The organism is Branchiibius sp. NY16-3462-2 (assembly GCF_001594145.1).
Taxonomy (GTDB): domain Bacteria; phylum Actinomycetota; class Actinomycetes; order Actinomycetales; family Dermatophilaceae; genus Branchiibius.
Genome location: NZ_LVCF01000042.1, coordinates 168,712 through 224,833 on the forward strand (window position 1 = coordinate 168,712; position 56,122 = coordinate 224,833).

Genomic DNA, 56,122 nt, shown 5'->3' on the forward strand with positions numbered 1-56,122 from the left:
GCATTGCCGCTTCCCGGGGTGCACCCACCCCGCCGAACGGTGCGACCTGGACCACGTGGTCCGTTACCCCGACGGACCCACCGCCGCCCGTAACCTGCAACCGTTGTGTCGCCATCACCACCGGGCCAAACACGAAGGCGGCTGGAAGGTCAGCATGACCCCCGACGGGGTCTGCACCTGGACCAGCCCCACCGGCCGCATCTACATCACCAGGCCCGCCGACTGAACCCTGCGCGACGGAGGGGTCGGTAGCTACAACCGGCGACCAACGCGGCGCGGCGTAATCTGCGTCACATGCAGTTCGACACCCCGGCCGAGGTCGCGACGGGTCTGGAGCAGGACGGGTACCTCAGCGACGACGCTCTTGCCGCGGCCACCTACCTGGCACTTCGGATGCAGCGACCGCTGTTGCTGGAGGGTGAGCCAGGAACCGGCAAGACGGCCCTGGCCGAGTCGTTGTCCCGCATCCTGTCGGTGCCCCTGGTGCGCATGCAGTGCTACGAGGGAATCGACGCCACCCAGGCGCTCTACGACTGGGACTTCCCACGGCAGATCCTGCACCTGCGGGCGCTGGAAGCGGCCGGTGGTGCGGACGCCGAAGACGCCGAGAAGAGCCTGTACGACCCGCGGTTCCTGCTTGCCCGGCCGGTCCTGCAGGCGTCGCAGGACAGCCCTGCCGTGCTTCTGGTCGACGAAATCGACCGTGCCGACGACGAATTCGAGGCCTTCCTGCTCGAAGTGCTCTCGACCTACCAGGTCACCATTCCCGAGCTGGGCACCGTCCGAGCGGCTACGCCGCCGGTCGTCGTACTCACCTCCAACCGCACCCGCGAACTGCACGATGCCCTGAAACGCCGGTGCCTTTACCACTGGATCGACCATCCGGGTCTGGAGCGGGAGGTCCAGATCGTGCGCACCCGGGCCCCCGAAGTGTCCGACGCGTTGGCCCGGCAGGTCGTCGAGGTCACCCAGCAGGTGCGCGGCCGCGGTGATCTGCTGAAACCCCCGGGCGTGGCCGAGACCATCGATTGGGCGCGGGCGCTGACCTATCTGGGTACGACGGACATCGACCTGGCCGCCGCATCCGCCACGCTGGGGGCGCTGGTGAAATACCGCGAAGATTCAGAAAAGGTGCGGCACGCACTCGACCAGTTGTTGCGGGCCTGACCATGGGCCAGGAACTGCGCGGTGGTGACGAGATCCTGCTGGCGTTCGGGCGGGCGCTGCGCGCTGCCGGCGTTCCGGTCACGCACGACCGGCAGCAGCAGTTCCTCGATGCTGCTGCCGAGTTGGGGATGGACGATCAGCGCTGCACCTACCTGGCGGGCCGGGCCACCCTCTGCTCCGGTCCCGAGGATCTGGATCGGTACGACCAGGTCTTCACCGCCTTTTTCGGTCCGGACGGTCTGCCCCGGCCCCGGCCGGCCCAGCGCAGTGGCGTCTCCTACACAACGGGATTGCCCGACGCCGAGGGCTCAGGGGCGGGGGACACGGAAGGGCAGGACGTCGTACGGGCCATGGCCAGCAGCGCGGAGGTGCTTCGGCAGCGCGACGTCGCCACCATGTCAGCGGCTGAACGGCACCGGCTCGCAGGCATGTTCGCCACCCTGCAACCCCGGCCACCGCTGCGGCACAGTGCGCGGCAACGCCCCTCGGCCCGTGGTCGGGTCGACGCGCCGCGCACGCTGCGGGCCTCGCTCCGGTGGATGGGGGAACCAGCGGCCGTTGCGTGGCGACGACGCAGTGTCCGACCCCGACGGGTGGTCCTGTTGATCGACGTCTCCGGCTCGATGAGCAACTACGCGGACGCGCTCCTGCGGTTGGCGCACCGGCTGACCCAGTCGTTGCGGGTGCAGGGCGGGAGCGTCGAAACCTTCACGGTCGGGACCCGGCTGACCCATCTGACCCGGGCGATGCGCGTCCACGACGTGGAGCGGGCGCTGGTGATTGCCGGGGAGGCAGTCCCGGACTGGTCCGGAGGCACCCGCCTGGGGGAGACCCTGAAGGTGTTCGGCGATCGGTGGGGACAGCGCGGTCTGGCTCGCGGAGCTGTCGTGGTGGTGTTCAGCGACGGGTGGGAGCGCGGCGATCCGAGCCTGCTGGGTGAGCAGATGGGGCGGCTCGCGCGGATCGCGCACCGGGTGGTCTGGGTGAATCCGCACCGGGGCAAGGCCGGTTACGAGCCAATCCAGCAAGGGGTCGTGGCGGCATTGCCGCACTGCGATGACTTCGTCGCCGGGCACTCGCTGGCGACCTTCGATGAATTGACGCGGGTGATCGCCGATGCGTGACGTCATGCCGGAACTGCTGGAGTGGTGGACCGCCGGCAAGACCGTCGGGGTGGGCACCGTGGTGGCGACCTTCCGCTCCGCGCCACGACCGCCCGGCGCCTCGATGCTGGTCGGCCCGGACGGCACCGCGGTCGGCTCGGTCTCCGGGGGCTGCGTCGAAGGAGCCGTCTACGAACTGGCCCAGGACGTGGTGGCCTCCAAAGAACCGGTCCTGCAGCGGTACGGCGTCTCCGACGACGACGCCTTCGCCGTCGGCTTGACGTGCGGCGGGATCCTCGACGTCTACGTGGAGGAGGTCAACCAGCAGACCTTCCCGGAACTGGGCGAGGTCGCCGCCGCCATCGACGCCGGTGAGCCCGTGGCGCTGGCCACCGTCATCGAACATCCCGATCCGGCGCGGCTGGGCCGCCGGCTGATTATCCGGCCCGGCGCCGCGACCGTGGGCAGTCTCGGCTCGCAGCGCGCGGACGATGCCGTGCACGACGACGCCCTCGGCCTGCTGGCGGCCGGGACCAACGCCACCCTCACCTACGGGCCGGACGGTGAGCGACGGGGCGAAGGGATGCGGGTCTTCGTGTGGTCCTTCGCGCCGAAGCCCCGGATGCTGGTCTTCGGTGCGATCGATTTCGCGGCGGCGGTGGCCAAGGTCGGCAGCTTCCTGGGCTATCGCGTGACCGTGTGCGACGCCCGCCCGGTCTTCGCGACCCACTCGCGGTTCCCGGACGCCGACGAGGTCGTCGTGGACTGGCCGCACCGTTACCTGGCGGCCGAAGCCGCCGCCGGCCGCATCGATCCGCGCACCGTGATGACCGTGCTCACCCACGACCCGAAGTTCGACGTGCCGCTGCTGGAGGTGGCGTTGCGCCTGCCCGAGGTGGCGTACGTCGGTGCGATGGGTTCGCGACGTACCCACGAGGACCGCTTGGCGCGGCTGCGGGAGGCCGGACTGCAGGAGTCGGAGATCGCCCGGCTGTCGAGTCCGATCGGGCTCGACCTGGGTGCCCGCACTCCTGAGGAGACGGCCGTCAGCATTGCCGCCGAGATCATCGCCGGGCGGTGGGGTGGCTCGGGGCAACCGCTGGCCGCGGGTCGCGGCCGGATCCACCGGGAGCATCCCACCGGAGTGTGATCCAGCTCACGCGCTGCGTGTTAGCGTGATTGGCAACGGTTTTCGGGCGTCGTACAGGAGGCCGGGTGGCACGCAGCGAGTTGCAATCGCGACGCGTCGCGGCGGTGCGCGCGTGGACCTCGTTCGTCGGGGAGGCTGACGACCCGGTCACCACAGTCCGGCCGGAAATCCTTGACAGCTGGGCGCGTTCGGCAGCGTCGATCACTCCCGACGTGTCTGAGGCGCCGCTGGCCGACCAGGGCGAGACTGCGGCGTACTGGGATGCTTCGCCACTGCAGACCGCGGTGGAGCGCATCCAGGCGGAGTTGCGGCGCACCGCCGAGGACGGTGACCTGGTCATCGCGGTGACCGACCCGCAGACCCGGATCCTGTGGACCTACGGCGGGCGGGTCATGCGGCGCAAGGCCGAGAGCGTGAACTTCGTCGCCGGCGGTCGATGGGACGACGAGTCGGTCGGCACCAACGCGTTGGATCTGGCCAACCGGCTGGGCGAGCCGTCCATGGTGTTCAGCGCCGAGCACTACGCGTCGGTGGTGCACAACTGGGTGTGCTGGGCAGCGCCGGTGGTGGACCCGTTCACTGGCGCGCAGCTGGGCGTCATCGATCTGTCGACCACCTGGGACCGCACCCACCCGATCGGACTGGCGACCGCTCGGATGATGGCCCGGCTGATCGAGAGCGCGCTGCCGATGTCGCGGACCCATCCGGGTCTGAGCGCGGTGGAGGAGCCGGACGAGCCGGGCCTGGTCATGCGGCTGCTCGGCACGGCGGAGACCTGGCTGGACGGGCAACGACTGCTGCTCAGTCGCCGGCAGACCGAGATCCTCGCCCTGCTGGCGCTGCATCCGCAGGGCCTGTCGCTGGAACAACTGCATGCGCTGGTGTACGGCGACCTGGCCGTGACGACCTCGACCCTCAAGGCCGAGGTGTCCCACCTGCGAGCATCTCTCGGTGGCCAATTGGCATCGCGGCCCTACCGGCTGACCACCCCGGTGGCCACCGACGTGGAACTCGTGTTGGGGCTCGTGCGTCGCGGCCGGACCGCCGCCGCCGTCGAGGCGTACGGCGGTGACCTGCTGCCGGGCACCAACTCGCCCGCGCTGGTCGAGTTGGCCGAGCAGTTGGCGGTGACCGTGCGTGAAGCACTCCTGGCCGACCCCGATCCGGACGCGGTGCTGCGCTACGCCGAGCGATCGCCGTACGACACCCAGGTGTTCGAGGTGTGCCTGTCCCGGCTGTCGCCCACGCACCGGGCGGTGCCCCTGCTCAAGGGCCGGTTGGCCGCAGCGCGGCAGTGACCCGGGCAAGGTAACCCTCGCCAACCGGCTGCCAACCCGGCCGACTTAGTGTGACGAGCACCACACTCGTTGTCTGAGGAGAGCCATGACCCGGATCAGTCTGACCGTCGATGGGGCGAAGGTCTCCGACGACGTCGAACCCCGCACCCTGTTGGTGCACTACCTACGCGAGAAGCTGGGCAAGACCGGCACCGTGATCGGCTGTGACACCAGCAACTGCGGGGCCTGCACGGTTCACCTGAACGGCACCAGCGTCAAGTCGTGCAACGTGCTGGCGGTGCAGGCCGACGGGGGTGAGGTCACGACCATCGAGGGCTTGGCCAAGGACGGCGAACTGCACCCCGTGCAGGCCGCGTTCCGGGAGTGCCACGGTCTGCAGTGCGGCTACTGCACGCCGGGCATGATCATGCAGAGTGTCGCTCTGCTGCAAGAGAATCCGGACCCCTCCGAGGAGGAGATCCGCCTCGGGCTGGAGGGCAACCTGTGCCGGTGCACGGGCTATCACAACATCGTGCGAGCGGTGAAGGAAGCGGCGGGAGCGCAGTCATGACCGTCACCGAAGAGCGTCCCGCGGAGGCCGTTGACCGGGAGATCGGTAAGGAGCGCCGCCGCAAGGAGGACCAGCGCCTGATCACCGGCCGCACCCGGTGGACCGACAACCTGGTCCTGCCCGGGATGTTGCACCTGGCGATGGTGCGCAGCCCGTTCGCGCACGCGACCATCACCAGCATCGACACGTCGGCCGCTGCCGAGGCGCCGAATGTCGTTGCGGTGCTGAGCGGTAAGGACTTCGGCGAGGAACTCGGCGTGTGCATCAACGCCTGGCCGATCACGCCCGACCAGAAGACGCCGAACCATTCGCCGATGCCCGCGGACCGGGTGGCGTTCGCAGGGGAGATCGTGGCGGTCGTTGTTGCCCGCAGTGCCGCCGAGGCACGTGACGCTGCCGAGCTCGTTGACGTCGAATACGACGAGCTACCAGCGGCGCTCGACCTCAAGGACGCGGCGGCCGACACGACCTTGGCGCATCCCGACCTCGGCACCAACAAGTCGGCCTTGTGGGTCTTCGACTCCGCCGAGGCCGGCACGGGCGGCGACGTCGAAGAAGCCATCACCAAGGCACGCACTGACGGTGTCGTCATCGAGCGCGAGTTCCGCCAACAGCGACTGATCCCGGCGTTCATGGAGCCGCGGTCGGTGGTTGTGGACCCCACGGGGGAGCAGCTGACGATGTGGTCGGCCACCCAGATCCCGCACATCCTGCGGTTCGCGCTCGCGGCCACGACCGGCGTACCCGAATCCAAGATCCGGGTCATCGCCCCGGACGTGGGCGGCGGTTTCGGCGGCAAGCTGCAGGCCACTCCGGAGGAGTGGATCACCTGGGCCATCGCCCGGCGCCTGGGCAAGCCGATCAAGTACACCGAGACCCGGTCCGAGTCGCTGATCAGCGCTCACCACGGCCGCGACCAGTGGCAGAAGCTCACGCTGTCGGCGACCAAGGACGGCACGGTCACCGGACTCAAGGTGGAGTTGCTGGCCGACCTGGGCGCGTACGTCGCGCTGGTGGGTGGCGGTGTGCCCGTCCTGGGTGCGTTCATGTTCAACGCGATCTACAAGTTCCCCGCCTACCACTTCGCCTGCCAGACGGTCCTCACCAACAAGACGTGGACGGACGCCTACCGCGGCGCCGGTCGCCCGGAGGCCACGTTCGGCATCGAGCGGATGATGGACGAACTCGCCGCTGAGCTGGGTGTCGACCCGTTGGAGGTCCGGGACAAGAACTGGATCAAGCACGAGGAGTTCCCGTTCACCACCGTGGCCGGGCTCGAATACGACTCGGGCAACTACGAGGCGGCCACAGCCAAGGCCACCGAGATGTTCGGGTACGACGACCTGCGCGCCGAGCAGAAGGAGCGCCGGGAGCGGGGCGACAGGGTGCAACTCGGCATCGGCGTCTCGACGTTCACGGAGATGTGTGGTCTGGCGCCCTCCCGGGTGCTCGGCAGCCTGGACTACGGCGCCGGCGGCTGGGAGTACGCCTCGGTGCGGATGCTGGCCACCGGCAAGGTCGAGGTCACGACCGGGGCGTCGGCCCACGGTCAGGGTCACGAGACGGCGTTCAGCCAGATCGTGGCCGACCGTCTGGGGGTCGCCTTCGAGGACGTCGAGATCCTGCACGGTGACACCGCGGTCGCGCACAAGGGCTTGGACACCTACGGCTCCCGGTCGTTGGCGGTCGGGGGCGAGGCGTTGGTCCGCGCTGCCGACAAGGTTATCGAGAAGGCGAAACCCGTTGCGGCACATCTGCTTGAGGCCTCGGTGGATGACATCGAGTTCGACCAGGGCCGGTTCTCCGTGCGGGGCACCGACCAGGGTCTGGCGATCGGAGAGGTGGCGGGTGCGGTCTTCGCCGCGCACAACCTGCCCGACGGTATGGAGCCGAGCCTGGACTCCGACGCGACGTTCGACCCGACGAACTTCTCCTTCCCGCATGGCACCCACCTGTGCGCGATGGAGATCGACACCGAGACCGGTGCCCTGAAGATGCGTAAGTACGTCTGCGTCGACGACATCGGCAACATCATCAACCCGTTGATCGTGGCCGGTCAGATCCACGGCGGTCTGGTCCAAGGCATCGCCCAGGCGCTCTGGGAGGAGGCGGTCTACGACGACTCCGGCACCCTGGTGTCCGGTTCGTTCGTGGACTACCTGCTGCCGACCGCCGCCGACACGATCAGCTTCGACATCGACCACACCGTGTCTCCGGCGACGTCAGTCACGTTGGGAGTCAAGGGCGTTGGCGAGGCTGGCACGATCGCCTCCACCCCTGCCGTGGTCAACGCCGTGGTCGATGCCCTGCGCCCGTACGGCGTCTCGGACATCCAGATGCCCTGCACCCCTGAGCGGGTCTGGAAGGCGATCCAGAACGGCGGCGGCGCCAAAGCCACCGAAGGCGCGGCCATGCCGCACTTCGAAGGTGACGGCGCAGCGGGTAATCAGGAAGTTCCCGGCCAGAGCAGCACGGAAGGAGCGGGCGCATGATCCCCGCAGCGTTCGACTACGTAGCACCAACCTCGGTCGAAGATGCCCTGGCGGCGCTGGCCGAGCACGGTGACGACGCCAAGATCATCGCGGGCGGGCAGAGCCTGTTGCCGGTGCTTCGCATGCGGCTCAACGCACCCGAGATGATCATCGACCTGGGCAAGATCGACTCGCTGCGCGGCGTACGCGAGGACGGCGATGCCATCGTGATCGGCGCGATGACCCCGCACTCGGTGGTCGGATCCGATCCGTTGGTGGCGCAGCACGCGGCGTTGATCAGCAAAGCGGTCGAGCACCTTGCGGATGCACAGGTCCGCCACCGCGGGACGTTCGGCGGCGCACTCGCCCACGCCGATCCCGCCGGTGACCTGGGTGCGCCGGTAATCGCCCTGGGTGGCCAGTTCGTCATCCAGGGGCCAGGCGGCACCCGCACGGTCGAGGCTGACGACTTCTTCGTCGACCTCTTCGAGACCGCGATCGGTGAGGACGAAATCCTCACGGAGGTAAGGATTCCCAAGCACACCGGGTGGGGCGCGCACTACGAGAAGTTCGTGCGCGTCGCCCACCAGTGGCCGATCGTGGCCGTGGCTGCTGCGGTCCGCGCGGAGGGCGGCACGGTCGCTGAAGCGCGCGTCGGGCTCACCAACATGGGGTCCACCCCGATCCGGGCGCGCGGCGTCGAGGAAGCGCTGGTCGGTGCGGAAGCCACTGAGGACGGCGTTCGCGCAGCGGCCGAGCGGGCCACCGAGGGCACGAACCCGCCGAGTGACCTCAACGGCGACGCGGACTACCGCCGGCACCTGGCCCAGGTGCTCACCCGACGCGCGGTCCTGGCAGCGGCAGGAGTCTGATGGATCTCACCCACCGGTTCACGGTCCCGACCGGGATCGACCAGACCTGGGCGCACTTCCAGGACATCGCTTCGGTGGCCCAGTGCTTCCCCGGCGCCTCCGTGACGTCGGTCGATGGTGACTCCTTCGCCGGTTCGGTCAAGGTCAAACTCGGACCGATTGCGTTGGTGTACAACGGTTCTGGCACTTTCGTGGAGAAGGACGACACCGCCCACCGGTTCGTCGTCGATGCAAAAGGTAAGGACAAACGCGGCAACGGTACGGCCGGCGCGAAGGTCACCTTGACGATGGCCTCCGCCGACGGTGGCGCGACTGACGTGGAAGTGGTCACCGACCTGGCGATCACCGGCAAACCGGCACAGTTCGGCCGCGGTGTCATGCAGGACGTCTCCGACAAATTGCTCGGTCAGTTCGTCGCGTGCCTGGAGCAGCGGCTGTCGGCCGAGTCGGCGCAGGAACTGCCGGCGCAGGAGCCGTCGTCAGTGCCGAAATCCTCCGAGCCGGACGACCAGGAGCAGACACCGGTTCCTGCCGAACCGCCGGTGTCGAGTGCAGCCAATGTGGGTACCGACGAAGCAGCCCCACCCGCGCCGGCGCCGGATTCGACGACAGCCTCGACTGCGCCGAGAGGAACCACTGAGCCGTTGCGCCCGGTAGAGGCCGACTCCGACGACGCGCTCGATCTGGGCACCGCCGTGCTGCCGGTTCTGTTGAAGAGTTACTGGAAGCAGCTCGCCGGAGCCGGCGCGGTGCTCGCTGCGGTGGTGTGGTTGACCAGGCGTCACCGATAGAACACGCGGTGGGTCATCCGGCCCGCAGTCCGGCCAGGAGCAGCCGGACCATCCGCTCGGCCCGCTCGGACTGCGCGCCCCCGGGGCCCTGGCACAGGTTGACGACGGCGCTGAGGAATTCGTTGGGGTCGACGGCGGCGATGGGCTCACCTGCGGCCCTGGCCGACGTCAGGAGCTGATCGAGTGTGGGCACGAGGGTCGTTGAAAACGCCTGTGCCAGCGACTCGTACGCCGTATCGCCCGAATGCAGGGCAGCCGCGAGTCCCTGTTTGGTGGCCACGAACTGGGTCCACCAGAACCGGAATGTCGCACTTCCGGGACGAGCGACGCCTCGCCGCTGTGGAGCAGCTCGTCGCGCTGGCCGACGACGTCGGTATCAAGCTCAGCCACCTCGCGATGGCGTTCGCCATCGCTCATCCCGCCGTTACCTCGGCGATCGCCGGGCCGCGGACCATGGCACAACTCGAGGACACGCTGGCCGGAGCCGACGTCGTCCTCACCGACGAGATCATGGACCGCATCGACACGATCGTGCCGCCCGGGGAGAGCATCGGGGCAATGGACATGGTCTACCGGGGGCCCGAAGTGGCTGACGCGACCATGCGTCGCCGTCCACAAGTCCAGCGGTCGGCTGGGTAAGCGGTGGTCAGGGCCGGGATCGGGCTGCTAGCCAGCCGGCGTGGGAGCGACCATCCGGTCGTCTTCCGCAGCGCGACGTCTGGCCCGCCGGCCGCCCGGCACGCCGGTCGCGGATCGGGTGAACACCGGCCAGAACGTCATGGCGATGGCGACGAAAATGGGGATATGGCCGGTCAAGTAGCGCGCCCGGCCCTGGAACACCTGCACGAAGAGTCCGATGGCGAGCACGTTCAACAGGAAGAGCAACTGGTCACTCGTCACCCGGCCGACCAGCCATTGACGAGCCATCAGTAGCAGGAGGAGCCACCACACGGCCTGGGCCAGGGCGATGCGCTGGAACCACAGGGACCCTGAGGGGGAGTTCCACGCAGTGACAACGCTGGCACCCGGGCCGGTGACGAGCGGGAGCGCCTTGGAGTCCTGCCCCTCGCCGTACGCGAACAGCATTCCGTCACCCCAGGTGAAGCTGGCCTTGTCGAACTCGAAGGCGACCATCCCGGAAAGCCCACGCTCTTCGAACCGCTCGGCGATGTAGTTCTTGGAGAACTCGACTTGTTCGGCGGTTGGTTTGTTGAACGTTTTGGAGTTCACCTCCCGGCTGAAGCCCCCGTAGTGCACGACGCCATCGTCGGTCTCGATGCTCACTCCGGCCGCGACGTACTGCCATGGGGTGGTCACGATCGCGGGGTTCAGGTTCAGCGACGGGGACAGTCGTGCGGCAACGGACTGGGTCAGCATGGCACCGGCGCTCGTACCAATGACCAGCATCGCCAGACAGGCCACAACGCGCAGGGGATCACGGCGGCGCACGAGGTAGACCCCGATGAACCAGATCGCGGCCGCGCCGACCCCGACGATGGGCGTGGTCTTCAAGTCGTAGCCGAAACCCAGGATGGCGGCGCCGCCGAAGGCCCATCCAGAGGCGGTGGCCCAGTTGGCGGCATCCCGGGCGCGCAGGAAGAACCACACCGCCCAGATCGGGGTCCATAGTCCGGGGATGTCGGTGTAGGCGATCGCCATGGCGGGGTTGATGCCCACGATGGCGGTCAGCAGAACCATCGCCGCGACAGCGGCGCCCGCGCCGCGCACCCGGCGCACGACCAGGTAGAGGCCCACCAGGGTTACTGCGAAGGCGACGATGTTGAAAAGCAGGAACACCCCGCCGAACGACAGGTCGGTGTTACGCGACACTCCCACGGCCAGTCGCGCAAAGCCCAGGTACAGCAGATTGTTGGGGTACCGGGACATGTAGTCGTGGTAGTACGTCGTGACCCGGGGGCTGTCCTGCGCGATCAACTCGATCAGCTTGGAGTCCCAGGTCGTGAAGTAATAGGTGGTGTGGCCGACGACCGCGGCCACCAGGCAGCAGAGCACTCCGACCGGGAGGGCCAACCGGTCCCAGCGCGCCCGCCGTACGCGCCACATCCGGTCTTGAACCACCGGCAGATGGGCGGCCGCGACCATGCCAAGCAGCACGACGAGTACGCCGAGTGCCCAGCCCCGGGAGTAGTCGAAGGTCGCGAAGCGCGGGTTGATGATCGTGACGAACACCAACCCGAGCATCCCCAGGCCGCACAGGCGCATGAAGACGGTCGCGGCGACGCGGGTCGGGGCGACCGAGTGTTGGGGCACAGCCACGTGGGCCATTGTGGGGCACTGCGCTCAGATTTGTGGGGATGCGGGCCTTGGCGTTCGGGCGGGGTGCGGATCAGGAGGGGATATCCCGACGGTCGAATGCTGCGACAGCAACTGCCGCGAGGACGGCCGCCAGCAGGGTCATCACGACCAGCGGGGTCCAGGTGATCGGGACCTGAGGCACCTTCGGGGTGTGGGTGAAGGGCGACAGATCCAGCGCCCAGCCGGGCAGACCGAAGGCCACCCCGAGTTCGCCGACCAGGAACGCGAGCGCCGCGACTACCCAGCCGGCGGCGGTCCACGCCGGACGAACGCCCAACAACAGCAGAGCGATCGAGAAGATCAGCCAGGCTGCCGGTGCCTGGACCAGCATGGCCCGCAGGACGTCGGAGGCGGTCAGATGGGTCCGACCCAACCACGCCACGCCCACCGCAGCGATCAGCAGGAGCACGACAGTGCCGATCAGTCCGATCGCGATGACCGTCAGCATCCAGGTCCGGCGGGCGCGACCGGTCGACAGGGCCAGTTCCAACTGTCCCCGCGTCTCCCAGCGCCGCAGGTCGGCCACCAGGGACACCAGCCAGAAGGCGATCGCGGCGCTGAAGAAGGCCGCCATCGCGGCTAGGAACGCCCCCGTCAGGGCGCCCGGGCCACCGAGTCTGCGCAGATACTCCTGGAACTGCGGCGGCATCCCGGAGGTGTCGGCCACCGAGGAGACCAGCGAGCCCACGATCAGAGCGAAGACCAGGATGCCGATCGACCAGCCGGTGAAGGTGCGCCACTGTGCCTGCCACAGGACGGCGGGTACCGATCGCAAGCCGTGGGAGGAGGCGGGTCCGGGCCGTGGCGCGATGACCCCGCTGCCCAGATCGCGGCGCTCGCGCAGAATGACCGCCAGCACCACGGATGCCACGCCCGCCACCACACACCACAGCAGACCCCACCAGGAGGGATCGCCATACGGGTCCATGGTCTGCACCCAGCCGATCGGGTTGGTCCAACGCAACCACGAGACCGAGTCGTTGGTGTCCGCGGCGCCGCGCAGCAGGTAGCCGCCGAGCACGAGCGCTGAGGTGATCGAGGAGACCTGTCGTGCGGTCGTGGCCACCTGGGCCACCAGCAACGTGACGCCGGCGACGGCCACTCCGACACCGACGTACTGCGCCATCTGCACCAGCACCTGATGCCCGGTCGCGCCGTAGCCCAGGAAGGGCAGCGCGGTCACCAGGGCGGTCAGCACGGTCAACGCGGCGGCGACCGCGATGGCGGCAACCAGGGGCGACAGCCGCCCGACGGCCGCCGAACCGGCCAGTTCCAGCTGGCCCGATTCCTCCTCGCGCCGGGTGTGCCGGTTGACCGTGAAGGCGATGAGGACGCCGAAGGCCGTCAGCATGAAGAGCCCGATGCGCCACGACGTGGTACTGGCAACTGTCTCAATGTGATCCAGCGGTCCGAGCATCAGCTTGAGCGCCGGGTTGCCGGCCAACGACTGTTGCATGTCGCGCCGGTCGGCGACGGTGCCGGCCAGGTCGGAGAGTTGTTTCAACGTGGCGAGGTAGGTCAGCGCGAAGACGACGACCGAGATCGGCAACCAGCGGATCTCCTGGTGGAAGGCGAGGCGGGTCAACCGCCGGGAGTTCTCGATCACGGCTCGTGCTGGTCGTACTGGCTCAGGAAGAGTTGCTCCAACGTCGGGGGTTCGACGACCAGCTGCCGGGCGCCGTACTGCGCCAGCACCGCCACGGCCGCCGTCGCCGTCGCATCGTCCACGGTGAAGTGCACCTTGGTGTCATCGACGCTCAGGTCCGAGACGCCGTCCACTGCCGATAACCCCTCACGTACGCCGATCGCGTCCTTCACGACCGCCGAGACTCCCGAGCGGGTCACGTGCCGCAACTGCGACAAGGCTCCGGTCAGGACCGTCTTGCCGCGACGGATGATCGTGACGTCGTCGCACAGGTCCTGCACCTGGCCGAGGATGTGGCTGGACAACAACACGGTGGTCCCACGCTCGCGGGCGGCCCGGATCTGCTCCTGGAAGCGGGCCTCCATCAACGGATCGAGGCCGGAGGTGGGTTCGTCCAGGATCAGCAGTTCCACATCGGCAGCCAGGGCTGCGACCAGCGCGACCTTCTGCCGGTTGCCCTTGGAGTAGGTGCCGGACCGTTTGGTGGGGTCGAGTTCGAAGACCTCCAGCAGTTCGTCGCGGCGGGTCGCTCCACGGACATCGCGCAGCCCCAGGAGCAGGTCGATGCATTGGCCACCGGTGAGGTGGTTCCAGAGCGTCACGTCACCGGGCACATAGGCCAGGCGTCGGTGCAGAGCCACCGCATCGGCGTACGGGTCAGCGCCGAAGAGCCGGGCGGTGCCGCCGTCGCGCCGGTAGAGACCGAGCAGTATCCGGATCGTGGTCGACTTGCCCGCGCCGTTCGGTCCGAGGAAGCCGGCGATCGTGCCCGCCGGAACGCTCAGGTCGAGCCCGTCGAGAGCCGCGAACGAACCGAAGTGTTTGGTGAGTCCGGAGATCTCGATCACGGGATCGGCCATGCGTCCATCCAACACCCCGCCGACCCCCATGGAACCTCCATGTGGTGGCTATCGAGTTCCTGTGGGACCCCCCGGTTCGCTGGCATGGGCCGCGGTCAGGTGGGTGGATGGAGGTAGGCGCCAGTCCAGGCGCTGATCACACAGTGAGGTGTTTCATGACCGATCAGACGACGAGTGACGAGCAGACCGGCGACGCCGCCGAGCAGCCGCAGGGCGAGGGTGTCCCGCAGCGTCCCGAGGGCTTCCCGCCCGGACCGCCCCCCGGTGGTTTCGGCGAGCACGGCCCGGGTCACGGCCACGGCCACGGTCCGGGTCACGGCGGACCGCCGCCCGGCTGGGAGGACCAACGGGACGAGCAGCCGGGTGCCGGTGAAGCCGCCGATGATGCAGCGGCCGGTGCTCAAGCGGGCCTCGATGCCGCGACCGGTGCGCAGGAGGAGGGCACGCTCACCTGAGCGGCCGCTAACTGCGACCGGGTTCGGTCACGGATTGTCGGTTGAAACGCGGCAGATCGGCCATCCGTGACCGAACCCGACGCCAGCCAGGCAAGCGATTCCGGGCCGGGCCGCCGCGACCGATAAACTCGCAGGTGGCCCACCGATTACTACAGAGGATTCACCATGCCTGCGATCGTTCTTGTCGGCGCCCAATGGGGGGATGAAGGCAAGGGCAAGGCGACCGACCTGCTCGGGGACCGCATCGACTACGTCGTGAAGTTCAACGGCGGCAACAACGCCGGGCACACCGTCGTCATCGAGCAGCCGGACGGCAGCCGCGAGAAGTACGCCCTGCACCTGCTGCCCAGCGGCATCCTCACCGAAGGCGTCGTCCCGGTCATCGCCAACGGGGTTGTCATCGACCTCGGTGTGCTCTTCGAGGAGATCGACGGCCTCGAAGCGCGGGGCATCGACACCTCCGCCCTGAAGGTCAGCGCCAACGCGCACATCATCGCCAGCTACAACAAGACCCTCGACAAGGTCACCGAGCGCTTCCTGGGCTCCCGCAAGATCGGCACCACCGGCCGCGGTATCGGCCCGACCTACGCCGACAAGATGAACCGCGTCGGCATCCGCGTCCAGGACCTCTTCGACGAGTCGATCCTGCGGCAGAAGGTGGAGGCAGCCCTCGACATCAAGAACCACCTGCTGGTGAAGGTCTACAACCGCCGCGCCGTCGCCGTCGACGAGGTGGTCGAGGACCTCTTGCAGTACGTCGATCGGTTGCGTCCCATGGTCGTGGACACCTCCCTGCTGCTGGACACCGCGCTCACCAACGGTGAGACCGTCCTCTGCGAGGCCGGCCAGGCCACCTTGCTGGACGTCGACCACGGCACCTACCCGTTCGTCACCTCCTCCAACGCGATCAGCGCGGGTGCGTGCACCGGCGCCGGCATTCCGCCCACGCGCGTCGACCGGGTCATTGCGATCTTCAAGGCCTACACGACCCGCGTGGGGGAGGGCCCGTTCCCCACCGAGTTGCACGATGACAAGGGCGAGTTCCTGCGCAAGCAGGGCGCGGAGTTCGGCACCACCACCGGTCGCCCCCGTCGCTGCGGCTGGGTCGACACCGTGATCGGCCGCTACGCGACCCGCATCAACGGCGTCACCGACTTCGTCCTCACCAAGCTCGACGTCCTCACCGGCCTGGAGACGGTCCCGGTCTGTGTGGCCTACGACGTCGACGGCGTCCGCCACGACGAGATCCCGGTGAGCCAGTCCGACTTCCACCACGCCACTCCTATTTACGAGGAGTTGCCGGGCTGGTTCGAGGACATCTCCGGCTGCCGCAGCTACGAGGAACTGCCCGCGAACTGCCGCGCCTACGTGGAGTTCGTCGAGGAGCGCATCGGTGCCCGGATCTCGGTGATCGGTGTCGGCCCCGGCCGCGAAGAGGTCATCGTGCGGCACGACTTGCTGGGTGCATGATGCTCGACGACTGGGTCTCCCGCCTGGCCGACGAGGTCATCGCCGACGCGCGGCGCCGTGACGTCAAGATCGTCTGTGCGTCCGGTATCTCGCCCTCCGGCCCGATCCACCTGGGCAACCTGCGTGAGGTCATCACCCCGCACCTGGTCGCCGACGAGATCGCCCGCCGCGGTATCGAGGTCGAGCACATCATCAGCTGGGACGACTACGACCGTTTCCGCAAGGTGCCCAATTTCCCCGGAGTGGACCAGTCCTGGGCGCAGTACATCGGTCAGCCGCTGACCGCCGTACCTGCTCCGCCTGGTTCCCCGCACGAGTCCTGGGCCGCGCACTTCCGCGCCCAGTGCGAGGAGGCGCTCGCGGCGATGGGCATCACCTACCGCGGGATCAGCCAGACGCAGCAGTACACCTCCGGCGCCTACATCGACCAGGTGATCTTCGCGATGGGGCATCGCGACCAGATCGACAAGGTTCTGGACCAGCACCGCACGCTGCCCAAGACCGCCGATGAGGACGAGGACGCCGACGAGGCGGCCGCCCGCGAGGGTTCGGGCGCAGCAGCCGAGGAGGCCGGTTACTACCCGTACAAGCCGTACTGCACCGTCTGCAACACCGACTTCACGACGGTCACCGCCTACGACGATGCGACCGCGCAGCTCAGCTATCACTGCGACCACTGCGGGCACGACGAGACCGTCGACCTGCACACCTTCACGCACGGCAAGCTGGTGTGGAAGGTGGACTGGCCGATGCGCTGGGCGTACGAAGGGGTGGTCTTCGAGCCGTCCGGCGTTGACCACCAAAGCCCGGGATCGTCGTACGCCGTGGGGTTGGAGTTGGCGCCGATCTTCGGCTGGCAGCGCCCCATCGGCCCGATGTATGCCTTCGTCGGCATCAAGGGGATGGCCAAGATGTCCTCCTCCAAGGGCGGGGTGCCGACCCCGTCGGACGCCCTGGAGATCATGGAGCCGGCGGTCCTGCGCTGGCTCTACGCCCGGCGCAAGCCCAACCAATCGTTCACAGTCTCGTTCGATGCGGACCTGCAGCGCACGTACGACGAGTGGGACGCCCTGGCGCGCAAGGTCCAGGCCGGCACGGGGCAGGCGGGCGACGTCGCGTCCTACACGCGGGCCAGTTCGACCGCGGCCGGGCCGCTGCCGGTGACCGAGTACCCGGTGTCCTACCGCACGCTCGCCTCGATCGTGGACATCACGACCGGTGACGAGGAGCAGGTGCTACGGATCGTGCAGCAGCTCGATCCGTCCTCGCCGGTCCCCTCGGTGGCGGCCCTGCGGCCGCGCCTCACCTGTGTCGAGCACTGGGTGGCGACGCAGATGCCCGAGCAGGACAAGACCGTGGTGCGTACGGCGCGCTCGTCCCGTGAGCTCACTCAGGAGGAGAGCCGGGCGATCGCCCTACTGCTCGATGGGGGCTCCGGGTTGGGTCCGATCGATGCCGACTGGACGTTGGCCGGGCTGACCCACCAGGTGTACGGCGTGCCGAAGGTCCTGCGGGGGATGGATCCGGCTGCCATCGTGAAGGGCGACAAGGAGTTGGCCGCGGCCCAGCGCAGCTTCTTCAAGCTGCTTTACGACGTGTTGATCGACAAGGACACCGGTCCGCGACTGCCGACTTTGCTGTTGGCGCTCGGGCCGCAGACGGTGCGCGAACTGCTGGATTACGGGGTTTCTCGCCCCTCGGGCGGCACCCCGGAGTAGGTCCACCGAAATTGTCCACGGGCACCTGCTTGACGAGATACCGATCGGTAGGCCACAGTGTGACGTGCGCAACACCTACGGGTCCGTAAGTTGAGAAACTTTCTGTTCCGTAACCGTTGGTAGAAGCCCGCAAGGCGGCTAAGGTGTAACGCAGTTCACATACCCGGAAGCCTGGATGGAGATAACCCACACCATGACCACCACGATTTCCCGCCGCACGCTGGCAAAGGGCGCCGCTTGGTCGGTGCCGGTTGTTGCCGTCGCCGCTGCCGCCCCCACCGCATCCGCCAGCCCGGCCGACTGCATCAGTTCCGGCACGCTGTCCAACTCCACGTCCGGCGTCCCGGCCACGCCCAACTACGCCTGCGTGCAGACCGACGAGGCTGGTAACCCGACGGGCACGGGGCTGGGCAACTGGCGCGTCCAGATCATCGTCGCCACCTGCACCGCGGTGCACGCCGGGTCGACGTTGAAGACCCCTCCGCAGATCACCGCCAACGTGATCACCTCCACGACGGCCGGAAACGTGTTGCGCGGCTTCGGCGCCGAGACGGTCACCGGTGGTACCTCAGCAGCGGGGTACACCGCGACGGGCCAGGTCTTGAACTCCGGTGCCACCCGCACCGGCAACCTGAACATCGGCACTTTCCCGGTGCCCGCCTCCGGTGGTATCACCACGACCGCAACTGGCACGGGCTCCCTGGAGACCTCGACGACCGCGGGCACCATCAACATCGCCGCCGGCGACTTCACCGTGGTCCTGAACTGGACCGGTTCGGACCCGGACACCGGCGCCCCGAACAAGGGCACCAACTACATCAAGTGCACCACCGGTACGTCGACGGCCCCGGCGACCTCGGTCCCGCTGACCCCGGCGATCACGGTTCAGTGATCTTCGCCTAGACGCACTACGAAGGAGCCCCGCGGCGTACGCCGCGGGGCTCCGTCATGTCGTCCTGCGTACGCCACGCCTCCCCAGCTTTGGAACGCGATTCACCCTGTCAGCGCGATTTCGGGTGAATCGCGTTCCAAAAGTCTGTGGAGGTCAGGCTTCGTCAGACAGCACTCTGATCCGCTCGTGGTGGTGGATCACCTCGTCGATCACGAACCGCAGGAACTTCTCGCTGAATTCCGGGTCCAGACCCGCGTCCTGCGCCAACCCCCGCAGCCGCGCGATCTGCTGCTCCTCACGAGCGGGATCGGCGGGTGGCAGCTTCTGCTCGGCCTTGTAGGCACCGACGGCCTGGGTGATCCGGAACCGCTCGGCCAGCATATGGATCAGCGCCGCGTCGATGTTGTCGATCGAACGTCGGTAGCCGGCCAGCACCGCGTCAGGCGCGCTGTTTTGCGAACTCATCACGCGACCTCCAGCACGGTCATCCGATGCGCGGCCCGGGTGAGCGCGACGTAGGTGACCCTAGCGCCGCCCGCTGATTCCGCGGTGATGGCGTCCGGGTCCACGATGACCGTCGCGTCATACTCCAGGCCCTTGGTCGACATCGGATCGATCAGTACCACCCGGTCGTCCAGCGTGGTGACGTCGGACAGGACCGGCCGGTGCACCTCGGGAGCGATGACCGCGACCGAACCGTCCACCTCGGCAAGGAGGTCCCGGACCGCATCGTCGACCGCTGTCGGCAGTGCATCGGAGGCAACCGTCCGGCGCACCGGATAGACCCCCGTTTCCCGTACGGCGTTGGGAATGTCCGCGTCCGGCATCACCTTGCGGATCAACTCGGCTGCGGTATCGAAGATCTCGCGGGCGTTGCGGTAGTTGGTGTCCATGTGGAACCGCTGACGCTCCTTCGCACCGAACGCTTCGTCGCGGGCGGTCGCGGCCTCAGCAGCGTCATCCCAGGAACTCTGGGCGGCGTCCCCGACCACGGTCCAACTAGCAGTGCGGCCGCGGCGGCCCAGCATCCGCCACTGCATCGGCGACAGGTCCTGGGCCTCATCGACCAGCACGTGCGCGTACTCGCCACGCTCACCGATCGCACCCTGCAGCAGTCGCTCCCGCGCATCCTGTGGCGTGATCTGGAACGTCGGCGCGACCTGCGCGGAGGTGCCGCGCACCTCGACCTCGGACACGCCGTACTGGCCGACGTTCTCCAGCTCCTCGATCTCGTAGAAGCCGCGCTCCTCCTCCGGCTCGGGAGCGGCGATCCCCAGACGGGCGGACAGGTCGTCGATCAGGGCGACGTCGGCGACCGACCAGGTGCCGGTCGCGAGCGCGGTCTGCAGGGATGCACTCAGCACGGATTGCTGCTCCGCATCGAGCACCCCGTGTGCATAGGACGCCAAGCGGGACTCGTCCGCGAGCCAGAGCAACACCTCGCGCGGATCCAGCGACGGCCACCACGCCTTGATGAAGGCTTCGATGTCCCGGTGCTCGCGGAACCGGTCCAGGAACTCGTCGCGCTCGCCGTCGTGCACCTGCCGCCAGGCCGCCTCGGCCAGCGCGGACAGCGCCGCGTCCCGGCCCTGGTTGTGCTGGTGGTGACGCAGGATCTCGGCGCGGATCCGCTGCAGCTGCGGCGCATCGATCCGCACCGGCACACCGCCCACCATCGCCCGCAGCGCCGACGGAGCGGACGGCGGCAGGTCCCGGGCAGCCCGCGACAGCACCCGCCGGATCCGCAGCGACCCCTTGATCGCGGCAGCAGCCACCGGGTCGAGACGCGTCGCCGTGACCCCGCCGACCACGTCACCGAGGGACCGCAGGGTCACGCTGTCCTCGCCGAGAGAGGGTAGGACCCGCTCGATGTACGCGGTGTAGGCGGCCGAGGGCCCGACCACGAGGATGCCGCCGGACTCGAAGCGCCGCCGATCGGCGTACAACAAATAGGCCGCACGGTGTAGCGCGACCACGGTCTTGCCGGTGCCCGGTCCGCCGGTGATCTCGGTGATGCCGCGGCTGGAGGCCCGGATCGCCTCGTCCTGGTGGCGCTGGATCGTGGCGACGATGTCGCGCATCTGCGCGCCGCGGCTGCGGGTCAGCGCGGCCATCAGCGCGCCGTCGCCGACGACCACCATGCCGTCGGGCGCTTCCGGCACCATCAGATCGTCTTCGATGCCGAGCACCGTCGCGTCGCGACAGCGCAGTACCCGACGGCGCACAACCCCTTCCGGGGACACCGGCGTGGCGCGGTAGAACGGCGCGGCGGCCGGCGCCCGCCAGTCGATGACCAGCGGTTCGTACTCGTCATCGCGAACACCGAGGCGGCCGATGTACCGCACCTCGGCGTTGTCGAGATCCAGGCGGCCGAAGACCAGGCCCTCGTACTGGTGCTCCAGGGACTGCCGGCGGCGACCGGCGTTGAAAACCAGCGCGTCCCGTTCGAACAAACCGGTGATCTCCTCCTCGCGGGCGACGCCGACCCGGTCCGTGCGACCGCGCGACAGACCCTCAACCTCGATCAGCGCCGCGCGCTCTCCGGCCTTGGTGAGTTCGGCGTAGACGCGGTCGACATGGGCCTGCTCGTGGGCCAGTTCGGCGGTGAGCTCAGCGGCAGGGTCGGGTGCAGATGCGGCAGGTGCCGACGGGACCTCGACGGGTCCGGTGCGCGGCGTCGAGGCGTTAGGTGCAGTCACGAAAGGGTTCCCCATCAGGACACGAACGAGCGAACGGTCAAGTCTAGTCATCGCATCGTGGCAACCGCGCATCCGTTCCTGCAGAGAGGCAAACAACAATCAACATTCGGGTAATCAATCTCTCAATTGATCGGTGGTGGGGGTGGCGCTCAGCGGGGGTTGTGCCATGATGTTTGCGGCGGACACGTCCGTTGCGAGCCCGGTCCGTGCGTCACCGCGACCCCCCTCCGGTTGATCCGCGGGCTCGCGGTGGGTTCCTCCTGGAGGACCTCCCCCCTGACTTCCGGGAGGAACCCACCACCCCCAACACGTACGCCGATGGGCCGCCACCAGCCCCCAGTAGGCTTTCGCGGTGTGAAGGTTCTCGTCATCGGCAGCGGCGCGCGTGAGCACGCCATCGTGCATTCCCTGACCAACGACCCCGATATCAGCGCCGTGGTGTGCGCCCCCGGGAACCCGGGAATCGCGGCAGAGGCACAGGTCGCCGACCTCGACGAGATCACTGATCCGGCCGCGGTCGTCGCGGTCGCCCGGTCGGTGGCCCCGGATCTGGTGGTCGTCGGACCGGAAGCTCCGCTGGTCGCTGGCGTCGCCGATGCCCTTCGCGCAGAAGGGTTTTCGGTGTTCGGGCCGTCTTCGCAGGCAGCACAGTTGGAAGGCAGCAAGGCCTTCGCCAAACAAATCATGGCGGCCGCGGACGTACCCACTGCTCGTGCATACGTGTGCACGACCCATGACCAACTCGCCGAAGCACTGGAAGCCACCGGCGCGCCGTACGTCGTGAAAGACGACGGACTGGCCGCCGGCAAAGGCGTGGTCGTCACCGACGACCTGGCCGCGGCGACCGCGCACGGACAGGCCTGCATCGCCCAGGGCGGCACGGTCGTCGTCGAGGAATACCTGGACGGCCCGGAGGTGTCGCTGTTCTGCATCAGCGACGGTACCGACGTGGTGCCGCTGGTCCCGGCCCAGGATTTCAAGCGCATTTTCGATGGCGATGAGGGCCCCAACACCGGCGGGATGGGGGCCTACTCGCCGCTCGACTGGGCCCCGGACGATCTGGTCGAGGACGTGATGCAGCGGGTGGCCCGGCCCACCATCGCCGAGATGAACCGGCGCGGGACCCCCTTCGCGGGAGTGCTCTACATCGGTCTTGCCCTGACCTCACGCGGGCCACGGGTGGTCGAGTTCAACGCCCGGTTCGGCGACCCCGAGACGCAGGTGGTCCTGGCCCGTCTGGTGACACCGCTGTCGCAGCTGCTCCTGGCCTCGGCGAACGGCACCCTCGGCGACCTGCCCGAACTGGTCTGGAGCCAGGGCGCCGCGGTGACGGTCGTGGTGGCTGCTGCGAACTATCCCGCGGCGCCCCGGACCGGCGACCCGGTGTCGGTGCCCGCCGCTACCGAGACGTCGTACGTCCTGCACGCAGGCACGAAAACGACCGCCGACGGACTGGTGTCCGCCGGCGGCCGGGTGCTTTCAGTGGTCGGGTTGGGTGATGACCTCGGGCAGGCTCGGCAAGCTGCCTACGCCCTGGTCGATCAGGTGGATCTGACCGGATCCCAACATCGCACCGACATCGCGCTGCGCGCCGAAAGGGGTCAGATCGCCCTACCCGGGCTGATCAGCTGAGCGCGTCCTTGGCGTTCTGAGCGGCGCCCTTGAAGTCGCCGTCCTTGAGGTTCTCGCCAGCCTGCTTGGTGTTGGCCTCGGACTGGGTCGCCTGCCCCTCGGCCTGCTGCTGCTCGTCGCCGCGCGCCTTGCCCGTGGCCTCCTGGATCTTGCCCTTGGCCTCTTCGGCGAGATTCTCCAGGTTGTCCTTGAGTCCCATGACTGCTCCTTGTTGTCGATGATCCGTACCCGTCCAACCTGCGCGATGACAGGTCACCGGGCCACACCCCAACGGGGGGCGCGACGTACCGGGCAGAATGAGCCCATGAGTTCAGCGCCCGAACTTCCCGGTTACCAGCACGTCTACTCCGGCAAGGTGCGTGATCTCTACGCACCACTTGGCGCGGAGGGGGCCCCGCGTGAGGACCAGGTGCTGTTGGTCGCCTCGGACCGGATCTCGGCCTACGACTTCGTCCTCGACACCGAGATCCCGGACAAGGGTGCGGTGCTGACCCAGTTGTCCCTGTGGTGGTTCGAGCAACTGGCCGACCTGGTGCCCAACCACGTGATCTCCACCGACGTCCCGGCGCAGGTCGCCGGGCGGGCGGTCCTTGTCGAGCGACTGCAGATGGTGCCGGTCGAATGCGTGGCCCGGGCCTATCTGACCGGCGGCGGCCTGTCGGAGTACCAGACGACCGGTGCGGTGTCCGGTCTGCCGCTGCCGGCGGGTCTGGTCGATGCCTCGAAGCTGCCGGAGCCGATCTTCACCGCCTCGACGAAGGCGCCGATGGGTGAGCACGACGAGCCGATCTCCTTCGAGGTCGTCGCCGACACCGTCGGGCTCAACCTGGCCGATCAGGTGCGTGACCTGACGGTGCGAATCCTGCAGCGCGGCAACGATATTGCCCGCGATCGCGGGATCATCATCGCCGACACCAAGGTGGAGTTCGGGCAGCGCGCCGACGGCACGCTGGTGCTGGCCGACGAGGTCCTGACGCCGGATTCTTCCCGGTTCTGGCCAGCGGACGCCTGGGAACCGGGTCACCCGCAGGCGTCGTACGACAAGCAGTTCGTACGAGACTGGCTGACCGGCCCGGACAGCGGTTGGGAGCGCACCAGCGGCCACGAGCCGCCGGCGTTGCCCGACGACGTGGTCGAGAAGACCCGGGCCAAGTACGTCGAGGCGTACGAAACGCTGACCGGCCGGACCTTCTCGGCCTGAGCCTCAGCCGCGCGTGACGCCGACCAGTCGGCCGATCGGCAGGTGCAGGGGTACCCGGTGGTCGCGCACCATGGCGGCGCGGTACTCGTCCCAGTTCTCGTGCTCGCCGGCGATCGAGCGGTAGATGTCGACCAACTCATCGACGCTCGCGTCATCGGGTGATTGGGCGACCGGCCATAGCTGCGCGCGGGAGTCGAACGCGGCGTACGACCAGCCGTCGTTGCCGGTGACCAAGAAGTTGACCCGGGGATCGCGGGCGATGTTCTTGGCCTTGGCCCGGTCGGCGGTGATCGACACCCGCAGCAGGTCCCGGTCGCGGTCGTAGTGATACGAGACGACCGACTGTTGCGGGCGGCCGTCCTTGCGGATCGTGGCGAGAATGCCGTTGCGGTGGTCGGCGATCAGGTCCCGCAGCGCAGCATCGGTCATGGCGGTCTCCTCTACTTCCCGGCGAGGTCGAGTAGTTCGGTGAACATGTCCTCGGCGCGGCCGATCGCAACGGACAGGTGTCCCTCTCCCGGCAGGAGGTGCGTGACCGCGCCGGGCACGTTGGCCGCGAGCCACTCGCCGTGCGCGAACGGCACCATGAGGTCGTCAGTGCCCTGCCAGAGGCTCACCGGCACCCGCACGTCGGCCAGGTCGAACCCCCAGGGCCGCACGAAGGCCAGGTCGTCATCGATCCATCCGTCCGCGCTCAGGCGCAGGCCTTCGGCGAAGTTGGCGGCCATGTCCTGGCCGAACTCGTCGGTCAGGACGGCCAGGTCGGCAGGTGGCAACAAGCTGGCCATGCTCTCGCCGATCGCCTCGGGACCGCCGTTCTTGAGGTACTCCCGCGCCGCCTCGAGGTAGGTGCGCACCGCGGCCTCACCCTCGATCGCCGCGCCGAACTCCTCTACGTTGTCCTCACCCATTCCGGCGAGAAAATCCAGGTCCGGGGCGTCGTACGGCGCGACACCGGCAATCAGCAGCGCCGCCTTCGCGTGGGGCAGGTGGGCGGCGCAGGCCAATGCATGCGGACCGCCGCCGGACCATCCGGCGACGACGCACTCGTCGATCCCCAGCTCGTCCAGTACGGCAGCGGTGTCGGCGACTACGTCTGCGACCGCGCGGCCGGTGTGCCGGGCCGAGCCGCCGTACCCCGCGCGAGAGGTCGTGATGAAGCGCAGTCCGTTCTCGTGGGCGACCGATTCGAGAGCGCGGATCGGTGCGGCCGAGCCGGGGGTGCCGTGGTGGAAGAAGAGCGGGTAGCCGGTGTACGGCCCGCTGGTGCGTACGTCGAGGGCCCGCCCGTCGGACAGCGTGATCTGATCCATGTGGCCATCCTGCCGCGAACACCCTGGTGACTGCCGTGTCAACATCCCTGCAGGCACCACCCCGGGGATCGTTGCCGACGGACTGCGCGCCTCAGTACCGTCCTGCCCATCCCACCCCGCCCCGCCATTAATCCGCGCATTCCGCGCGGGTCGACGAAAGGGCTCACAATGCCGAGTCTCCTGCTTGGTTCCATAAGCACTATCGCCGATACCTCTGAGTTGCAGCGCTCCGCGTTCAACCAGGCGTTCGGTGAACACGGTCTCGATTGGCACTGGGACCAGGCGAGTTACCGCGACCTCCTGACTGGCAACGGGGGGAAGCAGCGGATCTCGCAGTACGCCGATGACCACGGTGACAGCGTGGACGCCGGTGGGGTGCATGCCACCAAATCGTCGTTGTTCCAGGACGCCCTGGCCGACGGCGTGACTGCTCGCGCCGGTGTCGCTGACACCGTGCGTGCAGCCCAGGCCGCCGGTTGGCGGGTCGGTCTGGTCACCACGACGGCCAGAGCCAACCTCGATGCGCTCTTCGCCGGCCTCGGCGGCGAGCTGAGCGCCGACGACTTCGACGTCATCGTGGACTCCGAGAGCGTGGACGACGCCAAACCCGACCCGACCGCGTACCGGTACGCATTGGAACAACTCGGCGAGGACGCCGCGTCCGCGGTCGCGGTCGAGGACAACGTCGGTGGTGTCGCCTCGGCGCAGGCGGCCGGCGTCACGGTCATTGCCTTCCCGAACGAGAACACCGCCGAGCATGACTTCGGCGACGTCCAGACCGTCGACCGTCTCGATGCGACGACGGTCGGACTGACCCGATGAGCGCGCTCACCGTTTCGGACTCAACGTTCACGATCGAAGCCACCGAGCGAATCGAATACTCGCTCAGTATCGTTGACGGGATCTTCAACACGGACCAGCCGGTGCTGCGGGACATCTTCGGGCCCTGGGGTCGGTGTCTGGCGGTGGTCGACGATGAGATCGACCGGCTGTACGGCGAGCAGTTGCGCTCCTACTTCGACACGCACGGAATCGCTCTGACGACCTTCGTACTGTCGATCGACGAGACCGGTAAGACCATGCGCACCGCAGAGCGGGTCGTCGATGCGATGAGCGAATTCGGTTTGGTACGAAAGGAACCCGTGCTCGTGGTGGGCGGCGGGCTGTCGACGGACGTCGCCGGTTTCGCGTGTGCCATGTTCCGCCGGTCAACGAACTACGTACGCATCCCCACCACGCTCATCGGTCTGATCGACGCCAGTGTCGCAATCAAGGTCGCGGTGAACCACGGCCACTCCAAGAACCGGTTGGGTGCCTTCCACGCCAGTCAGCAGGTCCTCCTGGACTTCGACTTCCTGGCCACGCTGCCGACCGACCAGGTCCGCAACGGGATGGCCGAGATCATTAAGATTGCCACCGTCGGCAACAAGGAGATCTTCGAGCTGATGGAGAAGTACGGCGAGGACCTGCTCGATACCCGGTTCGCCCGTCGCGACGGATCCCCGGAGCTGCGGTCGATCGCCGACCGGGTGACGTTCGAGGCGATCCGGACCATGCTGGAACTCGAAGTGCCCAACCTTCATGAGATCGAGCTCGACCGGGTGATCGCCTTCGGGCACACCTGGAGTCCGACCCTGGAGCTGACGCCCGAGCCGCCGTACTTCCACGGGCACGCCATCTCGGTCGACATGGCCCTGTCCGCGACCATCGCCGCCCGGCGGGGCTACATCCTGGAGAGCGAACGGGACCGGATCTTCTGGCTGTTCAGCAAACTGGGTCTGTCGCTGGACAGTCCCCACCTGACGCCCGACCTGCTGAGCCGGGCCACGGCCTCGATCATCCAGACCCGCGACGGGTCGTTGCGCGCGGCGATGCCACGGCCGATCGGCCAGTGCATCTTCATCAACGATCTCGACCACGAGGAGTTGGTGGCCGCGCTGGTGGAGCATCGCGAGGTCTGCGCGCGGTATCCCGCCGCCGGCATCGGGCAACAGGCCTTCGTCGGTTCGGGTGCGGTCCGCAAGTCGTGAGGATCGTCAGTGCCCCTGGGCACGCCCGGCCGGTGACCCCGGTCGGGCTGCTCGCCCAACAGTTGGACGACCTGGTCGTCGTTGCGCAGCACGAGTCACCCGACCTGGTGGACCGCCTCACCCGGGCGCGCGACCTGGCCGAGGGACTGGACGGGTACGTCGAGCGGTCGACCACCGCTGCCACCCCCGAGCTGCGGGACCTGGCCGCCAGGACCGCGGCCCACGACTGGAACCAGCATCGGGATGACGGCGGCCATCCCGGTCTGGAGCAGGAGATGCTCTCCGGGCACGTGGAGGGGCAGTTCCTGCGGATGCTGACCGCGGCCACCCGGGCTCGTCGCGTCCTGGAGATCGGGATGTTCACCGGGTACTCCGCACTGGCCATGGCTCAGGCGCTGCCATCCGGTGGTCTCCTGGTGGCGTGCGAGATCGACCCGGGGGCAAGCGAATTCGCCCGTACGGCGTTCGATCGCGCCGGTCTGGCCGATCGCCTCGACATCCGGATCGGCCCAGCTGAACACACTCTGGCCCACCTCGCGGACGACGGGGCAACGTTCGACCTGGTGTTCATCGACGCTGACAAAGCGGGCTACCACGGCTACCTCGACGCGGTGCTCGACCTCGGCTTGCTCGCCGACGGGGGCCTGGTCGTGGTCGATAACACGCTGATGCAGGGGCTGCCGTGGACTGCTCCGGGCAGCACGCCGAACGCCGCTGCGATCGAGAAGTTCAACGAGTTCGTTGCGGCCGACGAGCGGGTCGAGCAGGTGCTGTTGCCGGTGCGTGACGGCATCACCCTGATCCGCCGCAGTCCCAGAAAGGACCGATGATGCGTATTGCCATGCTGCGGCCGGTCGGGGTCGAGTTGACTGACCTTGATCTGCGCGACGTCGATGCGGCGACACTGGCCGGGTTGCCGGCTCTGCTCGCCGACCACGGGGTCGTGGTGTTCCGGGATCAGCCACTGGACGACACGGGGTTCCTGCGGTTCCTGCGGTCCTTCGGTGAGCTGATGTTCACCGCGGGCGAGACCCCCGTGCCCGGCTTTCCCGATCTGAAAGTGATCAGCAACGTGGGCCGGACTAGCCCGCCGCGCAGTGTGTTCCACGTCGACACCAGCTACGTGAGCCAGCCGCCGGCGTACACCGCGTTGCGCACGGTTGTGGTGCCGTCGCGGGGTGGCGAGACGTTGTTCACCAACCAGTACCGCGCCTACGAGACCCTGCCGCCCGAGGTCACGGCGGCGCTCGAGGGGCGGTCGATCACCCATCGCGTCACCGGCGTCACCGGGTTGGGTCCGGAGCAGGAGACCGAGGCCGAGCATCCGGTCTTCCGCGTGCACCCGGTATCCGGTCGCACCAGCCTGTATCTGTCGACACCCGCCCGGTGCGTCGCGATCAGCGGGATGGACCAGGAGGAGTCAGCGCGGACCGTGCAGTACCTCTTCGACCATTCGACAGCGCCGGCGAACATTCTGCGGCACGGGTGGCGGCCCGGCGATGTGGTCATGTGGGACAACGGTTGCGTCCTGCACAAGGCCGATCACTCCGGCGTCGACGGCGACCGGGTCATGCACCGCGGCATGGTCGCACGGTACGCAGCATGAGCGCCGGCAGCGTGCGGGCACGGGCCAGGACTGCGGGCGCCCTGCTCCTGCTGCAGGCGATGGCGCCCGCGAACCTGGTGATGACCGCCATCGCTCTGACGAAAGGGCGGTCCATCCAGCCGCCGCGCATTGATCCGTCCGGTCCGCGGCGGACGGTCCTGCTCAGTGGCGGGAAGATGACCAAGGCCCTGCAACTGGCGCGCAGTTTCCACGCTGCCGGTCACCGGGTCGTTCTGGTCGAGCAGGAGAAGTACCGCTGGAGCGGGCACCGGTTCTCCCGTGCGGTCGATGCGTTCTACCCGGTGCCCACACCGCAGGATCCGGGCTACGCGCAGGCGTTGTTGCGGGTGGTCCGGGCCGAGGGCGTGGATGTCTACGTCCCCGTCTGCAGCCCGGCCGCCAGCGTCCCGGATGCGCAGGCAGAAGCGGTGCTGTCGCCCTACTGCGAGGTGCTGCACGGCGATCCCGACACGATCGAGATCCTCGACGACAAGGAGCAGTTCATCGCGCTGGCGGCCAAGCTCGGTCTGAACGTTCCGGACTCGGTGCGCATCACCGAACCCGCGCAGGTGGCGAGCTTCGACTTCAGGGCCGGCCGATCGCCGTACGTGCTCAAGAGCATCTCCTATGACCCGGTCCACCGGTTGGACCTGACGCCGCTACCACGTGAATCACCCGCCGCCACAGCCGAGTTCGCAGCCAGCAAGCCCATTGCGCCGGACAATCCGTGGGTTCTGCAGCAGTACGTCGAGGGGCGTGAGTTCTGCACGCACGGCACGGTCCGCGAGGGCCGGCTGCAGGTCTTTGCCTGCTGCCCGTCCTCGCCCTTCCAGGTCAACTACCGGCACGTCGACAAGCCGGCGATCGAGGAGTGGGTGCGTGGTTTCGTTGGGCCGCTGCGCCTGACCGGGCAGTACAGTTTCGACTTCATCGAGGATGAGCACGGCGAGGTCTATCCGATCGAGTGCAACCCCAGGACCCATTCGGCGATCACCATGTTCTACCAGCAGCCGGAACTCGCAGCCGCCTACTTGCAGGACCGCGATGACACGCTGCGGCCGTCACCCACCGCGCGTCCGACCTACTGGCTCTACCACGAACTGTGGCGGATGATCACGGGTGAGGGCGGTCGCCGGGCACGCTGGCGGGTGATCCGGGACGGCAAGGACGCCATCCTGGACCCGGCGGATCCGTGGCCGTTCTTCATCGAGCATCACGTCCAGATTCCCCTCTTGCTGTGGCGAAACCTGTTGTCCGGCAAGGATTTCATCCGGATCGACTTCAACATCGGCAAGTTGGTGGAAGCGGCCGGCGACTGATGCGGCGCATCCTGCACCTCACCGGCTCACCCACCGACCCCGGACTTGCCGAGCTGTCCCGGCTCTACGCAGCCGACTGCCTGGCGGCGACAGCTGACCCGCAGCGCTATGAGTTCCTGATCGCGGACGTCCGACCAGGTGGGCAGTGGTGTTTCCCGGACACTCTGACCGCCGCCGCGATCGTTGCGGCACCGACGATGACGGTGTCCGAGGCGATCGCCGTCATCACGGACTGGGCTCCCGACGTCGTCCTCCCGCAGATGTTCTGCCCGCAAGGCATGACCTCCTACCGCGCGCTGTTCGAGGTGCTCGGCGTACCCGTTGTTGGCAACCGTGCGGACACGATGGCGCTGGGAGCCGACAAGGCAGCCTGCCGGGCGGTGGCGGCGGCAGAAGGGGTCGCCGTCCCCGATGGATATCTGATCCGGGCCGGGGGCCCGGCGTTCGAGCCGGCTCAGCTGCCCGTGGTCGTGAAGCCGGTCGCTGCCGACAACTCGTTCGGCGTGTCCTTGGTGCGGACCCTCGCTGAGTGGGACGTGGCCCTGAGCGCCGCCCGGGCGGAGGGTCCCGACGTCCTGGTCGAGCAGTTCGTGCCGCTCGGCCGGGAGGTGCGCTGCGCCGTCCTGGAGCGCGACGGCGAGTTGCTGGGCCTGCCGTTGGAGGAGTACGCGGTGGACCCGCAGACCGCTCCGATCCGCACGGCCGCCGACAAACTGCGGCGCGGTACGGGCGACCAGCTGGAACTGGTGGCGAAGGAAAAGTCCCGGGCGTGGATCGTCGACCCGGCTGACCCCCTCACGGCGCCGGTCCAGGAGGCGGCCCGGGCAGCGTTCCGCGCGTTGGGGTGCCGTCAGTATGGGCTGTTCGACTTCCGGATCGACCCAGCCGGGCGTCCGTGGTTTCTTGAGGCGGGACTCTATTGTTCGTTCGCCCGGCAGAGCGTGGTCGTGATGATGGCGGAGGCGGCCAGTATCCCGTTGTCTGTGTTGTTCGAGGAGTGTGTCAGCGCAGCCGCCACTGACCGGGGTCCGGCGGGGGCGGAGAGGGTTGCGCGTCAGCCGCGCTGAAAGGACGCGCGCTGGCCGCCAGTTTGGCGACCTGTTTCGGGCCGAGGGCACCGGTGGGTACGGGAGCTGACGCCGAGCGCCGTTGCAGCTCAGAGACGTTGACGGAATCGTTGCTCGCGACCAGCACGACGTTGCCGTAGCGGCGCCGTTTCAGGGTGTCCTTGGTGCTGAGAAGCACCAGCTGGTCGAAGGCGGTTGCTGCCCCTGCGAGGACCCGGCTGAGGTACCGCCAGTCCGGTTCGTCGGCTAGGTTCATCGTCAGCAGCGGGGCCTTGTCGGCGGCAGTCGCGAAGAAGTCGGCGGTCGTCAGACCGGGCGGCACCCTCCCCTCGGCGAATGCGTCGACCACGATCAGGTCGGCGCTCTCCGGTTTAAGTTGCGCGATCCCGACCTCACCTGTCAGCGGGCGAATTCTGATCCGATGGCCCCGGGGGAGCGGCACCTGCACCCGCACCTGCTCGGTGAGCGCGGCATCGGGTTCCAGCACGATCTGCGGCGAGCCGGGCCGCGTGTGCTGGATGTAGCGCGGCAGGGTCAGCCCGGCGCCACCGGCATGGGTGACCCGCAGCGGACCGCCGGGCTGGGTGTCGACGATGATCCCGAACTGTTGCTGGTACTCAAAGGCGAGGAATCCCGGATCGTTCGGATCGACGTACGACTGGGGGTGCCCGTCCAGCAGCACGGTCACCCCGCCACGCTCATCGGTCACGAACTGCGCCACCGGCATAGATTAGGGCTCGTGAGTCCCGCGCGCCGAAAGATCGACCCGATGCAGGGGCGTACGGCGCTCGCGGGCTGGGTGGGCGGCGACCGGGAGCGATCCACGGTGGCCACCGCGGTGCGCTACTCACTGGAGGAGCTCGGGCTGGTCGCGCCCGGCCGCTCGGTCGAGGTCCGGGTGCCGCCGTACGGCGCGGTGCAGGTGATTGCCGGACAGGTGCACCGCCGCGGGACCCCGCCCAACGTCGTCGAGATGTCGGCCGACACCTGGCTGGCACTGGTCGTCGGTGAGCTCGGCTGGGATGAGGCCCTGTCCTCCGGATCGGTCAGCGCGTCCGGCGGCCGCTCCGATCTGACCCCCTACCTGCCACTGATGAGGAGTCCCCGATGAGAGTCGGCATCACGATCCTGACCGACGAACCATGGTCAGTGACCCGGTCTCGCTGGCAGCGCGCCGAGGAACTGGGGTTTGATCACGCGTGGACCTACGACCATCTGGTGTGGGAGGGGCTGCCCGAATCCGATTGGTACGGAGCGATGCCCGTGCTCTCGGCGGCTGCGGCGGTGACCTCGCGCATCGGCCTCGGCCTGCATGTGACCTCACCCAACTTCCGGCATCCGGCTGCTTTCATCCGGGAGATCCTGGCGGTCGACGACATCAGTGACGGCCGGTTCCTCATCGGTGCTGGTGTCGGCGGCAACCTCGATGCGCGCACGCTCGGCTTGGACCTGCCACTGAAGGAACGGGTTGCGCGATTCCAGGAGTTCGCCCGGTTGCTGCGGCGCGTGCTGGACGAGGACCACGTGTCGTTCGACGGGACCCACTTCACCGCGGTGGACGCGCGCACCCGGCCGGGTGCGTCACGGGTGCCGTTGCTCATCGCGGCCAACGCGCCGCGCAACCTCCGCCTTGCTGCGGAGATCGGCGACGGCTGGGTGACGTACGGCAAGAAGTCCGATGCGGACGAGGACTGGTGGCGCAGCGTCGCCGAATTGTCCTCGCAGTTGGACGATCTCGACGTCGCGCCGGACTTCCAGCGCCACCTGAGCGTCGACATCCAGCGGTACGCGCTGACCAGTGCCGACTACTTCGAGGACGTCCTGGGTCGGGCGGGCGAGCTGGGGTTCACCGACGTGGTGACGCACTGGCCGCGCCGCGAAGGTCCCTACGCCGGTTCCGAGGATGTGCTCGAAACCGTTGCAGCGCAGGTACTCTCGCGGCGCTGACCATCTGCGTCAGCCGGTGTTGCGCAGTCCGGTCGCGACACCGTTGATCGACAGCAGGAGAGCCTGCGTCAGATCCGGCGTCATCGAGTCAGGATCCTTGCGGGCCCGGGCGAGCAGGTCGACCTGCGCGTAGGACAGCGGGTGCAGGTAGATGTCGCGCACCTCGAAGGTGCGCTTCAGGCTCGGCTGCGCTTCCAGCAATTCCGACTCGCCGGTCAGGTTGAGCACCTCGGCCACCGTGAGCTCGTACTCGGCCTTCACCTTCTCGAAGACGCCATGCAGCTCTTCCGGCACCAGTGAGTCCACGTAGTGTGCTGCGATGTCCAGGTCGGTCTTGGCCAGGGTCATCTCCACGTTGGAGATGAACGTCTTGAAGAAGTGCCACTCACCGAGCATCTCCCGCAGGACCTCCTCATGGCCGGCGTCGCGCGCGGCCTTCAGGCCCGACCCCACGCCGTACCAACCCGGCACGATCTGCCGCGACTGGGTCCAGCCGAACACCCACGGGATCGCCCGCAGGCCGGAGATGTCACCACCGGAGTCGGGGCGGCGCGAAGGCCGCGAGCCGATGTTGAGCTCACCCAGTTGCTCGACGGGAGTAGACGCGAGGAAGTAGGCGAACAGGTTCGGATCCTCGACCAGGCCGCGGTAGGCGGCGTAGGCGGCGTCGCTGACCGACGTCATCAACTCGTCCCACTGCTCCAATTGGCCTGGCTTGTGGCGGGATTCGAGGTGCAGCACCGACGCCGCGAGTACGGCAGCCACGTCGAGTTCGAGGTTCTCCAGCGCCAGCGTCGGCAGCGAGTACTTGTCGGAGATGACCTCACCCTGCTCGGTGAATTTGATGTCACCCTTCAGCGTGCCGTAGGGCTGGGCCAGGATCGCGTCGTACGTCGGACCGCCACCACGCCCGACGGTGCCGCCACGACCGTGGAAGAGCCGCAGCTTCACGCCGTGCTTCTCGGCCACGTCGCGCAGCGCGCGTTGGCCACGGTGCAACTCCCACTGAGAGGTGGTGATGCCGCCCTCCTTGTTGGAGTCGGAGTAGCCGAGCATGACTTCCTGCAGGTTGCCGCGCAGTTCGACCAGTTTGCGGTAGGCCGGATCGGACAGCAGTTTGTCCAGGACCGGCCCCGCGAGGCGGATCTCCTCGACGGTCTCCAGCAGCGGGGCAAAATCCAAGCGGGAGAAGGGTTCCCGGTCCGGTCCACCGACCAGGTCGACCAGACCGGCCTGACGGGCCAGCACGATCGGGGCCAGCAGATCGTCCGCCTTCTGGGTCATCGACACGATGTAGGTCTCGATGACCTCCGGGCCGAAGGTGCCCTGCAATTCCTTGATCGCCTCGAACGTGCCGTAGGTGCGCGTACCCCACTCATCCAGCGGCGGCGGCGTGGGAGCCAGCGGCCGGGCGGCGAGCAACTCGTCCGCGAGCAACCGGAACTTGCTCTCCCGGTCCAGGTCGGCGTACGGCACATCCTGCTCGCCCAACCGGTCGACCAGGAGCCCGACAGCGTGGTGGTGGGCCTCGGCGTGCTCACGGACGTCAAGTGAGGCCAGGTGCAGACCGACCTGGCTGATCGCCCGGATCGCTTCTGCCACAAGCTGGTCGGCGATCAGATCGCCGCCGCCAGCACGCAAGGACTCGTCGATGATCTTCAGGTCAGCGAGGATCTCGGCCCGGTCGGCGTAGTCGTGCCCAGGAACGTGCGGGGTGCCATCGGCGATCCGCTGCGCCGTGTGTCGCACCTTCAACTGCATGGCCGTGACCTTGAGCCGGTAGGGCTCGTTGGCGTTCACCACGAGCGCGCGCGGGTCGAGGTCGGGAAGGTTGGCTTTGTCCTCTTCGATGGAGTCCAACAGGGCCTGGCTCACGACGGCGTGGTCGATGGAGGAGGACAGTTCGCGGACCAGGATCCGAAGCTGACTCTGGATGATCTCGGTGGCCACGGTGTTGTGCAGGCGAAGCACGTTGAGGGTCACCGCCGGCGTGACGTTGGGGTTGCCGTCGCGGTCGCCGCCGATCCAGGAGCCGAAGCGCAGCGGCAAGTGCTCCGGCGGCAGCTTCACGTCGTGCTCGGCCAGCAGGTCCGCGAGCTCGCGGCCCAGGGCCGGCAGTGCATCGGTGAGGATGCTTTGCAGGAAATAGATCATGTGTCGTGCTTCGTCGACCGGGGTCGGCCGGTTGCGTCGCACGATGTCGGTCTGCCAGAGCAGGTCGATCAGCTGGCCCAGTTCGCGGTCGTCGCTCACCACCGCACGGCTGCCCTCGGGGTGGTCGCGGTGCAGCACGTCGGCGACGCGGCGCAGTTTGGTGAGCGTTGAGCGACGGCTCGCCTCGGTCGGGTGGGCGGTGAACACGCTGCGTACGTCGAGGCTCGCGACGCCTTCGGCGAGTTGGTCGACGCCCTGTTCCTCGACGATTGCGGCGACCGTGCGCGCGAGCCAGCCGTCCTCCGGCGGCCGCGATTCGATGTCCCGCTCCCGGGCCACCTGCTCGGCCATGTTGGCCAGGCTGAAGTAGACCGAGAACGCGCGGACCATCTTGTTGATGCTCGCGTCGGGCTGCTCGGCGAGGATCTCCTGGACCTTCGCCACGGCTTCATGCCGGACCTCCGCTACACCCGACTCCCTCGCTCGCTTGGCCCATCGGCGTACCAGCTCCACCAGGGCCAGCGTGTCATCGCCCTCCTGGCGGGCGATGCTCTCCCCCAGGAGGTCGGCCACCCGGCGTACGTCGCGGCGCAGCTTCTCGTCGATCACCTTGTCGTTCTCGAGGTTGTCGACGTCATCGTCGGGCGCTTGGCTGAGGGCTGGGGCGTCGGTCATCGGACCTCCTGCTGGACGTGGGAATCGCAGGCTCCATTGCCTGCCGACACCCTACTTGCCTCCTTCACACCGGGGTGTCTCTCGTCTCAGACGGTGACCTTTCCTCAGGAGGTGAGGGCGGCGCTCTCGTTCGACAACCGATCCAGGGCGCTCACGGCGTAGGTCGCACCGGCCACAGGAGCCGGATCGGTCCAACAGGTCACCCAGCCCGCGGAGCGGACCGTGGCCACGAGATTGCGGGCGTCGGCCAGATCGGCAGAGGTGACGGGTCGGCCGGCAACGCGATACACGGCGTACGTCGAGGTGTCACCTGAGCCGGCCAACCACGTCAGGCGCCCGCCCTCGGCGCGCAGGTTGCGGATCGGGCGCGGCGCACGGCGGGTCAGCCACGGGGTCGCCGGGGTGAGCGCGGGCTTGCTGTACCAGGTCTGGTTGAGCAGGGTGGTCGCGCCGAGGGCATCGGCGCGCACGCTCTTCGCGGAGAAGTAGATGTTGCCCTCAACCTGCGGGTACTGGGTGTTGAACTGCAGGTGGGAGCTGAGCTCACCAGGGTCGTTCCAGTGCGGATCGGCGTTCGCACCGACCTTGTAGGTGGCCTGCCCGATGTAGAGGTGCGTGCGGCTGTGGCTGGTCACCTCGGCCCACCAGTCGGTGACCTTGGCGTAGTCGGCAGCGGTGAACCCGATGGACCAATACACCTGCGGCACAATGTAATCCAGGAGTTGGTCCAGGACCCACTGGCGCGTGTCGGCGTAGAGGTCGTCGTAGGTCTGCGCGCCGGCGGTCGTGTCCGAGCCGCGCGGGTCGGTCGCCTTGTTGCGCCAGATGGCGAAGGGGGAGACGCCGAACTGCACCCAGGGCTTGGCCCGCTTGATCGCCTTGTTCAGGCCGTAGACGAGGTCGTTGATGTTGGAGCGGCGCCAGTCGGCCAGGGACTTTCCGCCGCCGTACTGCGCGAACTGCGCCTCGTCGTCGAAGGTCTTGCCCGCCACCGGGTAGGGGTAGAAGTAGTCGTCGAAGTGGACCGCGTCGATGTCGTAGCGCCGGACGGCGTCCATGATCGCGTCGATGCAGAACTGGCGGACCTGCGGGATGCCCGGGTTGTAGTAGAGCTTGCCGCCGTAGGGGATGGTCCATTCCGGATGCTGGCGGGCCGGGTGGCTCGGTATCAGCGTGCTGGGGTCCTCGGTCATGGCGACCCGGAACGGGTTGAACCAGGCGTGCAGTTCCAGGTTGCGGGCGTGCGCCTCGGTCACCGCGAAAGCCAGTGGGTCCCAGCCCGGGTTCTGGCCCTGCGTGCCAGTGAGCCACGCCGACCACGGCTCGAAGCGGGACGGCCAGAACGCGTCCGCGGTCGGTCGCACCTGCAGGATCACCGCATTGTGCCGTTGCTGTTGCGCGAGGTCGAGCCAGGCACGCAGTTCACTCTGCTGCTGCTCTCTGGTCAGCCCCGGCTTGGACGGCCAGTCGATGTTGGCGACCGTCGCGACCCATAAGGCGCGGAAGTCGCGCTTGGGGGTGTGCGGATCGGTGCTGACAGTGCCGGGTTTCGGCTGCGGGATCAGCCGCTGGCCGCGTGGTCGGTGCGTGGCCTCGGCCGGGCTGAGACCTGCGGTGGCGACGGTGGCTGCAGCGGCGGCGGCGGTCGTGAGGGCGGTGCGACGGGTGAGGTCCATGGTTCCTCCGGTGTGAGTGGTCGTTCTCACACCGAAGCAAGTTATTGCCGGCCCATGGGGTTATCGGGGCAATAATTTTGCTGCGCAGTGATTAGTGGGGAAACAATTTTCTTCAACCATTTCAGGTGACGTTGAGATGGCGACTCGCCCTCGCGGCGATCGCACAGAGCGCCGCCGTCAAAGTCAGCATGACTACCGTTGCGAGCGGATGGTGGTCGCCGTCGGGCAGCTGCGGAACCATCGCGAACGGCGAGATTCGGAGTGCAGCCGCGGGCACCACGGAGAATTCGACCGCTAGTTCCAGGAGCTCGTACCCGGCGATGAGTGCGTAGCTGACCAGGGCGGCCGCCCGCGGCGCGGTCGCCAGGAGAAGGGTTGTCACGGCGATCAGCACCCACGCCGCGGGCGTTCGCGCGACGCTCGCGACCACTAACTGCCACGGGCCGTATCGACCGGCGGGCAGCTGGCCGACGGCGATCCCGGCGCCGATGGCCAGGAGGAGCACAGTGCTCGCGACACCACCGGCTGCGGGATAGGACAGCAGCCAGCGGGCTCGCGACACCGGTCGGGCGAGGAGGTGTTCGGCGCGACCCGACGTCACCTCATCGCGCAGGCGTAGGGCGATCTGGACCCCCAGCAGGGCCGCCGCCAGCGGGGCGAGATACAGCGTCATCGCCAGCAGGCCCGAGCCGCCCGAGCCGAGCTCGAGATGGGCTTGATCATCGACCGTCGATGCCAGGGCTCCGATGAGAACCCCCAGGGCAGCGCCCGTCACGGACCAGCCCAGGGTCGCGGCGCGGGTGGTCTGCCACCCGAGGGACACGGGCCCGCGCAGGTGCGGATCGGCGTACGTCGGGCCTGATCGATCACCGACCAGAGCGGCGCCGAGGTCGCGGCGTGCGCTGATCGCCAGCGCGCAGCCGGCCAGCGTCCCGGTCAGGGCGAGGACGGGAAGGAACATGACGGGGTTCCTGGCGGCGAAGGGTTGAACGGCGGTGATCCAGCCGAACGGGGAGATCCACGCGCCCCGCCCACCGAGCACGTCACCGGCTCCGCGGACGCAGAAGAACGCGGCGGTCGCGCCGATGGAGCACGCCGTGGCCCCGCGGGGGCTACGGACCAGTTGTGCGGCCAGAGCGCTGACTGCCGCTGACACGAGTCCGAACGACGCGACCTGGGCTCCTGTGAGAAGGGATCCGATCCTGTCCCCACCCACGCCCGCCATGCCGGTCGCCGTGACCAGGCCCGCCCCGAGCGACCCGGTGCCGGCGACGGTGAGCGCACTGACCAACGGCGCGGCGCGCCCTGCGCCCGGAGCCAGCAATTCCCTGGTGCCGTCCTCCTCGGCCGTCCGGGTGTTGCGCACAACCGTGAGCGCGGACGCGACGCCCATCGCGAGGGATGCGACCCCGAGCAGCCGCCAGGACGCAACGTTGCCGATGTCCGTGCCGTGGATCGGCCCGATGACGAATCGCTCGCCGCTGCTGGCGTTGACGGACCGAGCAAGCTCCGCACGACTGGTCAGTGTGGGGTAGGTCTTGGCGATGCCGGCCGCGATTCCGCTGAGCACGGCACCGGCGGTGAGGTACCACGCGCTGCTGCGGAAGCGTTCGCGGCGCACGGTGAGGTTGAGCACCGGTCGGAGAGCGGCGAGTGCAGTCACGACGAGACCTCGCTGCGGGCGCTGGCCGCCGGGTGATCGTCGCGCTGGTAGTAGTGCAGGAACAGGTCTTCGAGGGTCGGGGGAGTCACCGTCAGCGTCTCGATCCCGTAGGCCGCCAGGCTGCTCATCAGGGCGTCGAATTCGGTGGTCGTCAGCTCGACGGTCCGGCCGTCCTGGCGCACATGGCTCACGCCGTCGAGGCGCTCGATGCCGACCGGCTCCTCTCGCAACTGGGCGGACACCACGGTGGTGTCGTGCCCGCGCAACTGCGCCAAGGTCCCGGTGTCGATGACGCGCCCGGCACGGACGACGCTGACCCTGTCACACAGTTGTTCGGCCTCGGACAGGATGTGGCTGGACAGCAGCACCGTCGCCCCATGGTCACGGGCGTGGCGCACGCAGTCCTTGAAGACCTCCTCCATCAAGGGGTCCAGGCCGGAGGTGGGCTCGTCAAGAATCAGCAGGTCGGGCGAGGTACTGAACGCAGCGATCAGGGCGACCTTCTGGCGGTTGCCTTTCGAATAGCTGCGGGCCTTCCGGGAGGGGTCCAGGTCGAAGCGTTCGATGAGGTCGTCGCGGTCGGAAGAGACGTCTGGTGAGGTGTCGGCGGAGACGCGGATCAGTAGATCGATGATCTCGCCACCGGTGAGATTCGGCCACAGGTTGACGTCGCCGGGAACGTAGGACCAACGTCCCCGCAGCGCTGGCCCTGCCGACCAGGGATCCTGACCGAGCACGCGCACCGATCCCCCGTCGACCTTCAAGAGGCCGAGCAGGATGCGGATCGCGGTGGACTTCCCTGCGCCGTTCGGACCCAGCAGGCCGTGCACTTCGCCGGGTCGAACGCTCAGATCCATCCCGTCAAGGGCCCGGGTCGACCCGAATGACTTCGTGACGTTGCGCATCTCAATGACCACACTTCGCACGTTACACGAAATACGTGAATTAAATGAAGGTCAGATAGGTTGGCGGTGATCGGGCGAAGGAGGGCTCATGGTTGCACCCGCTCAGCGGTTTATCGACCGGTTCGCCGATGTCCTGGCGCGATCGGGTTGGCCACGGATGTCGGCGCGCATCTTCGCCAGTCTGATGGTCTCGCCCAGCGGGTCGGCCACGGCCACCGAGCTGGCCGAACTGCTGGAGGTCGGGCCGTCGGCGATCTCCAACGGCGCCAAGATGTTGCGGACGCTGAATCTGGTCGACGTCACCCGGCGCAGTGATCGGCAGATCGTCTACGAGGTTCGGCCCGACGCGTGGATGGAGGCAGTGGCCCACCAGGACGGGGAACTTCGCGCCCTGGAGAGCATCCTCGATGACGGGGCGGCCGTCGCCGAGCGGGATGCCGCGCAGCGACTGACCGAGACGGCCCGGTTCTTTGCCTTCCTACGCGCCGAGCTACCCGACATCGTGCGTCGATGGCGCGAGTCGGATACGGACTGACCAGTCCGGTTACGACCAGGGTCGGAAGCCGGCAGCGCTCGCGGACTGCTCATCCGCGAAGTAGACCTCTGCCTCCGTGTCGGCGTACGCCGCGTGGTCAGGTCCGATGAAGCGCATCGTGTCGCCGTTGCCCTTGACCCAGCCCTCTGGTCCGGATCCGTCGTCGGCCGGCATGACGCTGGTCGCACCGAACGGCCCTGGCTCGAAGCCGTCGGGTGCTGCGGCCACCGGTTCTGGTTGCTGTTCTGGCGCCGGCTCAGGTTCTGGTGCCGGCTCGGGTTCTGGTGCCGGCTCAGGTTCTGGTGCCGGCTCGGGTTCGGGTGTGGCCGCGGCCGCCGGTGCGTCGTCGAGCGGCGGCGGTGGAGTGGCCCAGTCGTCGCCGCCTGAGGTTGCGGCTGGCGCTGGTGCCGGTTCGGGCTCAGGTTCTGGTGCCGGCTCGGGTTCGGGTTCGGGTGTGGCCGTGGCTGCCGGTGCGTCGTCGAGCGGCGGGGGTGGGGTGCCCCAGTCGTCGCCACCTGAGGCTGCGGCCGGCGCGGGTGCTTGTTCAGGCTCGGGCGTCGCCGGTGCGTCGTCCAACGACGGTGGGGGTGCGTCCCAGTCATCGCCGCTGCTGGCGGCGGGTGCTGCCGCTGCTGGCGTGGAGTCAACGGGTGGCGGGGGTGCGTCCCAGTCGTCTCCGCTGCTGGCGGCGGGTGCTGCCGCTGCTGGCGTGGAGTCAACGGGCGGTGGGGGTGCGTCCCAGTCGTCTCCGCTGTTGGCGGCGGGTGCTGCCGCTGCTGGCGTGGAGTCGACCGGTGGTGGGGGTGCGTCCCAGTCGTCTCCGCTGCTGGCGGCGGGTGCTGCCGCTGCTGGCGTGGAGTCGACCGCTGGTGGCGGAGCATCCCAGTCATCGCTCGCCGCGGGGACAGGTGCCGGTTCGGCGTCCCAGTCATCACTCGCGGCGGCTGCAGGAGCAGCGTCAACAGCGGGCGGTTCGGCATCCCAGTCGTCGGCTGCGGGAGCAGGAGCAGGTTCGGCATCCCAGTCATCGGTTGCCGGCGGAGCCGACTCAGTCTGAGCGACAGCAGCTGCCGCGGCAGCAGGTTTCTCCACCTCGGCCTTCGGTTCGGCAGTCTGCGACTTCTGTGTCGGCGCAGCGGGCTCGACCTCGGTGGCGGCGACCTCTTCGACAGCGGCAGGTGCTTCTTCGACACCGATCTTGTTCTCGGCATCGACCCCGTGGATTCCGACAGATCCGCCCTTTCCCTTCTTCGGATCGCGCATGAGGGCATAGAGCACGAGGGCGAGCACCACGATGATGAGCGCGAGGACGATCCACTTCACGAGAGTCACCTTCTACTGCGGCCAGATCTGCTCGTCACCCTAGTAGGAGACAATCGTTGCGTACTACGCAGTAGCCACGAGGACGACTGGCACGCGATCGCGCAGGCACACCACGATTGGCGCGCGATTGCTGGTAATCACGGGCGATCACGGCAATCCCGTACCGATGGCGAGCGACTGCAGCAATCCTGCGCCAGGCGTGAGGGAGTAACCGCAGGTCAGCGATGCGCCCACCAGTCGGCGGCGACGGCGGCCACTCCGCCGAGCAGCGCACCCAACGAGCCGAAGACGACTGACAGATAGCCGATCGCTGACCAGTCCGTGTAGTTGCCGCTGTCCCCAGAAGCACCGATGATCGCGCCGAGGATGATCCCGATCACGGCCCCGGTCACCAGGAACGCGACGATGTTCGGGCTCCGATAGACCTTGCGACGCTCGGGTGGGGTGTTCACCCGACCCACGGTAGGCGAGCGTGCGTGAGGCAACCAATCGGCGTACGTCGATCGGGCACCTGACCGACATCACGTGCTGGACGGCGCGAACCACCCCGGAAACGTGAGAAAATAGGGCAGTGGCGCGTGGTGACGGCAAACTGACGCACGATCTGATCCCCGGCGAGAAGGGTCCGCAGGATGCCTGCGGGGTCTTCGGAGTCTGGGCCCCTGGCGAGGATGTCGCCAAACTGACCTACTTCGGGCTCTATGCCCTGCAGCATCGCGGCCAGGAGTCGGCGGGCATTGCGACCAGCGACGGGCACAGCATCCTGGTCTACAAGGACATGGGTCTGGTCTCGCAGGTCTTCGACGAGTCGGCGCTCGGTTCGATGAAGGGCCACCTGGCCATCGGGCACACCCGTTATTCGACAACCGGCGGCAGCACCTGGGAGAACGCCCAGCCCACCCTCGGGGGCTCCGACCAGGGCACGGTCGCGTTGGCGCACAACGGCAACCTGATCAACACGGTCGAACTACGCGAGATGGTCGATGAGTTGCACATCGGCCGGGAGATCCGCGGTGAACTTGCCCGCGGCAACACTTCGGACACCGCACTGGTGACCACGCTGCTGGCCGCCGACCCTGATCGCAGTCTGGAAGACGCCGCGATGGAGTTGCTGCCGAAGCTGCGCGGCGCCTTCTGCTTCGTTTTCATGAACGAGCGCACCCTTTACGCCGCCCGTGACGCGTACGGCGTGCGTCCCCTCGCGCTGGGCCGGCTCGAGCGGGGTTGGGTGGTCGCCTCTGAGACCGCTGCCCTGCAGACCATCGGTGCCAGCGTTATCCGGGAGGTCGAGCCGGGTGAGCTGATCGCCATCGACGAGAACGGTCTGCGCAGCCACAAGTTTGCGCAGCCGACCCCGAAGGGTTGTGTCTTCGAATACGTCTATCTCGCAAGGCCGGACGCCGTGATCCGCGGACGAGTTGTCCACGAGGCGCGGGTCGAAATGGGCCGCGAGCTGGCACGCGAGCACCCGGTCGACGCGGACCTGGTGATCGGCGTACCCGAGTCCGGTGTGCCAGCCGCGACGGGTTACGCGCAGGAGTCCGGCATCCCGTTCGGGCAGGGTTTCGTCAAGAATGCCTACGTCGGACGCACCTTCATCCAGCCGTCGCAGACGCTCCGCCAGTTGGGCATCCGGCTGAAGCTGAACCCGCTTGAACACACGATTCGCGGCAAGCGGGTCGTCGTGATCGACGACTCGATCGTGCGCGGCAACACCCAACGCGCCCAGGTGCGGATGTTGCGCGAGGCCGGCGCACTGGAAGTGCACGTGCGCATCTCCTCACCCCCGGTGCGGTGGCCGTGTTTCTACGGCATCGACTTCGCAACTCGAGCGGAGTTGATCGCGAACGGCCTTGGGGTAGAAGAGATCCGGGCTTCGATCGGCGCAGACTCGTTGGGCTACATCTCCGAGGAGGGGATGATCGCCGCCACCGAGCAGCCGGCCAGTCAGCTGTGCTCGGCGTGCTTCACCGGTGAGTACCCGATCACGCTGCCCGAGGACGGATTGATCGGCAAGCACGTCCTGGAGACGCTGCCGATCGAGGTCCGCACCGGGCACGACCAGTCCATCGATTACACGGTCGACGCGGACGGTGTGGGCTTGGGCGTCAGTGGCGGTGGCGAAGGCGCCCTCCTGCACCCCTAACCTGATCTGTCATGAGCGATACCCCGATCACGTACGCCGAGGCGGGCGTCGACGTCCACGCCGGTGACAAGGCCGTCGAGTTGATGAAGGCCTCCATCCGCACGGCGCAACGGCCCGAGGTGCTGGGCGGACTGGGTGGATTCGCTGGGCTCTTCGACGCCTCGGCGATCGCCCGGATGGCGCACCCGATCCTGGCCACCTCCACCGACGGAGTCGGCACCAAGGTCGCCATTGCCCAGGCCATCGACAAGCACGACACCATCGGCTTCGACCTGGTCGGCATGGTGGTCGACGACATCGTGGTGTGCGGCGCGGAACCGCTCTTCATGACCGACTACATCGCGACCGGCAAGGTCGTCCCGGAGCGGATCGCGGCCATTGTGTCCGGGATCGCGGCCGCGTGCGCGCAGGCGAATGTGGCGCTGATCGGCGGTGAAACTGCTGAACACCCCGGCTTGTTGGAGCCCGACGAGTACGACGTGGCCGGCGCTGCGACCGGCGTCGTCGAGCGCGCAGACCTGTTGACGCCCGATCGCGTCCAGGTCGGTGACGTGGTCCTGGGTCTTGCCTCGTCCGGCCTGCACTCCAACGGCTTCTCGCTGGTACGCCGAGTGGTCGCCTCCCAGGGTTGGGGCTGGGACACCGAGGTGGCCGAGCTGGGGACTCTGGGAACAGCCCTGCTGACCCCCACGAAGGTATATGCCGCCGACCTGCTGACGCTGATCCGCACCGACGGCACCGACATCCACGCGTTGTCGCACATCACCGGCGGTGGCCTCGCCGCCAACATCGCCCGGGTGCTTCCGCAGGGTGTCACCGCAGTGGTTGACCGCAGCACGTGGGCGCCACCAGCAGTGTTCACCGTGATCGGTCAGGCCGGTCGGGTGCCGCAACTGGACTTGGAGGGCACGCTCAACATGGGCGTGGGCTTCACCGCCGTCTTGCCGGAGGCACACGCGCAGGCCGCGATCGACGTACTGCGATCACTGGGAATCGACGCCTGGCCGATGGGCCGGATCGTCTCCGACGAACAGGTCGACGAGCTCGCGGCACCGGTCGTGCGCGGCGCCAAAGGCGTGGACGCGGGCGGCGCCCAACTCATCGGCGCCTACCGCCACTGATTACCCAACCTTTTTGACGTCGTCACGACGTTGGATCGCAAGATCCGCGTCGCTACGACGTCAAAAAGGTGGAAAAAGAATCAGTGACGCGCTGCCCAGTCGGCGTAGTCGTCGTACTCATCGCCGTCGTCCTGCTCGTTGGCAGCGACGGCCTCCGGCTCGTGCGGGTTCGCATGGCGAAGCTCCCGCTCGAGTGCGTTGAGGTCGGTGTCGGGGGAGAAATACTTCAGCTCCCGTGCAACCTTGGTCTGCTTGGCTTTGGCCCGGCCGCGCCCCATGGCGAGACCCCCTCATGTCTTGTGTGCCGGGCTGCCGGTCGTCGCAAGTGCTGAACTGGGCAGACCAGTCAGACACGTGCGATGTCCGGGGTCCCGGGATCCTGGGCATTTGTCGTGGGGCCAACGGTACCTCAGATGCCACAGGTTTCCCGAACCGGTCGGGCGAATCAACACCGGAGTGTCACGCAGCCGGTTCGTCGTCTTTCAGGTGACGTCGGCCGACAGCCAGCAGCACGCCGATGGCGATCAACACGCCCAAGCCACCCAGAAAGATGAGGAACGGCGCGTTGTTGGTGCCATCGGTCGGCTTCTGCTGGGTGGGCAGACCGGGTGACGTGACCGCACCGGGCAGGCCCGCGACGGTGCCGCTGGTGGTGGTGCTGGCGCTGCTGCTCGTCGAGGTGCTCGGCGTGGTCCCGGTGAAGGAGAACTGGCCGCTGATCGGATGACCGTCTGCTGACGTGACCCGCCACGCCACGGTGTAACTCCCCGCCGGACCGGTGCGCACTTCCTGGGTGACGGTGCGGCCATCGACCTTCGGAACGCCGTTCTGCCACTCCTGATCGCCGTTCTTCACCACGATCACCGCACCCACTGAGGCCACCGACTCGTTGAACGTCAGGGTGATCTGCTTCGGGAAGGCAACCGTGCTGCCGTCCGCGGGATTGCTCGACACGAGGCGGTCGTGGGCGCTCGCTGACGGTGCGCCCACGAACAGCGTCACGGGCAGGACCAGCAGGGCAATCAGGGCGAGCAGGCAGCGGGTCGCGGCAGTGCGAAGCATGGGCCCAGTATCCGGGGTGCGGCGTGCAGCTGCCCAATCGTGGTGCAGCGCCGGGTCGGCTACGCGAGTCGGATTGACTCGATGAGACCTGCTTTGGCAGCGAGGGCTTTGTCGGGGTCGTAGTCGGGTGTGGTCCCGATGAAGAGAATGTCGCGGTCAGCGCCCCCGACCACGCAGGTCAGGGCCGGTTGCCGGGTGCGGACCCGCTGCAGGATCTTGCCGCCCTCACCGACCCGGGCGCATTCGTTGCGCAGCGGGTTGGCCACCCAGATGGTCTGCCCGTCGGGATCCAGGCCGATGCCGTCGGGGGCGATCTGGGTGTTGGAGAACTTGGCAAGGGCGGGTACGTCGACCGCGGCGGATATCCGCCGCGTGGCCCGACCGAGGGGGCCGGGGTTGTTCAATGCCGACCACAACGGTGCCGGGATGAGGCTCGCCCAGATGCGCCGGTCGGTGAGTGTCCCGTCGTCGGCGATGGTGAAGGCGGTCAGACGCATCCCGAGGGTCTCGGCGACAACGAGGGTGCGGCCGTCGCCCAGCACAACCATGCCGTTGGGAAAGAGCAGTGGTTCGGTCGTGCCGATCAGGTGTCCATCGGCGTCGACGATCGCCAGGGGCGTGCTCGGTGGCCCGGGCGGTGCATAGAGCATCGAGTTGGACTGCTTCTTGCGGGATGCATGCAGGTCGAACCCGAAGTTGCCCACGTAGGCGCGGCCGAGCGGATCGACGTAGAGGTCGTTGGCGTCGCCGGTTGCGATGTCGCTCAGGTCGGCGTGCCAGACCAGACTGCCGTCGGCCTCAAGGCGATAGATGACCCGCTCGTCCATGGAAACCGCGAGCAGACGCCCGTCCGGCAGCCAATCGATCCCGCTGACCCGGCCCGGGATGCTGGTGATGTACTCGGCGTCGCCGTCGAGGGGTTTGCGCCACACCCCACCGTCGCTGACCATGTCCACGAACCAGAGCGCGTCGTCATGCCAGCGCAACGACTCCGGTGCGCCCAGTCCCGAGTGCACAATCTGGGTTGTCACAGCCATTGTCCGAGAGTAGGTCCAAGCGGGCGACCGCCGACGACGATTCGCCACTGATCCAGCGGCGCTGCTAGCCTCGTGCACTGCGAAGGGGAGTAGCCCGGTCATCTCCAGATGACAGAGCTGGTCGACATACTGGCGCCATGCGCCCGGCCAGTTCGCCGCATCTGCGGTGGGCGAGACCTTCGGCCAGAATGCCCTGGCCGAGGTCTGCTCCGTGGTCCTCGGCCCTGACGAGGAAGCCGCATGACAACCACTTCGCCATCACCGCCCGGAGTGCGGGTCCTGATCCGCTCTCTGCTGATTGCCGGCGTCATCGCCGTACCCGCCATCGTGCTGCGGCTCAGTTCCGCCCACCCCGTCCCGTGGATCCAACTGCTCATCTTCGGTGCCGCCGTCGTGGCGGCCTCCTTCGTATTGGCCTGGGCCGCGGAGGCCGCGCAGGTGGACGTCTCCGGGGGGCTGGCGATCGCCGTACTCGCCCTCATCGCCGTCCTACCCGAGTACGCCGTGGACCTCTACTACGCGTACACGGCCGGGTCCAACCCGGAATATGTGCAGTACGCCGCGGCGAACATGACCGGGTCCAACCGGCTCCTGCTCGGGCTGGGTTGGCCGCTCGTGGTGCTGGTCTCGCTCTACGTCGCGAACCGGGTGTCCGACCGTCCGGTGCGCGAATTGGCGCTGGAGGCCGGCAACCGGATGGAGCTGGGCTTCCTGCTGGTCGCCGGCATCGTGGCCTTCATCATCCCGATCACCGGGCAGATCCACCTGGTGCTGGGTATCGCCCTGATCGCGTGGTTCGGCTTCTACATGTACAAGCTGACCCGGGGTGAGGCGGAGGAGCCGGACCTGATCGGCACGGCCGCCGCGATCGGTGGTTTGTCGCAGCGTCCGCGTCGCATCACCGTGGTCGCGCTGTTCATCTTCGCCGCGGTCGTGATCCTCGCCTGCGCGGAGCCGTTCGCCGAGTCGCTGGTTGCCTCGGGCAAGGAGTTCGGGATCGATGAGTTCCTGTTGGTGCAGTGGCTGGCGCCGCTGGCGTCCGAGGCGCCGGAGTTCATCATCGCGGTGCTGTTCGCGTGGCGCGGCAAGGGTACGGCGGCCATCGCCACGCTGATCTCCTCCAAGATCAACCAGTGGACGTTGCTGATCGGTTCGTTGCCGATCGCGTACATGGCCGGTGGCGGTCAGGCGGCGCTGGTGCTGGACAACCGGCAGATCGAGGAAGTCTTCCTGACGGCCGCGCAGACCCTGATGGGCATCTCGATCCTGTTGGGGCTGCGGTTCCACCGCTGGGCAGCGTGGACCTTGCTTGGTTTGTTCGTGGTGCAGTTCGCGGTGACCGGCACCCAGGGCCGGTTGATCCTGTCCGTGATCTACCTGGTGATCGCGCTCGCGGTTGCGGTGGTGCAGCGCAAGCACTTGGTGCCGACGCTGCTAGCGCCGTTCCGCAAGACGCCTGCCTAACCGCGAGCTTCTGAGTGCGACCGCCGTCACCGTCAGGACGGCGGTCGCCAGCAGCCAGCCGCCGAGCACGTCGGTCGTCCAGTGGAATCCCAGGTAGACCCGCGACCAGCCGACGCCAAGCGCCAGGACGACGGCACCGGTGACGATCGCCGCCCTGGCGAGCCGCTGCTGGACCGTCCGCAGGAGCAGCAGAGACAGAACCCCGAGGAAGACCGCTGATCCCGCGGTGTGGCCGGAGGGGAAGGAGAACGAGTTGGGCGGGGCGCCCAGCATCTCGGCCACGGGAGGCCGCGATCGGCGTACCAAATTCTTGACGATCACGACGGTCAGGCCGGTCAACCCCAGACTTGTTGCCAGCGCAACCGGCCCGAGGTAGTCGCGGCGGAGCGCCATCACCGCGCCCACGCAGCTGGCGAGGACGATCACGACGCCTACCCGGCCCAGCTGGGTCACGGCGTGCGCGACCGTGGTCAGCGTGGGAGTGCGTGCGTCGTCGGCCGCATCCTCGATGCGGGCGTCCCACCGGACCAGTCCGGTGTTGGTGCGGACCTGGATCACCAGGAGCACGAAAAGAAGCACCGCCCCGGCGACGATGCAAAGGGCGGTGGGGTGCTGCCGCAACTCGCCGCGGAATGAAGCCATCTGTGGCCAGAGACGGGGTCGAACCGCCGACCTAGCGATTTTCAGTCGCTCGCTCTACCAACTGAGCTATCTGGCCGAACTTCACACCCACGAGTGGGTATGAAAAGCGACCCCGACGGGACTCGAACCCGCGACCTCCGCCGTGACAGGGCGGCGCGCTAACCAACTGCGCTACGGGGCCTTGATGTGACAAGACCTGCAAGTTGCCTTGCGTATCCCCAACGGGATTCGAACCCGTGCTGCCGCCGTGAAAGGGCGGTGTCCTAGGCCTCTAGACGATGGGGACCTGTCCGACAGGTCCCGCACCGCAGGTGCCTAAGCCCGGTTCCGTCGAGGACTCCGCAACTATAGGCGAGGCGCGGCCTAACCACCAAAACGGTTAGCCCACGCCAGCAAATCCTCCAGCGGCCAGGTGTCGATGATGCGTTCGGCGGGCACGCCGAGAGCCTGCGCACGGGCGCATCCGTACTCCTGGAAGTCCAGCTGTCCCGGGGCGTGCGCGTCGCTGTCGATGGAGAACAAGCAGCCCATCTCCAGCGCCATGGTCAGCAGATCGTCGGGCGGATCCTGGCGCTCCGGGCGGGAGTTGATCTCAACCGCCGTGTCGTGCTCCAGGCACGCCTCGAAGACGGCGCGAGCATCGAACGTGGACTGCTTGCGCTTGCCGCGGTCGCCCTCTACGAGGCGGCCGGTGCAGTGGCCCAGGATGTTGACCCGCGGGTTGCTGACCGCGGCGACCATGCGCCGGGTCATCGGTGCCTTGTCCATCGCCAACTTCGAGTGCACTGAGGCGACCCGGACCGCCAACCGGTCCAGCATCGCCTCGCTCTGGTCCAGCGAGCCGTCGTCGAGGATGTCGACCTCGATGCCGGGCAGCAGCCGGAAGCCGTCGACGTGCGCATTGATCGTGTCGATGACACCGAGTTGCTGGGTCAGGCGCTCGGCGGACAGCCCGTTGGCCACCCGCAGCCGCGGCGAGTGGTCGGTCAGCACCAGATACTCATGGCCCAGTTCGATGGCAGTGGCCACCATCTCCTGGATGGGTGAGCCGCCGTCGCTCCAGTCCGAGTGGCAGTGGCAGTCCCCGCGCAGCGCCGCCCGCAACTCCTGCCCTCCCTCAGCCAGGTGTTCGGGCGACTCAGCCTCCAGCTTGGCCAGGTAGTCCGGGGTCTGCCCGGCCATCGTCTGCTGGATCACCGACGCCGTGGCCGGGCCGATACCGGGCAGATCCTCCAGCCGACCCTGCTCGTACGCCGCGTCGAGCTCTGCCGGGTCGAGCCCGGCGACCGTGTCTGCCGCTTTGCGGAAGGCCTTGATCCGGTAGGTGCCCTTCCGGCCGCGCTCCATCAGGAAAGCGATGCGGCGCAACGCGTCGAGAGGTTCCAGTCCGTCCGGGGTGGTCACAGCCCAACCCTGCCACCGCCGCCGACGCCGATGGGTAGGGTGCACGCGATGAGGTTCTGGTTGGTCCCGCTGGCGTTGGCGCTGGGCGCCGCCCTGGTGTGGTGGGTCCGGCGCCGCACCGCCTCGACGTACGTCGAGTGGTTGATCCGGCGGGCGAACGGTGACCCCCAGCGGGGCCGGCGAGCCGTCGTTGTCACCCAGGTCGCCGCCCTGGTCGCGGCGCTCGCGATCCTGGTGCTGGCGGTCTTCGCGGAGCAGTGGAATCGATGGTTCTGGCTGCGAATCCCGTTGTGCGTGCTCGTCATTGCGACCTACGTGCCGTTGGCTGTGTCCCTTGCGCCGGCCCGGTTCCGGTGGCAGCGGTCGGCTGCGATGAAGGTCCTCGAACGCGGCGCCAGCGTGCCCGTCGCCGACGCCATCGCGGGGGCGGGGCGGATCTTCGCGCCGATCGGTTCGGTGGTTTTCCTGGTCGCCGCGCTACTGCTCAGCTGGCACCATCTGCAGACGTAACCGTCACGTTCGTCCCGGCCGGCGGGTTCGGCGACGGCACCATGCCGCGCGCCCGCTCGGCGATCGCGGCCTGGATCTTGGGTCGCAGGGTGTTGACGGTGAACACGATGGCCACGACACCGAGCGCCATCACCAGCCGCGGCTGGCGCACACCGCGCTTCTCCAGGAGCGTCTGCACCTTCTGGTCGGCTTTGAGGGCCAGGCCCGAGCTGACGAGTGCGAACCCGGTGGCCGTCGCTCCTGCGAACGGTGCTGCGGTCTGCGCCCGACCCACCGCGGCGGCGGCACGCGGCGGCAGCTTGTTGTCCACGACGCCGGGCATCCGGTCGCTCACCAGCGCGGCCAACGAGGTCGCGGTGCGGGCCAACGAGACACCACGCCGGGCCGCACGAGGGACGCGCGCGGGGGAGACAAGGGTGATCGCGCCGGCTGTCAGGGCACTGATCGCGTTGCGGACCACGGGGTTGGTAGCGCTCAAATCGGGCATATGCCCACTCTAGGCGGGTACTCCAGGCGGGCACTCTCGGCGGGCCGATAGCGAACCCGGCGACACGCAAGGTTGCTTGCAGAGAGTGTTCAGCGCGGCGTCATAGCGTGAACGCTGCAGGAGTTGACCGGCCTCGGGGGCCGTCGCACAGCTCGATGGGACGAACGGTATGGCAGACATCGGACGACGCGCCGTAGTAGGCGGAGGTCTCGCAGCAGGCGCTGCTGCCTCGTTGGCGGCCTGCAGTAACGGCAACGGTGCACCGCCGCGGGCGCGCCTCGTGGCCGCCACCGCGAGCCCCTCCGATGCGAAGCCGTCGCCACTCATCGGTGACGGATCCACCTCCGACACCGGACCGCAACCGCACCAGCCGACCTGGCAGAAACTCCAGCCGGGGGACACCCCGCCGCAACTGGTCGTCATCTCCTGGGACGGCGCGGGCAACCTCAAGGGCAAGATGCTGCTCGACCGGTTCCGGGGAATCGCCAAGGAGACCGGGGCGTCGATGACGCTCTTCCTCACCGGGCTGTGGTTCCTTCCGTCGGCCAAGAAATCGCTCTACCATCCACCGAACAAACCAGTGGGCGCCTCGGCCATCGGCTACTTCGACGATCACTCGGTCCACGAGACCATCCGTGGGATCGGTCAGGCGTGGCATGAGGGCCACGAGATCGGGACCCACTTCAACGGGCACTTCTGCGATCCCAAAGGGGTCGGCTCCTGGACGCCCGAGCAGTGGAAGGACGAGATCGCCCAGGCGAAGTCCTTCGTGCAGAACTGGAAGACCAACACCGGTTTCACCGACCTGCCCGCGCTGCCCTTCGACTACGAGAAGGAACTCGTCGGGAGCCGCGCTCCCTGTCTGCAGGGCAGCGCGAACCTGCGCATCGCGGCCTCGCAGTTGGGCTGGCGTTACGACTCCAGCGCCAACGGAGTGCAGATGTGGCCCAAGAAGGTCCGCAACCTGTGGTCGGTCGACCTGCAGTCGATCCCGTTCGCGGGGCACGGCAGCCGCTCGGTGCTGTCCATGGACTACAACCTGATGTACAACCAGTCCAAGGTCACGCAGGGTCCGTCGTCGATGCACGCCACCTGGAAGAAGGAAGCGGTCGCCTCCTATATGGCTGGCTTCAACCGCGTCTACAACTCCAACCGGGCGCCGCTGATCATCGGCAACCACTTCGAGACGTGGAACGCCGGGATCTACATGGATGCCGTCGAAGAGGTCATGCACGAGGTGGCGAAGAGGCCGGACACGCACATCGTGTCGTTCCGCCAGTTGGCGGACTACCTCGACCTGCAGGATCCCGCGATCCTGGCGAGGCTGCGCACACTGCCGTTCGGCACGAAGCCACCGGGGGGCTGGTCGGAGTTCCTGCAGCCGCTCACCGGCGCCGCCGCGACAGCGGCTGAGAAATCAAACACCCTGCCGACCTGAGGCGTCCCTCGGCCGATCGATGATCGAGGTAACGTCCGTGAGCGACGGGCGGCGCGGCGTACTGGAGAAGCCGAAGTCGGGTGCCGGGTCGACCGGCGCGAGCGCGCCGAGGTCCTGACCGCGCCAGGTGCCGGCCAGACTGATGATGGCCCGTACGTCGTGTGCCCCGTAGTACTCGCGGCGCCCACCCCCTGCCGTCCCCCGGGTCCGCACTCCTCGCAGCACGATTCGTGCGATCGGATCGGTCAGCACCGTCATCGCGGGTGACTCGGACACCGCCCGCGGGATCGGCCACAGCAGCGCGCCGAGCAGCGTGCGCCGACCGATACCGAGGCGGACGGACAGCTCGTCGCTCTCGAAGGACCACGTGTCGGCGCTCGGCGTGAACCGGATGTCGGTGACGACTTCCGAGTCGAATTCGTAGGTCTGGGAGACGTATTGGGCAACGTCCCGCGTCGGCGCGACGAGGGTCCGGTGCCCGGTGGCATCGGCCACCATTGCGTCGGTGAAGCTGCCGAAGGGCGATTGCGGCCAGTGACCGATGACGACCCGCACTCCGGAGGTGCTGCCGGCTCCGGAAATCTGCCCGCGGAAACGATCCCTGATCACGAAGTCGCAGGACCGACCAGGACGGTGCCGTCGGGATCGACGTTGACGACCGGTTTGTCGGAGCCGGCTGTGGTGCGGTCGAGTTCGGCGTCGAAGGCAGCCACGACGACCTCGCCAGGGCCGAGGCCGATCGGGACACTCTCGCTGCGCAGGTTGACCACCAGCCGGTGGGCACCACGCTGGATCCGGATGAGGTCGTCGTCGATGGTCGTCGCAACGGTGCCGAGGGAGGCATCACTCAGGTCGGTGATCTGCTGCCGCAGCGTGATCAACGTGCGGTACCAGTCCAGCAACCGGGCGTGATCGCCGCCCGTCGGCTGCGACCAGTCGAGCCGGGAACGGATGAACGTTGCCTCGTCCTGCGGATCGGGGACCTGCGAACCCCAACCGTGCGAGGCGAATTCAGCCTTTCTGCCCTTCGACACCGCCTTGGCGAGCTCTGGATCCTGGTGATCGGTGAAGTACTGCCAGGGAGTCGTCGCGCCCCACTCCTCACCCATGAAGAGCATCGGGGTGTAGGGACTGGTGAGCAGGATGGCCGCGCCGGCGGCGACGCGGCCGACCGACACCAGTTGCGCCAGTCGGTCGCCGGTGGCGCGGTTGCCCACCTGGTCATGGGTCTGCAGCGACGCCACGAACCGCCACCCCGGCGCCGTCGCCGGGTCGACCGGTCGGCCGTGGTGGCGCTCCCGGAAGGTTGAGTAGGTGCCGTCGTGGAAGAACGGCGTGCGTAGCACCTTGGGCAGCGCGTCCGGGTTGGCGAAATCGCCGTAGTAGCCGCCGGTTTCGCCGGTGAGTCGCACGTGCAGAGCGTGGTGGACGTCGTCGGCCCACTGTGCATCCATGCCGAGGCCGCCGACGTTGCGCGCCGAGACCGTGCCGGGGTCGTTGCGGTCGGATTCCGCGATCAACGTCAGTTCGCGCCCCGAGGCGGTGGCCAACATGACCACCTCGGCCGCGAGTTGCTCCAGGAACGGCAGAGCGCGACTGTCCAACAGCGCGTGCACGGCGTCCAGACGCAACGCGTCGATGTGGAAATCGCGCAACCACATCATGGCGTTGTCCAGGAAGTACCGCCGCACGTGGTCGCTGCCCGGTCCGTCCAGGTTCACCGCTGAACCCCACGGTGTCTTATAGGCATCCGTGAAGTACGGCCCGTAGCTGGGCAGGTAGTTGCCGCTCGGACCGAGATGGTTGTAGACGACATCCAGACACACTGCGAGGCCGCGCTGATGACACGCATCGACGAACCGCTGCAAACCTGCGGCCCCACCGTAGGGCTCGAACACGGCGTACGGGCAGACGCCGTCATACCCCCAGCCGCGGCTGCCCGGGAAGGCGGCCACCGGCATGATCTCCACAACGGTCACGCCGAGGTCGGCGAGGTAGTCCAGCCGGTCGATGGCACTCGCGAAGGTGCCATCCGGGGTGAACGTGCCGACGTGCATCTCGTAGATGACACCTCCCCGCAGCGGTGGAATGGTGTATTCGCCGTCCTGCCAGTCGTATTCACCCAGATCGACAACCGCCGATCGTTCGTCGGGGCCGTCGGGCTGGGACAGCGAGCGCGGGTCGGGCAGCACCTTGGACTCGCCGTCGTCGGTGTGCAGCACGTAGCCGTAGCGGTCGCCGACCACCGCGTCCGCGTCGCCGGTGAACCAGCCCTGCTCGGCCGCGGTCAACCGGATCCGCTGCTCGC

The 56,122-nt window shown here is 68.0% G+C and carries 54 protein-coding genes and 3 tRNA genes (2 of these 57 running past the window's edge); 30 read left to right on the forward strand and 27 right to left on the reverse strand.

Going from position 1 to position 56,122, the window contains the following annotated elements:
- The 9 genes from AZH51_RS15745 to AZH51_RS15785 form a co-directional block, all read left to right on the forward strand.
- A protein-coding gene (locus AZH51_RS15745; protein ID WP_291525799.1) for an HNH endonuclease signature motif containing protein crosses the window boundary here: on the forward strand, window positions 1-226 show its final stretch. The gene continues 1,355 nt to the left of window position 1, outside the view; 226 of the gene's 1,581 nt are visible here — the last part of the coding sequence; its start codon lies off the left edge, out of view; its stop codon occupies window positions 224-226.
- Between the two features lie 68 nt (window positions 227-294).
- Window positions 295-1,167 carry a MoxR family ATPase gene (locus AZH51_RS15750; RefSeq protein ID WP_291525800.1) on the forward strand — a complete coding sequence of 291 codons (873 nt, stop codon included), beginning with the start codon at window positions 295-297 and terminating at the stop codon, window positions 1,165-1,167.
- A 2-nt stretch (window positions 1,168-1,169) separates the two neighbouring features.
- Window positions 1,170-2,291 carry a VWA domain-containing protein gene (locus tag AZH51_RS15755; protein WP_291525801.1) on the forward strand — a complete coding sequence of 374 codons (1,122 nt, stop codon included), beginning with the start codon at window positions 1,170-1,172 and terminating at the stop codon, window positions 2,289-2,291.
- Window positions 2,284-3,420, forward strand: a complete 1,137-nt coding sequence (locus AZH51_RS15760; RefSeq protein WP_291525802.1) for an XdhC/CoxI family protein — start codon at window positions 2,284-2,286, stop codon at window positions 3,418-3,420. Before AZH51_RS15755 ends, AZH51_RS15760 begins: the two co-directional genes overlap by 8 nt.
- 65 nt (window positions 3,421-3,485) lie before the next feature.
- Complete coding sequence (locus tag AZH51_RS15765) at window positions 3,486-4,718, forward strand: transcriptional regulator (protein ID WP_291525803.1); 1,233 nt, start codon at window positions 3,486-3,488, stop codon at window positions 4,716-4,718.
- 85 nt (window positions 4,719-4,803) lie between these two features.
- Window positions 4,804-5,268, forward strand: coding sequence for a (2Fe-2S)-binding protein (locus tag AZH51_RS15770; RefSeq protein WP_291525804.1), 465 nt, complete (start codon window positions 4,804-4,806; stop codon window positions 5,266-5,268).
- Window positions 5,265-7,760, forward strand: coding sequence for a xanthine dehydrogenase family protein molybdopterin-binding subunit (locus AZH51_RS15775; protein ID WP_291525805.1), 2,496 nt, complete (start codon window positions 5,265-5,267; stop codon window positions 7,758-7,760). The genes AZH51_RS15770 and AZH51_RS15775 overlap by 4 nt, the downstream gene beginning before the upstream one ends.
- Window positions 7,757-8,611 (forward strand): xanthine dehydrogenase family protein subunit M, encoded by an 855-nt coding sequence (locus AZH51_RS15780; RefSeq protein ID WP_291525806.1) that lies wholly within the window; start codon window positions 7,757-7,759, stop codon window positions 8,609-8,611. The genes AZH51_RS15775 and AZH51_RS15780 overlap by 4 nt, the downstream gene beginning before the upstream one ends.
- Window positions 8,611-9,402 carry an SRPBCC family protein gene (locus AZH51_RS15785; protein ID WP_291525807.1) on the forward strand — a complete coding sequence of 264 codons (792 nt, stop codon included), beginning with the start codon at window positions 8,611-8,613 and terminating at the stop codon, window positions 9,400-9,402. The genes AZH51_RS15780 and AZH51_RS15785 overlap by 1 nt, the downstream gene beginning before the upstream one ends.
- Window positions 9,403-9,415: 13 nt before the next feature.
- On the opposite strand, the gene AZH51_RS15790 is transcribed toward AZH51_RS15785, so the two are convergent.
- Window positions 9,416-9,682 carry a hypothetical protein gene (locus AZH51_RS15790; RefSeq protein ID WP_291525808.1) on the reverse strand — a complete coding sequence of 89 codons (267 nt, stop codon included), beginning with the start codon at window positions 9,680-9,682 and terminating at the stop codon, window positions 9,416-9,418.
- A 23-nt stretch (window positions 9,683-9,705) separates the two neighbouring features.
- Between AZH51_RS15790 and AZH51_RS15795 the strand changes: the two genes are divergently transcribed.
- Window positions 9,706-10,041 carry an aldo/keto reductase gene (locus tag AZH51_RS15795; protein WP_291525809.1) on the forward strand — a complete coding sequence of 112 codons (336 nt, stop codon included), beginning with the start codon at window positions 9,706-9,708 and terminating at the stop codon, window positions 10,039-10,041.
- A 27-nt stretch (window positions 10,042-10,068) separates the two neighbouring features.
- Here AZH51_RS15795 and AZH51_RS15800 read toward each other — a convergent pair whose 3' ends face one another.
- From AZH51_RS15800 to AZH51_RS15810, 3 genes are all read right to left on the reverse strand, one after another.
- Entirely contained in the window at window positions 10,069-11,679 is a 1,611-nt protein-coding gene (locus tag AZH51_RS15800; protein ID WP_291525810.1) for a glycosyltransferase family 39 protein, read from the reverse strand.
- 70 nt (window positions 11,680-11,749) lie between these two features.
- Complete coding sequence (locus AZH51_RS15805) at window positions 11,750-13,324, reverse strand: hypothetical protein (RefSeq protein ID WP_291525811.1); 1,575 nt, start codon at window positions 13,322-13,324, stop codon at window positions 11,750-11,752.
- A complete protein-coding gene (locus tag AZH51_RS15810) occupies window positions 13,321-14,223 on the reverse strand; it encodes an ABC transporter ATP-binding protein (RefSeq protein ID WP_291525812.1) in 903 nt (300 codons plus the stop codon). The genes AZH51_RS15805 and AZH51_RS15810 overlap by 4 nt, the downstream gene beginning before the upstream one ends.
- 155 nt (window positions 14,224-14,378) lie before the next feature.
- Between AZH51_RS15810 and AZH51_RS15815 the strand changes: the two genes are divergently transcribed.
- The 4 genes from AZH51_RS15815 to AZH51_RS15830 all read left to right on the forward strand — a co-directional run bounded on the left by AZH51_RS15815 (window position 14,379) and on the right by AZH51_RS15830 (window position 18,758).
- Complete coding sequence (locus AZH51_RS15815) at window positions 14,379-14,678, forward strand: hypothetical protein (protein ID WP_291525813.1); 300 nt, start codon at window positions 14,379-14,381, stop codon at window positions 14,676-14,678.
- Window positions 14,679-14,843: 165 nt separating this feature from the next.
- Window positions 14,844-16,148: an adenylosuccinate synthase gene (locus AZH51_RS15820; protein WP_291525814.1), complete on the forward strand. Its 1,305-nt coding sequence runs from the start codon at window positions 14,844-14,846 to the stop codon at window positions 16,146-16,148.
- A complete protein-coding gene (gene lysS, locus AZH51_RS15825) occupies window positions 16,145-17,866 on the forward strand; it encodes a lysine--tRNA ligase (RefSeq protein ID WP_291525815.1) in 1,722 nt (573 codons plus the stop codon). Before AZH51_RS15820 ends, lysS begins: the two co-directional genes overlap by 4 nt.
- Before the next feature lie 193 nt (window positions 17,867-18,059).
- Window positions 18,060-18,758, forward strand: coding sequence for a DUF6801 domain-containing protein (locus tag AZH51_RS15830; protein WP_291525816.1), 699 nt, complete (start codon window positions 18,060-18,062; stop codon window positions 18,756-18,758).
- 153 nt (window positions 18,759-18,911) lie between these two features.
- On the opposite strand, the gene AZH51_RS15835 is transcribed toward AZH51_RS15830, so the two are convergent.
- Together AZH51_RS15835 and AZH51_RS15840 are read right to left on the reverse strand one after the other, a co-directional pair.
- Window positions 18,912-19,223 carry a chorismate mutase gene (locus AZH51_RS15835; protein WP_291525817.1) on the reverse strand — a complete coding sequence of 104 codons (312 nt, stop codon included), beginning with the start codon at window positions 19,221-19,223 and terminating at the stop codon, window positions 18,912-18,914.
- Window positions 19,223-21,355, reverse strand: a complete 2,133-nt coding sequence (locus tag AZH51_RS15840) for a UvrD-helicase domain-containing protein (protein WP_291525857.1) — start codon at window positions 21,353-21,355, stop codon at window positions 19,223-19,225. The genes AZH51_RS15835 and AZH51_RS15840 overlap by 1 nt, the downstream gene beginning before the upstream one ends.
- Before the next feature lie 456 nt (window positions 21,356-21,811).
- On the opposite strand from AZH51_RS15840, the gene purD reads away from it, so the two are divergent.
- Window positions 21,812-23,089, forward strand: coding sequence for a phosphoribosylamine--glycine ligase (gene purD, locus AZH51_RS15845; RefSeq protein ID WP_291525818.1), 1,278 nt, complete (start codon window positions 21,812-21,814; stop codon window positions 23,087-23,089).
- Here purD and AZH51_RS15850 read toward each other — a convergent pair.
- A complete protein-coding gene (locus AZH51_RS15850; protein ID WP_291525819.1) occupies window positions 23,082-23,288 on the reverse strand; it encodes a CsbD family protein in 207 nt (68 codons plus the stop codon). The genes purD and AZH51_RS15850 overlap by 8 nt on opposite strands.
- A gap of 105 nt (window positions 23,289-23,393) precedes the next feature.
- On the opposite strand from AZH51_RS15850, the gene AZH51_RS15855 reads away from it, so the two are divergent.
- Entirely contained in the window at window positions 23,394-24,290 is an 897-nt protein-coding gene (locus AZH51_RS15855; RefSeq protein ID WP_291525820.1) for a phosphoribosylaminoimidazolesuccinocarboxamide synthase, read from the forward strand.
- 3 nt (window positions 24,291-24,293) lie between these two features.
- Here AZH51_RS15855 and AZH51_RS15860 read toward each other — a convergent pair whose 3' ends face one another.
- Window positions 24,294-24,719, reverse strand: a complete 426-nt coding sequence (locus AZH51_RS15860; protein ID WP_291525821.1) for a PPOX class F420-dependent oxidoreductase — start codon at window positions 24,717-24,719, stop codon at window positions 24,294-24,296.
- A gap of 11 nt (window positions 24,720-24,730) precedes the next feature.
- Entirely contained in the window at window positions 24,731-25,603 is an 873-nt protein-coding gene (locus AZH51_RS15865; protein WP_291525822.1) for an alpha/beta hydrolase, read from the reverse strand.
- A 168-nt stretch (window positions 25,604-25,771) separates the two neighbouring features.
- Here AZH51_RS15865 and AZH51_RS15870 point away from each other — a divergent pair, with 168 nt between their 5' ends.
- The 6 genes from AZH51_RS15870 to AZH51_RS15895 are packed head-to-tail and all read left to right on the forward strand — an operon-like array spanning window position 25,772 to window position 31,625.
- Window positions 25,772-26,425 carry an HAD family phosphatase gene (locus AZH51_RS15870; protein ID WP_291525823.1) on the forward strand — a complete coding sequence of 218 codons (654 nt, stop codon included), beginning with the start codon at window positions 25,772-25,774 and terminating at the stop codon, window positions 26,423-26,425.
- Window positions 26,422-27,633: a sedoheptulose 7-phosphate cyclase gene (locus AZH51_RS15875; RefSeq protein WP_291525824.1), complete on the forward strand. Its 1,212-nt coding sequence runs from the start codon at window positions 26,422-26,424 to the stop codon at window positions 27,631-27,633. The genes AZH51_RS15870 and AZH51_RS15875 overlap by 4 nt, the downstream gene beginning before the upstream one ends.
- Window positions 27,630-28,463, forward strand: a complete 834-nt coding sequence (locus AZH51_RS15880; protein WP_291525825.1) for an O-methyltransferase — start codon at window positions 27,630-27,632, stop codon at window positions 28,461-28,463. Before AZH51_RS15875 ends, AZH51_RS15880 begins: the two co-directional genes overlap by 4 nt.
- Complete coding sequence (locus AZH51_RS15885; RefSeq protein ID WP_291525826.1) at window positions 28,463-29,239, forward strand: TauD/TfdA family dioxygenase; 777 nt, start codon at window positions 28,463-28,465, stop codon at window positions 29,237-29,239. The genes AZH51_RS15880 and AZH51_RS15885 overlap by 1 nt, the downstream gene beginning before the upstream one ends.
- On the forward strand, window positions 29,236-30,558 hold the full coding sequence (locus AZH51_RS15890) for a hypothetical protein (protein ID WP_291525827.1): 1,323 nt from the start codon (window positions 29,236-29,238) through the stop codon (window positions 30,556-30,558). Before AZH51_RS15885 ends, AZH51_RS15890 begins: the two co-directional genes overlap by 4 nt.
- Window positions 30,558-31,625, forward strand: coding sequence for a hypothetical protein (locus tag AZH51_RS15895; protein WP_291525828.1), 1,068 nt, complete (start codon window positions 30,558-30,560; stop codon window positions 31,623-31,625). Before AZH51_RS15890 ends, AZH51_RS15895 begins: the two co-directional genes overlap by 1 nt.
- On the opposite strand, the gene AZH51_RS15900 is transcribed toward AZH51_RS15895, so the two are convergent.
- On the reverse strand, window positions 31,561-32,346 hold the full coding sequence (locus AZH51_RS15900) for a spermidine synthase (protein ID WP_291525829.1): 786 nt from the start codon (window positions 32,344-32,346) through the stop codon (window positions 31,561-31,563). The two genes, AZH51_RS15895 and AZH51_RS15900, sit on opposite strands and share 65 nt — an antisense overlap.
- 18 nt (window positions 32,347-32,364) lie before the next feature.
- Between AZH51_RS15900 and AZH51_RS15905 the strand changes: the two genes are divergently transcribed.
- Together AZH51_RS15905 and AZH51_RS15910 are read left to right on the forward strand one after the other, a co-directional pair.
- Complete coding sequence (locus AZH51_RS15905; protein ID WP_367188063.1) at window positions 32,365-32,736, forward strand: sterol carrier family protein; 372 nt, start codon at window positions 32,365-32,367, stop codon at window positions 32,734-32,736.
- Window positions 32,733-33,572, forward strand: coding sequence for an LLM class flavin-dependent oxidoreductase (locus AZH51_RS15910; protein WP_291525830.1), 840 nt, complete (start codon window positions 32,733-32,735; stop codon window positions 33,570-33,572). Before AZH51_RS15905 ends, AZH51_RS15910 begins: the two co-directional genes overlap by 4 nt.
- A gap of 9 nt (window positions 33,573-33,581) precedes the next feature.
- Here the strand turns inward: AZH51_RS15910 and ppc are convergent, their stop codons facing one another.
- The 4 genes from ppc to AZH51_RS15930 form a co-directional block, all read right to left on the reverse strand.
- On the reverse strand, window positions 33,582-36,401 hold the full coding sequence (gene ppc / locus AZH51_RS15915) for a phosphoenolpyruvate carboxylase (protein ID WP_291525831.1): 2,820 nt from the start codon (window positions 36,399-36,401) through the stop codon (window positions 33,582-33,584).
- Window positions 36,402-36,505: 104 nt separating this feature from the next.
- Window positions 36,506-38,077: a family 10 glycosylhydrolase gene (locus AZH51_RS15920; protein ID WP_291525832.1), complete on the reverse strand. Its 1,572-nt coding sequence runs from the start codon at window positions 38,075-38,077 to the stop codon at window positions 36,506-36,508.
- A 121-nt stretch (window positions 38,078-38,198) separates the two neighbouring features.
- The gene (locus tag AZH51_RS15925; RefSeq protein WP_291525833.1) at window positions 38,199-39,740 is read right to left on the reverse strand and encodes an ABC transporter permease; all 1,542 of its coding nucleotides are present in this window, start codon (window positions 39,738-39,740) and stop codon (window positions 38,199-38,201) included.
- Complete coding sequence (locus tag AZH51_RS15930) at window positions 39,737-40,657, reverse strand: ATP-binding cassette domain-containing protein (RefSeq protein ID WP_367188064.1); 921 nt, start codon at window positions 40,655-40,657, stop codon at window positions 39,737-39,739. The genes AZH51_RS15925 and AZH51_RS15930 overlap by 4 nt, the downstream gene beginning before the upstream one ends.
- A gap of 76 nt (window positions 40,658-40,733) precedes the next feature.
- Here AZH51_RS15930 and AZH51_RS15935 point away from each other — a divergent pair, with 76 nt between their 5' ends.
- Entirely contained in the window at window positions 40,734-41,180 is a 447-nt protein-coding gene (locus AZH51_RS15935) for a hypothetical protein (RefSeq protein ID WP_291525835.1), read from the forward strand.
- A gap of 9 nt (window positions 41,181-41,189) precedes the next feature.
- On the opposite strand, the gene AZH51_RS15940 is transcribed toward AZH51_RS15935, so the two are convergent.
- Window positions 41,190-42,503: a FeoB-associated Cys-rich membrane protein gene (locus AZH51_RS15940; protein ID WP_291525836.1), complete on the reverse strand. Its 1,314-nt coding sequence runs from the start codon at window positions 42,501-42,503 to the stop codon at window positions 41,190-41,192.
- 218 nt (window positions 42,504-42,721) lie between these two features.
- Window positions 42,722-42,955 (reverse strand): hypothetical protein, encoded by a 234-nt coding sequence (locus tag AZH51_RS15945; protein ID WP_291525837.1) that lies wholly within the window; start codon window positions 42,953-42,955, stop codon window positions 42,722-42,724.
- A gap of 119 nt (window positions 42,956-43,074) precedes the next feature.
- Here AZH51_RS15945 and purF point away from each other — a divergent pair, with 119 nt between their 5' ends.
- Both purF and purM read left to right on the forward strand, forming a co-directional pair.
- Complete coding sequence (purF, locus tag AZH51_RS15950) at window positions 43,075-44,649, forward strand: amidophosphoribosyltransferase (RefSeq protein WP_291525838.1); 1,575 nt, start codon at window positions 43,075-43,077, stop codon at window positions 44,647-44,649.
- Between the two features lie 11 nt (window positions 44,650-44,660).
- Window positions 44,661-45,770 (forward strand): phosphoribosylformylglycinamidine cyclo-ligase, encoded by a 1,110-nt coding sequence (gene purM / locus AZH51_RS15955; RefSeq protein ID WP_291525839.1) that lies wholly within the window; start codon window positions 44,661-44,663, stop codon window positions 45,768-45,770.
- 80 nt (window positions 45,771-45,850) lie between these two features.
- Here the strand turns inward: purM and AZH51_RS15960 are convergent, their stop codons facing one another.
- From AZH51_RS15960 to AZH51_RS15970, 3 genes are all read right to left on the reverse strand, one after another.
- Window positions 45,851-46,048, reverse strand: coding sequence for a DUF3073 domain-containing protein (locus AZH51_RS15960; protein ID WP_291525840.1), 198 nt, complete (start codon window positions 46,046-46,048; stop codon window positions 45,851-45,853).
- A gap of 181 nt (window positions 46,049-46,229) precedes the next feature.
- Window positions 46,230-46,832 (reverse strand): copper resistance CopC family protein, encoded by a 603-nt coding sequence (locus AZH51_RS15965; protein ID WP_291525841.1) that lies wholly within the window; start codon window positions 46,830-46,832, stop codon window positions 46,230-46,232.
- 59 nt (window positions 46,833-46,891) lie between these two features.
- Window positions 46,892-47,869, reverse strand: coding sequence for an SMP-30/gluconolactonase/LRE family protein (locus AZH51_RS15970; RefSeq protein ID WP_291525842.1), 978 nt, complete (start codon window positions 47,867-47,869; stop codon window positions 46,892-46,894).
- A 240-nt stretch (window positions 47,870-48,109) separates the two neighbouring features.
- On the opposite strand from AZH51_RS15970, the gene AZH51_RS15975 reads away from it, so the two are divergent.
- On the forward strand, window positions 48,110-49,333 hold the full coding sequence (locus AZH51_RS15975; RefSeq protein ID WP_291525843.1) for a sodium:proton exchanger: 1,224 nt from the start codon (window positions 48,110-48,112) through the stop codon (window positions 49,331-49,333).
- On the opposite strand, the gene AZH51_RS15980 is transcribed toward AZH51_RS15975, so the two are convergent.
- From AZH51_RS15980 to AZH51_RS16000, 5 genes are all read right to left on the reverse strand, one after another.
- Window positions 49,304-49,975 (reverse strand): phosphatase PAP2 family protein, encoded by a 672-nt coding sequence (locus AZH51_RS15980; protein WP_291525844.1) that lies wholly within the window; start codon window positions 49,973-49,975, stop codon window positions 49,304-49,306. The genes AZH51_RS15975 and AZH51_RS15980 overlap by 30 nt on opposite strands.
- 3 nt (window positions 49,976-49,978) lie before the next feature.
- Window positions 49,979-50,051 (reverse strand) — tRNA-Phe (locus AZH51_RS15985).
- Between the two features lie 31 nt (window positions 50,052-50,082).
- Window positions 50,083-50,156, reverse strand: a tRNA-Asp gene (locus tag AZH51_RS15990).
- A 32-nt stretch (window positions 50,157-50,188) separates the two neighbouring features.
- Window positions 50,189-50,261, reverse strand: a tRNA-Glu gene (locus tag AZH51_RS15995).
- 77 nt (window positions 50,262-50,338) lie between these two features.
- A complete protein-coding gene (locus tag AZH51_RS16000; RefSeq protein WP_291525859.1) occupies window positions 50,339-51,361 on the reverse strand; it encodes a PHP domain-containing protein in 1,023 nt (340 codons plus the stop codon).
- A 66-nt stretch (window positions 51,362-51,427) separates the two neighbouring features.
- Between AZH51_RS16000 and AZH51_RS16005 the strand changes: the two genes are divergently transcribed.
- On the forward strand, window positions 51,428-51,889 hold the full coding sequence (locus AZH51_RS16005; protein WP_291525845.1) for a hypothetical protein: 462 nt from the start codon (window positions 51,428-51,430) through the stop codon (window positions 51,887-51,889).
- On the opposite strand, the gene AZH51_RS16010 is transcribed toward AZH51_RS16005, so the two are convergent.
- A complete protein-coding gene (locus tag AZH51_RS16010; RefSeq protein ID WP_291525846.1) occupies window positions 51,864-52,376 on the reverse strand; it encodes a hypothetical protein in 513 nt (170 codons plus the stop codon). The genes AZH51_RS16005 and AZH51_RS16010 overlap by 26 nt on opposite strands.
- Before the next feature lie 169 nt (window positions 52,377-52,545).
- Here AZH51_RS16010 and AZH51_RS16015 point away from each other — a divergent pair, with 169 nt between their 5' ends.
- Window positions 52,546-53,814 (forward strand): hypothetical protein, encoded by a 1,269-nt coding sequence (locus AZH51_RS16015; RefSeq protein ID WP_291525847.1) that lies wholly within the window; start codon window positions 52,546-52,548, stop codon window positions 53,812-53,814.
- Here AZH51_RS16015 and AZH51_RS16020 read toward each other — a convergent pair.
- Window positions 53,794-54,423, reverse strand: a complete 630-nt coding sequence (locus AZH51_RS16020) for a hypothetical protein (RefSeq protein WP_291525848.1) — start codon at window positions 54,421-54,423, stop codon at window positions 53,794-53,796. The genes AZH51_RS16015 and AZH51_RS16020 overlap by 21 nt on opposite strands.
- On the reverse strand, window positions 54,420-56,122 hold the 3' portion of the coding sequence (treZ, locus tag AZH51_RS16025) for a malto-oligosyltrehalose trehalohydrolase (protein WP_291525849.1). Its footprint extends 52 nt past the window's final position; the window shows 1,703 of its 1,755 coding nt (coding positions 53-1,755); its start codon lies beyond the right edge, outside the window; its stop codon occupies window positions 54,420-54,422. Before treZ ends, AZH51_RS16020 begins: the two co-directional genes overlap by 4 nt.

Excerpts from the sequence above, each read along its gene's own strand:
- AZH51_RS15860 (WP_291525821.1), bottom strand. The coding sequence starts at position 24,719 with ATGACCGATGCTGCGCTGCGGGACCTGATCGCCGACCACCGCAACGGC.
- AZH51_RS15760 (WP_291525802.1), top strand. The coding sequence starts at position 2,284 with ATGCGTGACGTCATGCCGGAACTGCTGGAGTGGTGGACCGCCGGCAAG.
- AZH51_RS15850 (WP_291525819.1), bottom strand. The coding sequence starts at position 23,288 with ATGGGACTCAAGGACAACCTGGAGAATCTCGCCGAAGAGGCCAAGGGC.
- AZH51_RS15960 (WP_291525840.1), bottom strand. The coding sequence starts at position 46,048 with ATGGGGCGCGGCCGGGCCAAAGCCAAGCAGACCAAGGTTGCACGGGAG.
- AZH51_RS15750 (WP_291525800.1), top strand. The coding sequence starts at position 295 with ATGCAGTTCGACACCCCGGCCGAGGTCGCGACGGGTCTGGAGCAGGAC.
- AZH51_RS15920 (WP_291525832.1), bottom strand. The coding sequence starts at position 38,077 with ATGGACCTCACCCGTCGCACCGCCCTCACGACCGCCGCCGCCGCTGCA.
- AZH51_RS15855 (WP_291525820.1), top strand. The coding sequence starts at position 23,394 with ATGAGTTCAGCGCCCGAACTTCCCGGTTACCAGCACGTCTACTCCGGC.
- AZH51_RS15815 (WP_291525813.1), top strand. The coding sequence starts at position 14,379 with ATGACCGATCAGACGACGAGTGACGAGCAGACCGGCGACGCCGCCGAG.
- AZH51_RS15835 (WP_291525817.1), bottom strand. The coding sequence starts at position 19,223 with ATGAGTTCGCAAAACAGCGCGCCTGACGCGGTGCTGGCCGGCTACCGA.
- AZH51_RS15795 (WP_291525809.1), top strand. The coding sequence starts at position 9,706 with ATGTCGCACTTCCGGGACGAGCGACGCCTCGCCGCTGTGGAGCAGCTC.
- AZH51_RS15975 (WP_291525843.1), top strand. The coding sequence starts at position 48,110 with ATGACAACCACTTCGCCATCACCGCCCGGAGTGCGGGTCCTGATCCGC.
- AZH51_RS15965 (WP_291525841.1), bottom strand. The coding sequence starts at position 46,832 with ATGCTTCGCACTGCCGCGACCCGCTGCCTGCTCGCCCTGATTGCCCTG.
- AZH51_RS15935 (WP_291525835.1), top strand. The coding sequence starts at position 40,734 with ATGGTTGCACCCGCTCAGCGGTTTATCGACCGGTTCGCCGATGTCCTG.
- AZH51_RS15885 (WP_291525826.1), top strand. The coding sequence starts at position 28,463 with ATGCGTATTGCCATGCTGCGGCCGGTCGGGGTCGAGTTGACTGACCTT.
- AZH51_RS15865 (WP_291525822.1), bottom strand. The coding sequence starts at position 25,603 with ATGGATCAGATCACGCTGTCCGACGGGCGGGCCCTCGACGTACGCACC.
- lysS (WP_291525815.1), top strand. The coding sequence starts at position 16,145 with ATGATGCTCGACGACTGGGTCTCCCGCCTGGCCGACGAGGTCATCGCC.
- purM (WP_291525839.1), top strand. The coding sequence starts at position 44,661 with ATGAGCGATACCCCGATCACGTACGCCGAGGCGGGCGTCGACGTCCAC.
- AZH51_RS16010 (WP_291525846.1), bottom strand. The coding sequence starts at position 52,376 with ATGCCCGATTTGAGCGCTACCAACCCCGTGGTCCGCAACGCGATCAGT.
- AZH51_RS15780 (WP_291525806.1), top strand. The coding sequence starts at position 7,757 with ATGATCCCCGCAGCGTTCGACTACGTAGCACCAACCTCGGTCGAAGAT.
- AZH51_RS16005 (WP_291525845.1), top strand. The coding sequence starts at position 51,428 with ATGAGGTTCTGGTTGGTCCCGCTGGCGTTGGCGCTGGGCGCCGCCCTG.
- AZH51_RS15875 (WP_291525824.1), top strand. The coding sequence starts at position 26,422 with ATGAGCGCGCTCACCGTTTCGGACTCAACGTTCACGATCGAAGCCACC.
- AZH51_RS15895 (WP_291525828.1), top strand. The coding sequence starts at position 30,558 with ATGCGGCGCATCCTGCACCTCACCGGCTCACCCACCGACCCCGGACTT.
- AZH51_RS15755 (WP_291525801.1), top strand. The coding sequence starts at position 1,170 with ATGGGCCAGGAACTGCGCGGTGGTGACGAGATCCTGCTGGCGTTCGGG.
- AZH51_RS15810 (WP_291525812.1), bottom strand. The coding sequence starts at position 14,223 with ATGGCCGATCCCGTGATCGAGATCTCCGGACTCACCAAACACTTCGGT.
- AZH51_RS15770 (WP_291525804.1), top strand. The coding sequence starts at position 4,804 with ATGACCCGGATCAGTCTGACCGTCGATGGGGCGAAGGTCTCCGACGAC.
- AZH51_RS15870 (WP_291525823.1), top strand. The coding sequence starts at position 25,772 with ATGCCGAGTCTCCTGCTTGGTTCCATAAGCACTATCGCCGATACCTCT.
- AZH51_RS15910 (WP_291525830.1), top strand. The coding sequence starts at position 32,733 with ATGAGAGTCGGCATCACGATCCTGACCGACGAACCATGGTCAGTGACC.
- AZH51_RS15890 (WP_291525827.1), top strand. The coding sequence starts at position 29,236 with ATGAGCGCCGGCAGCGTGCGGGCACGGGCCAGGACTGCGGGCGCCCTG.
- AZH51_RS15980 (WP_291525844.1), bottom strand. The coding sequence starts at position 49,975 with ATGGCTTCATTCCGCGGCGAGTTGCGGCAGCACCCCACCGCCCTTTGC.
- AZH51_RS15970 (WP_291525842.1), bottom strand. The coding sequence starts at position 47,869 with ATGGCTGTGACAACCCAGATTGTGCACTCGGGACTGGGCGCACCGGAG.
- ppc (WP_291525831.1), bottom strand. The coding sequence starts at position 36,401 with ATGACCGACGCCCCAGCCCTCAGCCAAGCGCCCGACGATGACGTCGAC.
- AZH51_RS15830 (WP_291525816.1), top strand. The coding sequence starts at position 18,060 with ATGACCACCACGATTTCCCGCCGCACGCTGGCAAAGGGCGCCGCTTGG.
- AZH51_RS15820 (WP_291525814.1), top strand. The coding sequence starts at position 14,844 with ATGCCTGCGATCGTTCTTGTCGGCGCCCAATGGGGGGATGAAGGCAAG.
- AZH51_RS15775 (WP_291525805.1), top strand. The coding sequence starts at position 5,265 with ATGACCGTCACCGAAGAGCGTCCCGCGGAGGCCGTTGACCGGGAGATC.
- AZH51_RS16015 (WP_291525847.1), top strand. The coding sequence starts at position 52,546 with ATGGCAGACATCGGACGACGCGCCGTAGTAGGCGGAGGTCTCGCAGCA.
- AZH51_RS15785 (WP_291525807.1), top strand. The coding sequence starts at position 8,611 with ATGGATCTCACCCACCGGTTCACGGTCCCGACCGGGATCGACCAGACC.